This window comes from Clostridium sp. KNHs205 (assembly GCF_000702945.1).
GTDB lineage: Bacteria > Bacillota > Clostridia > Lachnospirales > Lachnospiraceae > Anaerocolumna.
On record NZ_JNLE01000003.1, the window covers coordinates 4,322,447 to 4,380,117 of the forward strand.

The following is a 57,671-nucleotide window of genomic DNA, read 5'->3' on the forward strand; positions in this document are numbered from 1 at the left end:
AAGACATCACTGGTATAGCTTAACAACGCACTTCTATGTTCTACGAATTCATCTATCCGCTGCCCTTGAGAAGAGAAGCCTGCCCCCAGGGAATGGGAGTCCAGTTCCTCTTCGATATCCTTGCAAAGCTCATCCAGATCAGCGAAGTCAAAGAGGAGGTTCGCAGAATATCCCATGGTAATATTAGCTCTCTCCAGCCAGTTGTATTTCTCAATTATTTCTCTTCCCAGTTGTCTTACCATTTCGCCTCCCCCCGCTGTAATGCTCTTGCCAGTATCATATCCTGTTCTATCATATCTATAACGGCATTTACTGCAAACTGATACCCTTTACTATAAAGATTAACTAATTTGCTGTATTCATCTCTTTTTCGTTCATTGTCCGATGTATGAAAAAAATCACCAACCGAATCCCAGAAATACATCTTATACCTCCTTCATTCCTATCTATGTTATTAATCCGCACTATTTCATTTTCCTTTGTCCAAGCATATACAGTCTTATTGTAAATTCTGAAAAAGCTGCAGTAGGAAAGGATTTTATGTTGCCATCCCCTTCCTGCTGCAGCCTCTTTACAATTGGATTTTTATAATTTTAGCTTATCAGCTATTGCCTTATCTGTCTCCTCCAACGTAGTTGCAGTTTCCGTTAACTGCGTTTGAATTCCAGTAAGAATCTGAGGCATCGTCTTGTCCAGAACCGGCCATAAGTCGTAAGTAAATCCGCTGATAAATGCAGATTGAGCAGCACCTTCCCAATTTGCTGCAATTTCATTGATTTTTGAATTTAATGCATTTGCATCTGCTGTCATTGCATCCTGTTTCTGTTTGATAAAATTCGCTGCTTCTCTTAGTTCTTCTGGTGTAATTCTAATGGTTCCTGCCATTTTTTTATCCCCTTTCAATTTGTATGATTTTATGTTAATTCTCTTTATTTTAAGAGAATTAATATCTCATTAATCTATGTCACCATATTTTTAATCTGTGTTTTATATACCATAACTTAACTTTTGTTTAAGCTTTTGTATGAGTTTTTATTTAATTTATGTTTTTTACTTACAGAAACAATATGACATTTATTTTTGTTTATAGTATCTTTTTATAGGTTTTTAAATAATATAGACATTCTATAAAAACTTGGTTTACTGAAACCAAACTTTTTAAAAAATATGGACTTGTGTCAATAACGCAGACACAAGTCCATATATATGTAAATTATTTATTTTATAATAATACCACATTATAGATTTCTTATTTTTTATCCTCATTTATCATTTCGTCCATAGCATCCTTGCACCAATCCCAAACACTCGTACTCCTTACTTTGTTCATAACCATCGCTAGCAAAATCATATATTATTTGAACTCTACTTCCTTTACCAACTTCAAGGCAAGCAATATCGCCACCATCATCTCTTCTTGCAAAAGGTATTAAGCTTCTTAGCAATCTTCATCTTTTTACCCCTCAAAAATAATGTAGTTATTTCACCAGATACCTGTTCTGCATATGTACCAGAAGCCAAATCCCATGCTTCCATTTTACTTGGATTATTAAAATTCCATTCCGGCATACAGATACTTATTGCTTCAATTGTTGACTCTAATGTTACTCCACCTTTTTCTTTTGCCATATTTGCGGCAACTTCAACTCACCTACTCCTTTGTATTCTTATACGCGAAAAGGTATCATAATTTCAATTCTACTATGTATTATCTCTGGCTTCTGCATCCTTTGATACATTCACCAAATAATGTATGTAAATACTGTTAATGCAATCTATGGCATTCTCCGCCTCCAGCTCTTCAAAGCGAAAGCTCTTTCGTCCCCCCTCTTTTGCACGGTTCCAGAAAGCCAGTAAATCCTTCAAGGGTAGATAATGATAATGGTTTTTCTTTGAGTAATACAAAAGCAGAAAAGCAATACCTCCCTGCTTCTCAAAATCCTTCATGAACTCTACCTGATGCTCATGGATATTCTGCAGTGCAAAGGTATCGCTTGCACACTCCTTGGCATCAAAGCATATGGGTATTCCCTGCACTGTACCGATATAATCCACCGTACTTTTCTCACCGAAATAGGCAAGGGTTATATGTCTGTTTTCTTTATCAATCGTTATTGGGGTTATAGGGGTGGGGATTTTTTGAATCAATGCCAGGTTTTTCTCACGGTATCTGGTATTTGTAAGATTTATGAGTTCCTCCAGTGCAGACCCCCTAAGACCTCTTGAATTCCATGAGGGCATGTTATAACCTCCCTTTATAGTCCAGGCAGACCTTTAAAATATTTTCAAAGTATTCAGGCAGCTCTGCAGTCACTTTATGTCCGGACAGATATGCAAAATCTCCTGCCATATTCTTTGGAAACTTCATTTCATAAGAATGCAGAAGCTGATGAGTCAATTTAAATTCCTTCCTGAACCGGTCATTAATGGACTTATTACCATACTTTGCATCTCCTATAACAGGATGACCGATACTGCTTAAATGCGCACGAATCTGATGGGTCTTACCGGTAATCAGTTTTACCTTTAATAATGTATATTCACTGTTATTGATTAGTGGTGTATATTCCGTTTCAATATAATCAGAACTTTCTGTCTCCTTTTGCAGAATGGTAACCTGATTGGTTTTCTCATTTTTAGACAGATAACCGGTTATCTTTTTCTGTTCCTTAACAGCTCCCTTCACCAGACACAGATAATATTTATCAAGAGTTCGTTCCCTGAAAACTTCTGAAAGTATCTGAAGTCCCGGAAGGGTCTTGCCTGCTGCCACCAGTCCACTGGTATTTCTGTCCAGCCGGTTGCAGACACCTGGTTTAAAGGTATTAAGTTCCGTCAGTGTAAGGCTGTTACTCTTTAACAGGTATTGTATCAGGTATTCTACCAGTGAAACATCCGTATCCTTTGCCTTCTGAGAAAGCATTCCTGCAGGTTTGTTTATTAATACGATATCAGAGTCCTCATAAACAATCTGTAGGTTTACACTTTCAACGCTTTTCATTCCGCCAGCTTCCTTTTTACCGGCTGTTTCTGCTATGGTGTTAAAGGAAGCAGCATAACTTTCTGTAAATTTATCTATGGTCTCATCGGCTAAAAACAGCTTAATTTCATCAGAAAGCTGAACGATTTCAGAGCCCTCTGCTTTTTTTCCGTTTAAGGTAATGTTCTTTTTTCGGAGCATTTTATAGATAAAACTCTTTGGTGCTTTGTTCAGAGTTTTTTGCAGCAGCTTGTCCAGTCTTTGCCCTGCTTCATTCTTTCCTGCTACTATGGTTTTCATTCTTTCCTCTTTCTAAATAAGTTAAAGTATTATATCTAAGTTAAAGTATTATATCAGTATATAACCTCAGGACTCTATATACAATACCTTAACAGGTATACAAACTTTCCTTTAACTTATATGTTCAACAGCTCCGAAAAGGTATGGATATAATAATCAGAAAGCTCCTGTTTCTTTTTTGTATCTCCCTCAGACTTTTTGTCATAAACACTGCAAACTTTCATACCGGCAGTCTTTCCTGCCATTATTCCAGCAATAATATCTTCAAATACCAGACATGCTGCCGGTTCTGCTCCCAGGTCTTCTGCCACGAGCTGGTAGATATCCGGAGAAGGTTTACCCTTTGCCACCTCACAGGAAGTTCGAATGGAGCTGAAATATTCTGCTATCCCTAACTTGCCGATTACAAGTTCCACAAGTTCTTTGGAGTTGCTGGTTGCTATCCCCATAGATATTCCTCTGTTCCTCAGTTCCTTCAGAACCGATAGTACTCCTTCTTTAAGAGGTACTTCTTCTGCGTATTTCTTCCACGCCATTTCATTCCACTCTGCCTTTATTTCCTCCAGAGAATGAGGTATCAAGAAACGTTCCTTAAAATAAACTGCAGTTTCAGAAAAACTCATACCCTGTATCAAATCCTGCAGATCCTCCGGCAATGTTATATCAAACCGGCTTAAGTACTCTCGGTCTATATCCTCCCACAGCCACATGGAATCTACTAATGTCCCGTCCAGATCAAACAAAACTGCTTTTATATGTTGAAATATATCTTTATTTTTTATCATTTTCATTCCTCTGCAACTTTCCTTTGTTACGTAACGCCTTAAATTGTCTGGTTATATAAAAGCTTAATTTCTGCTTCCGTAAGCTCCCGGTATTCCCCCGGCTCCAAAGCTTCATCCAATGTTAATTCCCCCATACTGAGCCTTTTCAGATAAAGAACTTCCTTTCCTACTGCTTCGAACATCCTTTTAATCTGATGAAACTTACCTTCAAAGATGGTAACCAGCACTTCAGATTCCCCTGTTTCTGCACTGATAAGCTTAAGCTCAGCCGGCAAAGTTGTAAGCTCCTCGTCTAACTTTATTCCATCCTGAAATCTTTTTATATCTTCCTCATCTACCCTGCCTGTAACTCTTGCATAATAGCACTTGCTCACATGTTTCTTCGGTGATAGCAGCCGATGGGCCAAATCGCCATCGTTGGTAATTAATAACAACCCTTCCGTATCCTTATCAAGCCTTCCAACGGGAAATAGATCCTTTCGTTTTCCTTCTTCTATAAGGTCTACAACCGTAGAGGCAAATTTGTCCCTGGTAGCTGATACTACTCCGCCTGGTTTATTTAACATATAATACTCTGTGTTTACATAGGAAATTACCTGTTCATCAAAGGTAACATAATCCTCAGCCGTTATTTTTAAGTCAGGAGCTTTCGCCACCTCTTTATTGACTTTCACTCTTCCTTTTCTGATATAGCCCTTTACCTCACTTCTGGTTCCGATTCCCATATCAGCCAGGTATTTATCCAATCGAAGGTATTCTCCCATCTATGTTTCCTTTCCAATTACAACTTTCTTTTCTAAGGACAATATAAAATGTTATATATCCTTTTCCTATATTATCCTCTATCCTCTGAACCAATGTTTATATCGTAAATTTTATCCCTACATCCATCTCCAGCCAGGCAGATATTTATTCTTCAAAGAATTTCCCGATAATTTTCCCCAACCGAGAGAATAGGAATCAGCAGTAACCAGGTGATAACCGTCTCCAAACTGGGTTTCTGCAGTTATGGTTTCACATTTTAAATATTTTATTGCTTCAGAACTATTTCCCGGCAGGTCTATGACCTTTTTGAAATCACCTGGTGTCAAAGCACTTGCCAAAGCCTGGCTTGGCTCGAAACGCCCTTTCTTCATCTCACCAAGGAGCAGCCCCTGACGCAGCAGGCGAAGTCCCTTTAAATCCGGTAAACCTTCCGGCAACAGGTAAAGCCTGTCCTCTTTTGTCATCAGATTCTCTGCAGAAATTGGAATATGGACATGCTTAAGAAATTCTTCTGTCTCACTGGTGATTTTTACGGAATTACCTGCTCTATTCGAGCTTTGTCCCGGTTCTGACTCTCCTTTTCGCAAAAGAGCAATAAAATGTCCTTCTCCTTTTATCTTATGGGGCCAAAGTCTGATGCAGTTTTTAAGTTCTTCTCTTCCATCTGCCCAGTCAGGTCTTCCATGTGAGAATCCCTCATAAGAAACCAGACCTGCAGAAGAATCCTTATGGCTGCTTACCTCATTATTATCCGTTCCTGTATTCATAACAAGGGGGTCAACAACTTGAAATTCCGGAAATTGATCCAGCAGATAAGAGATGGTTCCTTCATTTTCTTCCGGTGAAAAGGTACAGGTGGAATAGAGCATATAGCCACCAGGTTTTAACATTCTGGCTGCCTGCAGGATAATCTCCTTCTGCAGTTTGTTGTAATACTCAACTCCGTATTGCTCCCAATTCTTCATAATCGCAGGAGATTTACGAAACATTCCTTCTCCTGAACATGGAGCGTCCACCAGAATCTTATCAAAATATTCTGTAAAATAATCGGTTAATTTACCCGGTGCTTCACTGATGATAACCGGGTTACGGATTCCAAAAAGTTCAATATTCTTTAATAGAGCTTTCGCCCTGGAATTCGAGATGTCATTTGATACCAACAGACCTTTTCCCTGTAATCTGGCTCCTAATTCTGTACTTTTCCCTCCTGGAGCAGCACAAAGGTCTAATACCTTATCTCCCGGGGTGACCGGTAAAAGACTTGCCGGAGTCATGGCACTGGGTTCCTGGATATAATAAAGACCCGCAAAGTAGTAGGGATGCCTTGCCGGTTGCTCTTCTGCATCGTAGTAATACCCGTTCCTTATCCAGGGTATTCTTGTTATCTTAAAAGGAGAAATCTTCTCAAATTCCTCCGGTGTTATCTTAAGAGTATTTACTCTAAGCCCGCTATAATGCTTTTGCTCCAGGCTTTTCTCATACTCACTATATTCCTCTCCAAGCAAGCTTCTCATGCGTTCTTCAAATGTCTGTGGTAATTTCATGTTAACCTCTTCCTTCATATCCAATCTTGTAATGCTTTTGCTTTTTATAACCAATTATTATGTCCCTGGGTCAGAGTGTGTTTGCAAAATCCTAGTTCTAATCTAGTACTATACTGGCGTTATTCTGGTCGTCCCAATTTGAATTATACACTGTATATTTCTTTCACTTAACGTAGGCTTTGCGCACGATAACCCTCTGATATTTTGTCCAACTCTCTGTTAAAACGTTCTAATTGCTCCAAATCTCCTGTTTCATAAATATGAAAGAATTCATCCTGTATCTTAACAACCTCACGTTTGTTGGCAACCTTATACAGATTCTGTATATTTGTCAGGATATCAGCTACCATGTTGGCTTTTACCTTAAACGAATTCTGTGCATCCATTATTTCATCCCGGACAGAGGACATCTCCTGGTCCAGGGATATAATGGCATCAGCTGCTTTGCTTAACCTTGCCCTGATCTGTTCCGGCATATTTTCTTTATACTTATATTGCAGGGAATGCTCAATAGTTGCCCAGAAATTCATAGCAAGAGTTCTGATCTGTATCTCCGCCTGCACCTGTTTCGTTCCCTTTAATGTCTCCACTTTATAATAAATTATCATATGATAGCTTCTGTAACCACTGGATTTTGTATTGTTGATATAATCCTTCTCACTCTTTATCTCAAGGTCCGTACGCTTTTTTATGATTTCAACTACTTTCTCGATATCCTCCACAAACTGACAGATAATACGGATTCCTGCTATATCCTCCATCATTTCTTCGATATCCGGTAACGGAATACTCTTCTTCTGTGCTTTCTCCAAGATACTGGAAATCGTCTTTACTCTTCCATTGACCTGCTCAATAGGAGAATATTCACCCTTTTTCTTGTATTCTTCAATTATATGATTGAATTTTACTACAAGCTCCTCCACGGCAAGTGCATAAGGATCAAGTATTTCTCTCCATAACTGTATTTCCATGAAAACCTCTTTCCGGATAAGGAAACATCCTCTTTAAGATAACTTTCTTATCCCTCCTGTTATAACAACCCCAATTTTTTAATCTTTATACTATACTTTTTATATAGCTTATACACATTACTTATAGCTTCCAGCGGAACTCTGGTAAACAGGCAGATTTTGTGCTCCGGTCAGAATTACGGAGCAAGCTCCAAATTCCTCTCTACGCTTTATTATATCATAAACTACCTCTTTGTGGAAATAAAATAGACCAGTCAATCTGCTCTATTGCTTTGTTTCCAGGTAGCAAATGGTGCTGTAAGGATTCACACTGATTTCTCCCGGTACCGCATCTATGTACATTCCAAAATGCAAATGCACTGGAAACATTCCTTTTGTGCCTTCCGTACCATACCCGCTATCTCCCATAAACCCAAGAAAATCACCGGCTTTGACTCTATCCCCTAATTTCAGATTCTCAGCATAAGAATCCAAATGGGCATAATACAGATAAGCTCCATGAGGAGTTCTAATACCTACACGGTATCCTCCTTTTTCAAGCCACCCAATCCTCTCAACTACACCATCAGAAGCACTGATCACCCTGTATTTACCAACTACATTCTCCTCCGGGAAAATATCCGTACCTTCATGTCTTCTATTACCGCCATAATTCCTTAATTCGCTCCAGGTATCTCCGAAAGTATATTTAATTGATTTATCCTCTCCTCTATCCAGAGGAAATACCTGAAGATCTGCAAAGAGAATCTTGTAATAATCCATTAATTCCCCAAAAGCAGTATAGTCCTTAAGTTTATCCCTGTAAAAACTTACCTTTTTAACGGATACCTCTTCTCCTCTGATTAAACCATTCTGTTTTAACAGGGTTAGAATGGCGGCATACCCGGAGCATCTCTCAACCTGTTGTTCATCATCTTTTAAAAAGCCGGTATTAATATTGCCTATGATCTCTTCCGGCAGCAGCATATCACGAAAATAGTCATAATCCAATCCATTCTTTACAATAGTTCGATAGGACTTTTGTAGGGAATAGGAATTAAGAAAGCTTACTGTCCTGGAGAGAAGGATAATCACAACAATAAGTATTGTCAGGGTCCATATCTTGTTAATGCTTAGGATTGTACCCTCCCTCTTTACAAGACCATTTCCGTTAGATTTCTTTAGACTTGGCGCCACCGGATAAGCTCTTACTTTTGAAATTTCATTGGCTGTTACTTTCCCAGAGGAATGTCTGTTTTTTGAATGCCTGTCAATTCGTCTCTTATTTTCCACGTTTATCTTATGAAGTCTGCTTTTCGTAAAATAGTCTCTCATAAAATCACCGGATTCGTTAAACATCCCTAACAGTATATGCCTGTCTAAGGAAACTATTCCATAAAAAATGCCAAAACCTGAGTATATCCATATCCCAGAATTTTGACATCTTATATTATTATCAGTAAATTACTCTTTCACTTCTTGCTTTATGAAACCTTGCAGTAATTTTCTATTTTCGTATTTATCAGGGATCAGTACAGACATACCGCGCACTGTTCCTTCTTCAAAGGTATTGTCAGCAGGTATTCTGAGAGTCTGAAGCCCGCCCTTTTTCGTCTCTGCCAGGAGCTGTAAATAAGCTGTAAATTCCTCCTGGGTAAGGTCAGTGGTTATATAAGAAAGCAGGGAATTTGCTATCAAAGCCAGCTCGGGTAAACTTTTGGTTTTATACTTATCAAAAATGGCATTTAAAACAACTCTCTGCCTGGAGGTTCTGCCAAAATCATTCAGTTCATGGTCACCTGTTGCTACATAACGTACCCTGCAATAACCTAATGCCTGATTACCATTCAACAATTGACTTCCTGCTGAGACATTTCGATACTGCTCTTTCGAAATATAATTGGTTGTATTAAGATATTCCGCTTCTTTATCTGTAAGGGTTATAGTTACTCCCCCTAATTTATTGATGATTGCTTCAAATGCATCAAATCCAACCAGCATATAACCATCCAGTTTAACACCAAAATTCTGGTAGATAGTGTCGTATAAAAGGGGAATGCCGCCATATTCATAAGCTGTATTCAATTTATTTTCTTTGTATCCCGGGATATCAACCAACATGTCCCTCATCAGGGAGGTTAGTTTGATGCACTTATCCTCTGTGTCCAGAGTTGCTATCATCATAATATCCGTTCTGCCTTTTGCTGTTCCGGATTCTATTGCCTCTTCTCCCAACAGGAGTATATTATAAGTTATCTGCTTTACTTCTGGCTTTGTAGGCTCCGGGGTCAGGGTCACTGTGGGTGTAACAGTAGCTTCTGCAGCAGCTGTCGCTGCTTCTTCCGCCGGCAGACTGCCATCATCATGATTCATCTTACCATAAGCATATACCGATACTGCCTTATATAGAAGTCCTTGCCCAAAAGGTGTCAGCACAAGGATTAAGATAGCTGCTATCATCAGACAGGCTGTACTGAGAAAAACACGAAGCACTTTTCTCTTCTTACATTTTAGCTGAGGCTCTTCTTTCTGGTCTAATTCAGCATTCACCTGCTCTTTAAGACTGTCAGTGATATCCATTAACAGTTCATCTTCCTGGCTTCTGATTAGTATCTTAGCTCCAAGGTGATCCTCTGCGGATGTCCTGGTTCTCTCTTCTGTATTTGATTCCTCATGTATATCGGTTTCTGATTCCGGTCTCTGCATATGCGGCTCCTATATTACTTATTTCCATATACTGGCACAGAGTATTATAACATGAGGCGCTTTGATTGTAAAATCTTTTGTAAATAATGTTAAGTTATTGTAATTCATAAGCATAACCAGCCTCATCAAAACCAACTCCAAAGGAAATACTTTCCATGTATTTATAGAATTGTGAAATCTCTTCTGAATCACTTAAAAGCTTTGTCATGGCATTTTCTGCTTTAGCCGGAAGCAGCTGCAACTTTGTATTCATATCTTCATCCAGAGTTATTTTTAACACTGCTGTTCTTTGAATATTACTGTAAAAAATATAGTTGCCAAGACTATATACAATTGGTTTTCCTTTATAGTATTCCACTCCCTGAAGTACATGAGGGTGGCTGCCGATAACGAGATCTGCTCCGGCATCAATATACTGTTTTGCCAGGGAGTGCTGATAATCTTTTGGTAATTCCGCTCTCTCAATTCCCCAATGAAGGTAAACAACCACATAATCACTGTTATCGCTGGCCGTTTTAATATCCTCCAATAAAAGTGTCGGATCATAAGTGGTAAATAAACCGGCTTTATTTTCAGCTGCATTCCATTCATAAACCGGTATCACTCTTGAGGCCGCCAGAAAAGCTATTGTTTTTCCCTGGTTTTCAGTATAATGTATCTTTCTTGCATCGGATAGATTACTTCCTGCTCCGACGTAATCTATTCCTGCACCTTTAAGGGTATTAAAGGAATCTTCTAAAGCTGTCAGCCCAAAATCCATGGTATGGTTATTGGCAAGGGTAACAATATCAATTCCCATATCCTGAAAAGCAGTTATGTAATCCGGATTTACCCGAAAAGTATACTGTTTATCCTCTGCTGCCGTTCCGCCGGTACTAAAAGCAAACTCCTGATTTGACATGGTAAGATCTGCGCCCTGCATTTCGGAAAGAAGCCCTTTTTCAACAATAGCCTCAATACCCTTTCCTTTGTATGCATTAACTACAACATCGGATAGATAGATATCACCAGTAAACAGCATCGTGATGTCCTTCCAGGGTTCTTCGGTGACTGTGGGTTTAGGCTCTTCCGTAACAGCCCCCTCTGATACCTGAGATTCCTCCGGTTCAGAGGGTTTAGGTATTTCTGTTGTATTCTCCTCGCTGCCAGAATTCCGGTCTCCCACTATGGAATTATTCTTCCCTTCATTATTCCATGAAAAATCACCTACTTCATAGATAATTACAACTGCCAGAAGGCTAAAGGTAAAGATGATAAAGGCCAGGAGGCCGTACATTCTGCGTTTACTCATAGATTCTTCATTCCCTCGATTACTTTTTCAACATATTTGTATACTCTGATAGTAGAGGATAAGCTTAATCTTTCTTTCGGTGTATGGATATCCCACATATCTGGCCCTAAGGATACCATATCTATGCCAGGAATCTTCTCAGCAAAGAAACTGCACTCAAGACCGGCATGAATTGCCTCAAACTTAGGCGCTGATTTATATTCTTCCTCATAAACTTTGGCAAGATATTCTCTTAAAGCAGAATCTTTCTTATATTCCCATGCAGGATACTGGCTTCTGACATTATATTCACCGCCCAGGAATTCACAGATATAATTAAGTTTTTTATTCAGAAATTCTTTATAGCTGTTTACTGAACTGCGGACAGAGAAACAAATGATAGCTTTCTCTTCTTCCAGATGGAAAATTCCAAGGTTAAGTGAGCTTTCTACAAGACCCGGTATATCACTGCTCATTGTCTGCACACCATTGGGGGTATTTATCAACAGGAATAGCAGCTTTTCAAAGGAGGTAGGATGAAGTACTTTATATTTATCTTCCTCTCCTCTCATATAACCTACTGTTAAATCCGGTTCGTTGGTCACATATTCATGTTTATATTTGCTTGCCAGTCCGTTAATAATATCCGTAAATCTATCAAATTCATCTTCTTCTATGATAATCTCTGCTTTTGCATCTCTTGGAATGGCATTGTCTTTCAAGCCGCCGTTTAAATCAAACAGATAGAAGGTCATAGCTTCTTTTAGTTCAAATAACAGCCTTGCCATTAATTTTGTTGCATTTACACGATTCTTATGAATCTCTGCTCCGGAATGACCGCCTTTTAATTCTGATATGGTCAGGATTACTTTGAGCCCTTTTTCAGAGGTTCTTTTAAGAGGCAGCTCACAGGTAGCTGTTAGTCCTCCTGCTGAACTGGTAAGGAGATATCCCTCTTCCTCTGAATCAATGTTTAATAATAATTTTCCTTGTAAATCTGAAACATCAAGACCGATAGCTCCATCCATGCCTACTTCTTCATCTGTTGTTATAATTGCTTCCAGTCTTGGATGCTGCAAGGTCTCATCATCAAACAGAGCAAGAATATAAGCAACTGCTATACCATCATCACCGCCTAATGTGGTTCTGTCAGCATGAATGAAATCTCCATCTACAAAAAGTTCGATTCCTTCCTTTAAGAAATCATGGGTGCAATCATTGGTCTTCTCACATACCATATCCATATGTCCCTGTAATATAAGTGCAGGTGCATTCTCATAGCCGGGAGTAGCCTCTTTGATCAGTACTACATTTTCATACTCATCCTGGCGATAAGTATAACCTTTCGCTTTTGCATGCTCTACCAGATAATTGCTGATAGCAGTGTTGTACTTTGATCCTCTTGGGACTGCTGAAATTTCACTGAAGTAATGAAATACTTTTTTATAATCAAGCTTTTGTAATGTTTCGTTCATTTCTGCCTCTCTTTCCTCCGCCTTGCAGGGCGGTTTTAGATCCTTTTAATTTATATATAAAATCTATTCCTGTTTCTTAAGTATTAATTCTTAAAGCTATGAATAGGTGCCGGTATTCTTCCGCCCCGGTTAATGAAATCTGCACAGCTGAAGTTATTAACCGGCATAACAGGCGCATATCCTAATAGACCTCCGAATTCCACCATTTCTCCTACCCCTTTGCCAATAACCGGTATAAGTCTGACTGCGGTGGTCTTCTGATTGATCATTCCTATTGCCATTTCATCTGCAATGATACCGGATATTGTTGTTGCTTTCGTATCACCAGGTATTGCTACCATATCCAGACCAACGGAGCAGACGCAAGTCATAGCTTCCAGTTTCTCAAGAGTTAGTGCACCTAATTCTACTGCCTCGATCATTCCTCTGTCTTCACTTACCGGAATAAAAGCACCGCTTAAACCTCCCACATAAGAGGACGCCATTACACCGCCTTTTTTAACCTGGTCGTTTAACAAAGCAAGAGCTGCTGTAGTTCCGGGTGCTCCTGCCTGTTCAAGTCCCATTTCCTGAAAGATTTCAGCGATACTGTCACCAACAGCTGGTGTAGGTGCCAGGGATAAGTCAATTATGCCGAAAGGAATATTTAATCTTTTGGAGGCTTCCTGTGCAACCAGCTGACCTACTCTGGTTATTTTAAAAGCAGTGGTCTTAACTGTTTCACACAGTGTTCCAAAATCAGCGCCTCTAACACGGCTTAATGCGTTCTTAACAACTCCCGGTCCGCTTACACCTACGTTTATTATGGCATCACCTTCCGTTACACCATGAAAAGCACCTGCCATAAAAGGGTTATCATCCGGTGCATTACAGAATATAACCAGCTTTGCACAACCAATGGAATCTCTTTCTTTGGTATATTCAGCTGTTTCTAAGATAATTTCACCTAAAAGCTTCACTGCATCCATATCGATTCCGGTTTTGGTGGAACCAACATTAACAGAAGAGCAAACCCTTTCAGTTTCAGCCAGGGCCTGAGGAATGGATTCTATGAGATTACGGTCACCAGTGGACATTCCTTTTGACACCAGTGCTGAATAACCACCGATAAAATTAACTCCGACTGCAGTAGCGGCACGATCCAGGGTCTTTGCAATGGTTACATAATCCCCGGGGTTCTTGCAGGCGCTGCTGCCTACCAAAGCAATGGGAGTTACTGATATTCTCTTATTTACAATAGGAATACCAAATTCTCTCTCTATTGCTTTACCGGTAGCTACCAGATCCTTTGCCACAGTTGTTATTTTATCATAGATTTTCTGATTTAATACCTCCAGATTATTATCAGCACAATCCAACAGGCTTATACCCAGGGTTATGGTTCTGACATCCAGATTCTCCTGCTCTATCATTTTATTGGTTTCAATAACCTCGTTTATATCGATCATAATTTTTCTTCCTGCCGCAGGCTGTCTGCAGCATTGCCACTTGTTATGAGGTTGAAAAAATCGGTTTGCGGCATCCTTTCTTGGCAATTATTTTCTTTCAACCATAAGGTGCGTACTGCCAGTCCCATTTAAAAACTCCGACCAGCCAGGCACAGCATGTTTTGCATCTTGTATCAACTTACAGTCTGTGCATCATGTTGAAGATATCTTCATGCTGCGCTTTGATGACAACACCGATTTCCTGCCCCAATTCCTCTAGTTCTGTGGCTATTATATCAAAGCTTTTAGTTGCTTCATTCGCGTCCACTATCATCATCATATTAAAATAACCCTGAACGATTGTCTGGGAAATATCCATTATATTGATTTTATTTCCTGCGAGATAAGTACAAACTTTTGCAATAATTCCAACTTGGTCTTTTCCTACAACAGATATAATTGTCTTCTTCATATTAGCTCCCATCTGTGTGCTTTAGCACACCTTAAAATCAAAACTGTTGAAATATCCCATTAGTACACCAATTGCACTTCATATAATCAGGACATTGAATATCTTTAGGTGCATATGCACACTGATAATCTCATATTTTCGGATATTTATGCTTAACAAATGAAAATAATACTATAATATATATTCCTTAACATCACCGGCAGATATTTAAACCGGCAAGGCAATACTTATACCTCTAACCGGTGCAGAGCATTTCTGAGGGAATATCCCTTTTTGCTACGCTTAAAAGTGAATCCGTCTTTAATGTCAATGCCGTATCTGCTATTGCTTTATTTAATTCAATTCTAACGGTCTCATAAGCCAGATCTTCAAAATTATTCTCTTTGCTTAAATGGGCAAGGGTAATATATTTGATTTTCTCATGTAATATTCTAGCCAGAAGCCTTCCGGAATTCTCATTGGAAAGATGCCCTCTGTTGCCTAATATTCTCTGTTTTAAATGATAAGGATATGCACCTGCTAAAAGCATATTTTCATCATGATTGGCTTCCATAAGAAGTATTTCAGAACCGGAAAGCCTTGAGACGATATAATCATCATATACTCCAAGGTCCGTAGCCATACCTATCTTATGTCCCTCTGACGTAAAGGTATAGCACACCGGATTAACGGCATCGTGAGAAGTTGCAAAAGGTTCCACATATATATCATTTATATAAAAACCTTCATCCGGTAAAACAGGACGCAGCAATTCTGCCGGAATCTCTCCCATACTCTTAATACGGCAGATTGCCTGCAGCGTCTCTTTTGTCCCATAAATCGGTGTGTGATATCGTCTTGCCATAACACCGATGCCTTGAATATGATCCGAATGTTCATGGGTTACTAATATCCCCTCTAAGTCAGCCGGTTTGATTTCTATACAGTTTAAGCCGTATTCAATTCTCTTTCCGCTGATACCTGCATCTACTAAGATATTGGCATGACCGCTGCCAACGTAGGTACAATTTCCGCTGCTGCCGCTTGATAAACTGCATAACTTCATAATTTACTCCATTCTGTCCCACAGGCTTTATTCGGAAATAGAAGGAATCGCTTTGTGGCATTTATAACTTTTTTTCTATATAAGTTTAGTTTTTACCATTTATGCATTTTTCTACAGTTTTCACCGTAAATAATGTATAATATCTCATTACAATTAAATTTTCTGCATAATTAGTCTATCATTATCACGATTATTAACTTTAGCTCATGAAAAGTATCCCTTATTCTAACCGGTTTGTCAATAAATTTATTTCATCCAGTAAAGTTCTACAATATCCTTATCTTTAAGAGGTGCAGTAAATTCTGTTTTTTCTCCGTTTAAGGTAATGACCAGTTCTGAGCCACCTGCCTTTGATAAATCAAAAGCATAGAAATCTAAAATATCAACAAAGATATACTGCTTTTTGCCGGAGAGCTTAAGTGGTTCTTTATTAACAATTATATAAATAACGTCCTCTGAAGTATTAACCTTGCTGTTTTCGCCAACCTTAAAAAGTTCCTTTTCTTTATCTGCAGTGGTACTAACTTTGTTGTCAGGCGTTTCTAAACTGGGAGCTGTTTTTAGGCTTGTAGCTGCTTTCAGTCCTGCGGCTGCTTCCAGGCTTGTGGCTGTTTCCAGTCCTGCGGCTGCTTCCAGTCCTGCGACTGTTTCCAGGCTTGTGGCTGCTTCCAGTCCTGCGACTGCTTCCAGTCCTGCGACTGTTTCCAGGCTTGTGGCTGTTTCTAATCCGGCAGCTGTTTTTAAGCTGGCAGCTGTTTTCAAGCTGCTATCATCCCAGTCGTCAAAATCTTCATCAATATCAGTACTACCGGTATCTTTATTAAAAAACTCTGCTTCCAGTCTGTCTGCAGCTCTTTTCGCTTCCAGGGAATCATAAATCTCACACCGGATAGAAAAATTCTCATAGATCTTTTCATCTTCACCAGCAGGCATATTATTGATATAGATGGTACCGGTATACTCGATATCCATAAATTTAAGTACCTGATTCAAGGTATAGTAATTAAGGATTTCAACCGCATCCCCTTCTTTTATCTCATAGAACTCCGTAACGAGTTCTTTATTAACCTCTGCGAATTTAGGGCATATAATCCTGGTGCCGTTAAAGGTAAAAGTAATACTGCTTTTATATTCAGGTAATTCACCAACGATAACTTTGGCATCCTCGCCAACGGTAGATTCTGTGATTTCTATCAGATCATTCTGTTCTATCGTATTGCTTAAGCCTGCTAGTTCTCCATTAAGCTTGATCTGAGCCGCTTCCCCCAGTTCTCCTCTGGCCATACGCTTATTACCGTTTAATGTATAATTAACAGCTTTTCCCCTCCTGGGAAAGAGGTTCTCATTTGGCAATCCAATCTGCATTGCCGCATCTGCAACTGTCAGTTTGCTGTTATCGTAAAGTTTGACTCTGTCGCCGTTAACCTGAACAAATATAAAATTATTTCTCTGATCATAAAAATTAAGGCATATACCCACTGGTGTAACCAGCAGCGGATCTTTCTTAATGTTTTCCTGCAGAAACGTTACTTCACCCAGTACTTCTTCTCCTCGAAGTGCCACTCTGTCTTTGTTAAGCTCCAGCTTTTCTGCCAGGGTTTGTGTAAATCCAGGAACCTTTCCGCCGCCGCCAACCAAAAAGACTGCACTGACCGGTTTTCCTCCATTAAGCTCTACAATCTTCTCGGCAATGCAGCCAGCCATGCTGTTTATAACCGGTTTTAAGGTTTCTATTACCTCTTCAGTGGTTAGCTTATGGGAAATACCCATGATATCCTTATATGTAACCTTTTTTTTCTTCAGACAGGAAAGCTTTATGGTTTCAGCAGTTTTAAAATCCACAAGATATTCTTTGACAACTGCCTCCGTAATCTCATCTCCTGCTCTTGGAATCATGCCATAAGCTATGATACTTCCATCTCTGGTTATGGAAATATCAGAGGTTCCCGCTCCAATGTCTATCATTGCTATATTTAATAACCGGAATTTTTCCGGAATGGCAACATTAATAGCCGCTATAGGCTCTAAGGTTAAGTTCGCTACATATAAACCGGCCTTTTCAACTGCTGAGTACAAACTGTCTATTACTTCATCAGGAAGAAAGGTTGCTATCAGATTTGTACCAATTCGGTTGGCTTTATGCCCCTCCAGTTTTCCGATTGTATAACCGTTTAAGTAATACTGGATTACTGAATAACCGACACAGTAGAAATGGATTTTTTCCTCCTTCATCTCCTGGCGCAAGGTATCATAAGCCTTCTCTACACCAATCAGATCCAGAGAATGTATGTGTTCTTCCTTCACTATGGTTTCGGCAGAGAATTCATATTCTGCAGAAACAGTTACAGTCTTTAGCACACGTCCGGCCGCAGCGATGCAGACATCCGTAAGACGCCTGCCTATCTGTCCTTCAAGTTCCTGTTTCACTTCTTCAATGGTTTCTGCAACTTTATTTATATCATGAATCTGCCCGTCTAACATGGCCCTGGTTTCGTGCTCTTTGACACATTGAGCTACAACTATAAATTGCTCCGCATCCTTATAACCCACCGTTCCCACAATACTTCTGGTTCCGATATCCAATCCAAACACCAAATGCTCCGGGTATCTTTTGTTTACCATTCTTAGTGTCCTCCGTAAGGTAGATACTTACTTCCTGTATGATACAACTATTAATAAATCCTGTTGAGTCTTTTAACGGTACCGCCTTCTCTGTTTACCGGCTTTTATACCAGGTTTTCTTCTTTCAGCAGCTTCTCTATCTGAAGTTTTAACTCATCAATACTGCCATTGTTATAAAGTACATGGGTACTGTTTTTTATATATTCATCCTCTGAAAACTGATTGGCTAATATTTTCTCAAATTTTTCCGGTGTAAAATTCCTGGAATGAATCAACCGCTCCTGCCTGATGTTTTTATCTGCTGTAACATACCAGATGTAATCAGAAAAATCCTTCAGTCCGGCTTCTCTTGGTAAAGCAGTTTCTACACAGATAACAGAATATAATTTTTCAGTTCTTTCTTTTTCTGTCTTTATCAGATTTCTGACATAGTCCATAACATAGGGATGTGAAAAGGAGTTGAGGATTTTAAGTTTCTCAGCATTCTGATAAACTTCTTTGCCAAGCTTCTCTCTGTCTATTTGCCCCTTCTCATTTAGGATACCTTCCCCGAAATAATCCTTAACCAGCTGGTAGGATATCCCGCCTACTTCCATAAAGTCATGGGCAATCCGGTCGGTATTTAAAAGAAACGCTCCATAGGACCCGGCCAAGATCTTTGCAGCTTCTGATTTACCGCTTCCGATACCGCCGGTAAGTCCGATTACCTTAAGGCCGTTATTTTGCTTCATACCAGTTGCTTCCTTCATTAACATCTACCTCAAGAGGCACTGATAAACTGGCTGCTGACTGCATCTCCTCTTTCAACAGCACTCTTACCTCATCTATTTCATCCTTGTGGGTCTCGATAAGAAGCTCATCGTGTATTTGCAGGATTAATCTAGAACGGAGATTTAATTCCTTTAATCTGTCATTCACACGTAACATAGCTATCTTAATAATATCTGCAGCAGTTCCCTGAATAGGTGAATTCATCGCTACCCTTTCTCCAAAAGAACGTGTCATAAAATTAGAGGAACTAAGTTCTGGTATAGGTCTGATTCTACCGAAAAGAGTAGTAACATATCCATCGTCTTTTCCATCTTTTACGAGGTTATCCAGAAAGGTCTTAACCCCTGGATAGGTATCGAAGTACCGGTTAATATAGCCCTCTGCTTCTTTTCTTGATATATTTAAATCCTGTCCCAGTCCAAAGGAGCTGATACCGTATACGATTCCGAAATTAACGGCTTTGGCATTCCTTCTCTGTTCTGAGGTTACCTCCTCAAAAGGAGTATGAAATACCAAAGAAGCTGTAATGCGGTGTATATCCTGATCCTCCTTATATGCATCAATAAGTCTCTCATCTCCTGACATATGAGCCAGTACCCTGAGTTCTATCTGAGAATAATCTGCGTCCAGGAATATAAAGCCTTCTTCCGGAATAAATACCTTTCTGATTTCCCTGCCTAACTCCATTCGAATGGGAATATTCTGAAGATTTGGCTCCGTACTACTGAGACGGCCGGTTGCAGCTATTGTCTGATGAAATTTTCCGTGTATTCTGCCATCTTCACCGATATAACCGGCAAGCCCGTCAGCATAAGTGGATTTTAATTTCGTCAGCTGGCGGTATTCAAGAATCTTTTCAACAACCGGATGTTCAATTCGAAGCTTATCAAGCACCTCAGCTGAAGTGGAATATCCGGTCTTTGTCTTCTTACCGAAAGGCAGATGAAGCTTTTCGAATAGAATAACTCCTAACTGCTTCGGTGAATTGATATTAAATTCTTCTCCTGCCAAACTGTAAATTTCCGCTTCCAGTCTGTCTATCCCTATGGTTAACTTATCACCGTATTCCTTTAACTCTTCCCTGTTAACCTTTACTCCTCGTTGCTCCATGTCGAACAGTGCATAGACAAGGGGCATTTCAATTGTATCAAACAGCTTATCCATCCCTTTATTCTGCAATTCCTTTACTATAACAGGTGCAGCTTTGGCAGCTGTATAGGCAAGATTGGAGAAATAAGCAGTACTCTCCTCTGTTTTATTTATAATAAAGTCCTTAAGTGAGCTTTTTCCTATAACTTCACTGCTTGATGCCATGGTAAGTTTTAAGAAATCTCTGGCTACATCATCATATTCATAGCTGGATTGAAGCGGATTTAATAAATACGCAGCAATTGATAAATCCGTTATACCGGTTCTGATACCGGCATCCAGATAGGAAAGCTGTTCCTTTAAATGAAAGGTAGCCGCTTCTTTCCTTGATAACAGCAGCTTATTCAGCCCTTCTACTATCTTCTCTTCTGTAAGTTCAGCACCTGACGGAATAAAATAATTCTCATTTTCTCCAAGGCTAAGAGCTAGTCCCAATACTTTCCCGGCTTCTGCAATAAGATAAAAACCAATATACTCTCCCTTGGATAGCTTGCCAGCCTTTTGAAGGATTTTCTCTAATTCTTCTCTATCTGTTACGACCTGAGACTCAGATTTTGCTTCTGAACTTGCAGTATTTGATAGGGTTATACGGTCGAATCGGTTAAAATGGCTCTTTAACTCCAGCCTTTTAAAATAGCTATAGGCTTCCTGATTGTAAATCTCCGAGTAATCCGCTTGTTCAATCTGGTAATCCAGTTCGCAATCAGTTTTTATAGTTGCAAGGGTTTTACTTAAAAAAGCCTGCTCCTTGTTATTTATCATGGATTCTCTTGCTTTATTTGGCATGACTTCCGATATATGCTCATAGGCATTTTCAATGGAACCAAAAGCAGAAATAATCTTTGAGGCTGTTTTTTCTCCTATTCCTGGTACGCCTGGTATATTATCAGATGTATCTCCCATCAGTGCTTTTAAGTCAATAAATTCTGTGGGGGTAACACCGTAGGCAGCTACTACATCCTGGGTGTTATAATTTTCTATCTCAGTACCGCCCTTCTTAGTCTTTGGGATACGAATTTTAATATTTTCCGTTGCCAGCTGTAATAAATCTCTGTCACCTGAAACCAGGGAGACCTGATATCCATCCTTTTCTGCATTGACAGCAAGTGTTCCTAATATGTCATCTGCTTCATATCCGCCTTTTTCCAAAACAGAAATCTTCATAGCTTTAAGTAACTCTTTTAACAGAGGGACCTGTGCTCTCAATTCATCGGGCATGGATTTCCTGGTACCTTTATACTCCGCAAACATCTCATGACGAAAGGTTGGCTGATGCACGTCAAATGCTATGGTAAGATAATCCGGTTTCTCTTCATCCAGAATCTTAAAAAGGATATTTAAAAATCCCAATACTCCGTTAGTGTACAGCCCTTCTGAATTGGATAACACCGGAAGTGCATAAAAGGCTCTGTTTAGTATACTGTGCCCATCAATCAAAACAATTTTCTTACTCATGGAAAATCCTCATTTCCGGATATCTCATACCGATACCCTTTATAATATACTATTATGCCTGCCTTTTAGCCTTGCCAACAAGGGCTTCCCGCTAAATGAGGCTTCAGCGCTTTCTGTAAGGACTGGAGCTGTGAAAATGCTCAGGGAACTTCTCCTGTAATAGTTTGGCTCCTTCTTCATCTTCTATTACAAGATAAGCATAAATATCATCCAGTCTATCCATTATCTTCTCATGGAATACACCACTTGGCACAAAAGTCAGCTCATTGCTCCTGTTACCTTCAAAGTCCGGAAAAAACAATTCTTCTGAATAAAAGGTACTGGTCTTTGGCTCGTCTTTTAAGACCTCCTCCACCACTTCACCAAGGTGAAGACTGGATGCGATTGCTGCAGCTGCTATTACCAATATCAAAATAATTCGTTTTCTTATGTGGGCAAATTTATAGTGTACGATCTTCTCTTCATATTCACCCAATAATTCAATGAAGTCTTCATGGAAGTTATCTGACAGTTCCTTATCCGCATCCAGTCTTCTCATACCGGTCAGCAGAATATAATGAACCTCAAGTTCCTCCATACAATCGGGGCAGGACCTGATATGCTGCATAAACGCTTCCAATTGCTCCATACTTAATTTGTTATCAATAAAGGGCATCATAAGCCTTTGGACTTCAATGCAGTTCATTATTTACCATACCTTTCGGGTGTTGCACTCTTTTTGAATTACAGATAGATTTGTTTAATTATTTATTTTACCCTTTTTTTTATAATGTTTCAACTATACTTTCAAAAACAGCAGGACAAACCCGGAAAGAAATTTTACGGGTTTGTGTTTATTATTACTGAAATGAAAAGAAACTGATTTTTTTTATATAAATATGTCTTGCTTTTATTTTCATATTATGGTAGAATAATCTTCGCTGATTCAAGACAACCATTTTGATATCAGTATCGAAAATCAGCCGGTGTGTTGGAATTGGCAGACGAGACGGACTCAAAATCCGTTGTCCGTGAGGGCGTGTGGGTTCGAGTCCCACCACCGGCAGTAAAAAAAGACATAGCTTTTCCTTGATGGAAAGTTATGTCTTTTTTTATGCGTAAACATATGGTATCATGAATTAGAAAATGATTCTATAATATAATAGATCGATGATTTATGTATTGGGAAGGGATTGTAATGAAAACAAGATTGGCGCATGTAAGAGCAAATGTTTCTGATTTATATAAATCGATAGAATGGTATGAAAAAATCCTTGGATTTGAATGTACAGGAGCAGATATTAATGACAGTTGGTCCTATGCAGATTTTGAATGCGGTGAAGGTGCTACTTTTGCAATTGCGGTAAGCAGCAAAGGAACAACCAGTGCAAGATTTAATTTTAACGTCGATAACGTTAATGAGCTATGGGAGCAATTAAAAGACAGAGTAACTGTTATTGAAGCAATAGAAACAATGCCTTATGGCAACAAAAAATTTACTATCGCTGATCCTGATGGAAATGAACTTGGTTTTATACAGCAAGGCAGATAGTTCAGATTAAATAAAATGAGGCCATCCATGTGATTACAAAAACCCACAGAGTCCTTAGCACTCTCTGTGGGCTTTTATATTTATCGTATTTAAGTATTTTTTTCTTTTAACAGCATTTCTAAGGTATCTCTTATTAATTCAGAATTTCCCTCATGCTCTTTAATCACTTCACTTACTCTATCATATCCCAGCATTCCTGTATAGGCTGTAGCAAATGCATAAGACTTATCCAATAACTCTTCGCATCTGTCCTTATTTGCCTGAAGAGTTTCTATGCAATTACACCGGAAGATTTCTACTGCCTTTATCAGAAGTTCCAGACTCTCCAGCAAGCTGTCGGCTATTAAAGGAAGGAATGCATTTAGTTCAAATTCTCCGTGGGCAGCAGCCATAGTGATTGCATAATCATTTGCCATTACCTTCATAGCAATCTGAGTTACCATTTCCGGTATGACCGGATTAACTTTTCCCGGCATAATGGAGCTGCCAGCCTGAAGGGCTTTTAATCTTATCTCACCTATGCCTCCGTATGGACCGGAATTCATAAGTCTTAGATCTCCTGATATCTTCATAAGATTTACGGCCAAAGCCTTTAAGAGTCCTGATACCTCAACAAAAACGTCATTGTTCTGCGTAATATCCATTGGATATTCTGCTGCTGCCAGTCCCATTCCAGTTAATTCACGGAGATTTTCTATAACCAGAAACCGATACTTTCGTTCAGAATTTCCTGAAGTTCCTACGGCTGTACCACCTAGATTTATCTGCCTTAGGCGCTCTTCTACTTTATAAAGCCTCCACCTGTCTCTGGCAATTGCCTGGGCATATGCTCCGAATTCTCCCCCCAGGGTAATAGGTATAGCATCCATAAGCTCTGTTCTTCCAAGCTTTTTGATTCCTTCCAGCTCCCGTTCTTTGATTTGCAGCGCTTCCTGCAGACTTGCGCAACCATCACTTAGTTCCCGCAGCAATTCTATGGAGGCAATACGGAGTGCAGTAGGATAAACATCATTGGTAGATTGACCTCTGTTTACATCGTCAAGAGGATGTATCATTATCTGATACCCTTCATCGCTCTCCCGTAGAAGCATCTCAGCAAGATTAGCCAGTACTTCATTCACATTCATATTTGTGGAGGTTCCTGCGCCACCCTGCAGAGCCTCCACCGGAAACTGGTCTCTATATCCCCCCGAAAGGATTCTGTCGCAGGCTTTTATTATCCCTTCATACACACCAGGAGCACCTATCCCCAATTTCAGGTAGCTGATTGCAGCAGCTTTCTTAACTTTAACCAGAGCAAGGATAAGCCTGAGACTGGTTTGTTTATGATCCAGGGCAAAGTTACCGACAGCTTTTTTTGTTTCTGTTCCATAGAGTATGTGTTCAGTTGCAATACTATCTTTGTTTTCTTGAATGTTCTCTATCATATTCCTCTTCTCTTGGTTCCAGAATTATTACAGCTTCTGCGCACTGTTTAAAGGACCATCATCATTCACAACCACACCATTCAGGTTAAAATACTACAACTCTTCCGGTATTTCCTGAAGAATTGACGGGAATATTTCAAGACTTCGTCTTAAGATTCCCTGCATATATGCTATCAGTATTCCATAGTTGGTTATGGGTATTCCTTGATCAACACTGCATTTTTGACGATATTTCACTTCTCTTTCCGTCAGCATGCAGCCACCGCAATGGACAATCAGCTGGTACGGGCTTAAGTCTTCCGGAAACTGCCCTCCTGAAGTAAATTCAAACTGAAATTCTTTACCGGTATAGTTCTTAATCCAGCGCGGAAGCTTTACGGTTCCAATATCATCACATTGCCTATGATGAGTACAGCCTTCACAGATAAGTATTCTATCTCCCTCCTTAAGCTGCTCTAAAACTGCCACTCCCTTAACGGCCTCCAGCAGTAAACCCTTATACCTGGCAAATAAGATGGAAAAGGAGGTAAGAGGTATATCTTTTGGTGTATCAGCAGATACCTTTGCAAACACCTGGCTGTCGGTTATTACAAGACTGGGCTTTTTCCCTAAATTCTCAAGGGTTTCCTTCAGTTCATACTCTTTTACTACAATTGCCGTTCCGTCAGCCTCCAGGATATCCCTTATGGTCTGTTGTTGAGGTAGTATAAGCCTCCCTTTCGGAGCCGCTTTATCTATGGGTACTACTAATATAACAAAATCTGATGGATGTATAATATCACCAACTATTCGAAGCTTACTATCTTCTGTCGGTACTATTTTAGAAACAATATTTTTAATTGTTTCAATATTCAAGCCGGTAACCGCACTTACAAAGATTTCATTCTGACCATACTGCTCTGCTGGTATTTCCTTAAGCAGATCAGCCTTATTGTATGCCAATAGATAGGGAATCTTCTTCTCTTCAAAGAGCTTGATCAGCTCAATATCAGTAGCTGACTTCCCTGCCTGCGCATCAATTATTAAGATAGCGATATCGGTCTTATTCAATACCTGTCTTGTTCTTCTTACTCTTAATTCCCCTAAAGCTCCTTCGTCATCAATTCCAGGAGTATCTATAATCATCACCGGACCTAATGGCAGCAGCTCCATTGCTTTATAAACAGGATCTGTAGTTGTTCCTTTTACATCTGAAACCACTGACAGCTCTTGTCCTGTAATTTTATTAACCAAGCTTGATTTACCGGCATTTCGTTTACCAAAAAAACCTATATGTAAACGGTCTGCGGAGGGTGTTTCATTTAATCCCATACTGCCATCTCCTTTGTGTTCTTAACATAATCATGCGAATTTATGGTATCACAAATCACATATCAAATCAAGAAATTGTACAGACAAAAAATGCACTCTCCATATGACAGTCTGCTTACAGCCCACTGTATATAAGGTGCATAGTTTTAAATGTATTGTATTTTAATTTAAGCAGTATTGCAAAATCAAATATTTGGATTAAACCAGATAATGCAGTCATACGCCCAGAAAGCTTATGCGCAGGGTAACCTGTTATTATATATAAGCTTATATAATTTCTATAAATTACTCCTAAATATCAAAACTAAAATCTACAAAGAAGGGTTATATTCTGGGCACTGCAGCCAAAAGCACAAATCATAAAATAATCCCCTCTTCTGATTAGCTGCTTTTCCATGGCTTCATAGAGAGCTATAAACGGACTGCTCGTACCTGTATCTCCGTAAACATCACCAATATAAGGGCTGGCAGATTTATCTATTACCATCCGTTCTCTTATGACCTCAAGTCCTTCTTTGCTGTTTTGTGAGAAACAAAACATATTTATCTTTTCTATTGTAAGAGAATTTCTTGAAAGTATTGTTGATATAGACTCCTCCAAGGCTTCAACATTAAAGATTTTCTTTTTATAAATGGAAAATTCCATATCATTTCCATCTTTTATCAGAAACATATTTGAAAAACCACAGTGGGGAAATAATGGTGAATCTGTATCATCCGGACTAACTATACTTAGTGCGTCACATACACCGCTTTCTTCATCGGTTTTCTCTAACAGAACGGCACATGCAGCATCTCCCTGATTTTGGGTATCGATGTTCATATAATCACAACCTATCAGAAGAGCACGTTTTATGTGAGGGCTCATAGTCATATATTTGGAAATCTGATCAAAAGCCAAGGTCATTCCACAACCATTGGAATTAACATCATAACAGATACATTCTTTCTTACCGCCAATTACATTATGTATTTTGGCAGAAGTTGCAGGTGAAACATATTCCGGCAATTGACTGGAAAGTACGATCATATCCATGTCCGCTCCTGATAAATCTGTTTTAAGGAATAAATCCTGAATTGCGTCCAGCGAAAGCAGTATGGTATTATGCCAGTTATGCTTGCTTCCCTGTTTCTTACACTTATTCTCCGACAGAGCCGTACTCGTACTTCTGTATTCTTTTTCTGCTGTGTGCATTACACTTTTCGTTTGACTGGAAACTACCTGTCCTCGGCTGACTGATATGTCTGCAATTTTTATGTGTACCATAGTGTTCCTCTATCTTATATTTATTTTAAAATAACAGTAAAGGCAATATAAGTTGATGTAAGTTCTAAACCGCTTTCAAATATATAAATAACAAAGCTTTATTTAATAATCTGAAAGCAAAACTTAATTCAAGTTATATAAAAAGAAAAGCTAGCCTGAAAATGCCATGGCTAGTCTTATCATGGTAACTCGGCTGCCATAGCTTTCGCCTTAGGCCCGTGGCTTTGCGTCTCTGCCTTTTGGCAGGTTTGCCTTTATCTTACAATATGATATTAATATTTGACCGGTAATAGGAATAATTACCTACTCTTATTATATACTAATTTGATTAATAAGCAAGCTTTTTTCGCTAATTTTGTCATTCTTAGACATATTTTGTTTGAGATAGTCTCCATTGAAACTAAAAATGTGGTTTTTTACAAAAAAGCTCATGTGCATATCGTTGGAATTGCGTCATGAGCAAGAAATTGTCCCTTAATGGATTATCATATCCGTTATATCTTTATAAGTTGTATAAGGTTTGATATGATAAGTACCAACCCTTATCTTTCTGGAGTAATTATTTATTATTAGATATTGATTAAAAGCACCAGCATCTTCAATTATACCATTCTCTTTCAATATACGAGTAACCTTTTCAGAGGACATACCTTCTGTAATAACGATTTCTTTTGCAGTATCCTCTGTACTTTCTTCAGGTGTATCAGAATCGTTCTTTGAGGTTCCATTAGCTTCTGAAGTATTTTCTGTACCTGTTTCCCCTGTCTGCGCACTATTATCATCTGTAATAGCATCAGTTCCATTTTTATCGTCAGTTTTACTATCATCAGAGTTTTCCGGTGCTTCGCTTATATCATCCTTTTTGTCATCGGTGACTGGAACTTCTTCCGCTTCGTCTGATTCCTCTGTACCATTTTCCTGCGGGATTTCAGTGGGTGTCGGAGTAGCCAGTAAATCATCCAGTGAATTTACCGTACTGCTCTCAACCATACCCAGCTCTTTTGCTCTTGCGATTATCTGCTCATCAGAAAGCCCATTCTTGGATGATCCATGAAATGCTACAGACATTACAACAGCTGAAAAAAGTATGCCGACACCAATTCCTCTTACATAATATTTTAGATTCATACATTCCTCTTATCTTGTAAAATTCTTACTGTTGCTTTGCATTTTCTTTATACAGATCAACTACTAACTTGACTTCACCCTGTCCAATTTCCAGTGCTTTTGAAATATCCACAATGGAAAAGCCCTGTGAATAAAGCTCCAGTATCTTCTGATTAGAATTACTGCTTGCTTCTGAATCTTCTGGGATTAACGTTTGTTTTTGCTCCACTTTCACTTGAGAAACATTTTTTTTGCTTTTTGATACATTAGTATCTTTTGCAGTTTCAGAACGAACGGAGGCTTCTTCAATGACTTTTTTCTGTTTATCAGCATTTCTCATCAGAGTTTTCAGTTCTTCTTCTTTTTCACCAAGCATATTATACAAAAATACAACCTCTTCGTGATTAAGCTTGATTTTTTCTAAGATCTGTTCTGAAAAATCATTTACGGCGATAATTTTTTCATTGGATAATTGGCTGAGCTGATTTTCAGTTTTATATAGATATCCTTCCGTGGTCTCCTGACACATCTCTTCTACCTGCTGTTTCAGTCCGCTTATATCCATAACTTTTTCATCGAGACCTGTATTCAGCACAAAATCCTTGCCCTTCTTATCTGTTTTATCAACCATAAAACAACTAATAATTATTATTGCAATTCCTACGATTATAAGGACTATTGCTGTTCCCATTTTATGTCCTCCGGTTTATAATGATATCTGTTTATTGCCAGCCGTTAAATTCTGATATCGATAGAGCCGGATCTGGTTTTCTTATTTTCTTCCTTTGACTCTTCTTTTTTCTGTTTTTTTGACTTGGAACCAAAAAAACTATTATTTCCCTTTTCTTTCGCATCATATCGGTATTCTTTATTTTCACTTTTTAATGCTTTAACAGGTTGTTGGCTGTTGTGTTTTATTTCACTGTTAATTTTATTATGTATAACAATCTGATCATTTATAGGCTTCTGACTTTCCTGATGCTTATAACCAGATACCTCCTGGGATTTAGGAGCCATTGTAACTACTTCTATTGGTGTTATTGGCATAAGGCAACCTCCTTTATAATCCAACTACCTTAATATCAGCTCTGTCTCTGATAAATTTAGAGTAATGAGTTTCCGTCTTTACATGATAGTTTACATTGGATATAACGATTTTAACGCCTGGATAAGCAACATTTTCTACTTTGATCCAACCACCGTCACTGTTTCCAATTTCTACCCGAAGCATATCAAATTTATTCTGACACTCTTTATATTCAGTTCGTAACTGTATACAGTTATTGGTAGCCAATCTGATGTATTCTAATTTTTCCGGGGAAAGTTTCTCGCCTTGACTTATTTTCCTTTTATAGGTTTCAATAATAGGCAGCAGCTTGTCCAAATCTGCATCAATAGCAGCTATTCTTTTCTGCACTTCCCTGTATTGCTCCACTTTTTTGGGATCGATACCAACTTCTAATTGAGTGAAAGTTCCCATAGTGGAACCGGCTGTTTTTACTGTAATGGAGGTTCCCGAAGTTATTTCACCACCAGTGATAAAGCCCTTCTTACCACCAACTATAATATCGCCTCTTGCTGATATTTTACTGTGTAAAATTGCTTCCGTGGATACATACCCACCGGACTTAACAACGGCATTCTCAAAAAATTTAGAAATAATATTTCCTTCCGCTTCCATAATTCCTTTGTTCATGCCCTGCATTCCCCGTTTTAAGACAATCTGTCCGGTAGCATAGAGTCTTGCACCTTCCACAACACCATCTACGATAATATCACCTTTTGCTTTGATGGAATATCCTGCACGAACATTACCTTTCACCGTAACATTACCTTCGTAATCAATGTCTCCTGTAGAGGAATCCACGTCAGCCAACACCTCGTAAGTATTTGATACAAATACTTTTCCATTTACTAATTCCACATGTCCGCTTACATCAGAATACATTTTAAGACCATCCTCTGATAAATGGATATCTCTGCTGTGTTTTAGAACTTTTTTTGTTACTTTTCTGGGTGGAATTGCATTACCTGTAACATCAATACCAGGCTTTCCATAAACTTCAGGCTCTAAAACGGCAAGTAAATCTCCTTTATTAATGGAGCTGATCATATCCAGCTGGTGAAAATCTACTGTACCGTCTTCTTTTTCCTTTGGTTTTAGTGTCTTATCTGTGTTGAAATAATAGATTATTTCTGCGTCTTTACCTTCAATGGGCTTTAACCCTCTGGCCAGTGTTATCATTTCATTATATATTGGATTAATCAGATATGCATCTATAATATCTTCAATAACACCATATTTAACACCTGCACGTTTAAGAATATCCAGTATATCATTCTTGGTCAGCATTTTTCCGCCTACTACAGGTGGATAAAAATATCCTTCCACATACATCCTGTCTGGTGAAATACTGACATCCAAAAGCTCATTAACTTGTGAGAAGATGGCTGGAGTCAGTTTAATTTCGATCATTTTATCTTTTGACGTATTGATTGCTCTCGCAAGAGCATTGACATCATAATCATACAATTGGATTTTGCTAAAATAATTTACTACATCATTGAATTCCAGTGCTTTACCGTCAGATCTTCCCGGTATTAACCTGATGTATGTTCCATCCGCCTTAATAACAAGTTGAAAGTAACCGTTCCTATTAACCATACTCTTCTCCCTACGCTATGTCATAAACAATAACTCTATATTACAACCAAGCTTTCGCCTCATCTTTTGCAGTGCTTTGGTATGCAGCTGCGATATTCTGGATTCAGATACCTCAAGCACATTGCTGATTTCTTTTAGTGTCAACTCTTCGTAGTAGTATAAGATAATTACTTTTTTTTCTTTTTCAGTCAACACTTCCAGTGCATCCGTCAGAATAGTTTTTAATTCATTTCTTTCCGTTATCTGTTCAGGAGTTTCATAATTAGAGCTTAAGTTAGACTCTACATTACTTTCGCTGCCCTGCTCCAGAAACTCATCCAGGGAAAATAAATTGGATATATTCGTCTGGTTCTGCCACAACTCATAATCCTTCATAGATAGTTCTAATTCATTTGCCATCTCTTCATCGGTAGCGGCTCTTCCAAGAACACTTTCCAGTTTCTGATATGCTGTATCCATCTTACGCTGCTTTTGTCTCAAGGTTCTTGGTATCCAGTCCATCTTCCTTATTTCATCCAGTATTGCTCCCCTAATTCTGAAACTGGCATAGGTTTCAAATTTAACACCTTTGGTGTAATCAAATTTATCCACCGCATCTATGAGTCCAAATATTCCATAACCAACTAAATCTTCGTATTCCACATTGTAACCCAAATACATACTGAGCCTTCCAGCTACAACTTTTACTAATCCAGCATATTCAGTTATGAGTCTTTCACGCACTTCAGAAGTCTTGTTCTTACTGTAATCCTCCCAAAGTTTGATTTTGTACTCTGCGTTCATCTATTATCCCCCAAATTCTGAATATCTCAGCCTTTTTAAATTATATACTTTAAGCTGATTCACTCGAAATTCTGCGTATTTTTAAAGACAACTGAATACTTCGCCTTTTTTATCTAGTATAATAAAAAAGCCACCAATTATACTTGTTCAACTTCTTCTTTGAGCACGTCTTCTGTTAAATTATCTGCTGCTGCATTTTCTTCTGTATTCTCTATATTTTTATCTGCTGCCTGTTTTTCACTTGTTGCTTTACGGATGACTGCTGCCGCTATCTTACCCAGAATAAAGAATCCTATCAGCACCAGAAACACTCTCCAGAGACTTACTAAAAGTGTTTCATGATTTATGATATTTACAATACTCATCACTGCACCTGCCAAAAGCATCACTGCAGGTGCTATATATCTGTCTTTCATATAAACTCCCATCTGCGTGCTTTAGCACACGTACATAATAAACAGCTTCCTTCTGTGAGTACCAAAGAATCAGATAATCTTCACCGGCTTACCTACTGACTTAACATACAACTCACCCGTCTCCGGATAAAATTCAATTGTCCTACCATAATTTAAACCGGTATCTTCAGCTATAATTTTAATTCCGAGGGATGCCAGTTTTTGTTTACTGGCTTCAATATTTCGTTCTCCGATACGTAACATATCGTTATTAGAGTTAAAAGCAAACATTTGGGCTCCGCCTGCAATTTTTGCTGTCAGCCGGTTCTTATTTGCTCCTATGGAAACCATTTTCTCAATCAGCACATCTATTCCAGTATCTGCGAATTTAGCAGTGTTTTCATTATTCTTAATCTTTGTACTATCAGGCAGCATGACATGAACCATTCCTGCTGTCTTTTTCACAGAGTCATAAAGGGTAATTCCAACACATGAACCTAGTCCTAATGTTGTCAGTGCATCTGGTGAGCTGCATACATTCATATCTGCCATTCCTACTTTAACCATTACGCTCATATAATCACCTATAATCCTAAGGATTTTAATATAACATCGTATGATTCCAAAGTAGGTATTAAGATAAAGTAACCATTGACATCCGAATCATCTTTAACAAACTGTGTTTCAATAATAAGTGCTTTATCACCAACCTTACCAAATTCGATAGCTGGTACACTTAAGATAGCACCGGCCATGTCAATGGACATATAGGGTATACTGGCATTTATTTTAATACCAGTGAGGGTTGACAGTGAGGACAGGTATGCTCCGGCAATGATATTTCCTATCTCTCTAAGTGCTGAGTACTCCATTTCCGTAAAATCCTCAAGCTTTGAAGATTTGCCCATAAGAATATTTACTATACGGCAGGCTGACATCTGTTCCATCATGAACATCATCATACCATTAATTTCGCCTTCCAGGGTAATGAGGATTCCTACAACGATTTCCTCCGCACCTCCAAGCATATCCGGAAGTTCTTTAATATTGAGCAGATCCACCTTTGGTACATTCATATCAACCTTACTGTTTATCATAGTGGATAAAGCAGTTGTAGCATTACCTGCACCAATATTTCCGATTTCTTTTAAAACGTCATATTGCATGTTGTCTATGTTATCTAAATTAATATTTGGCAATGCTATCTCTCCTTATACTGTTTCTTTCTCCACTATAACCCCATTAATATTGAGTAAAGAAATCAGGCTGTCATTATGTTTACCTATTCCTGAGAGGTAACCATTTTTGTCTTCAACTGCACTATTGGTGACTTTTTCCACCATACTGTCATCTAATGTAACCACTTCTTTTACTTCATCTACTATTATGCCCACAGCTGATTGAGAATCAAATTTAATTATGATAATCCTGGAAGCACCTGTAATCTTATCCTCTTCCAATCCAAATTTTAAACGAAGGCTCATTACAGGAATGATCTCACCTCTTAAATTGATAACACCTTTGAAATAATGCTGGGCTTTTGGTACTCTCGTTATACTTTGCATACGAACTATATTATCAATATATTTAATATCAATACCATATTGCTCTATTCCTATTTTTACTACTATATATTGCTTTCCGTCATTAACTGTATTTTCCATATGAACCCCCTCCTTCTAGACCAGCGTATTAACATCGAGAATCAGGGCAACCTCACCGTCACCAAGTATGGTAGCTCCGCCTATGATCTTATTATTATTAATAAACTTACCAATTGACTTAATAACAATTTCCTGCTGTCCGATTAAATTATCCACTACAAGACCAGCAAGTCTGTCCCCTTTTGATATAATAACGACAATCATGTTCTCCTGGTTTTCTTTATCACCCGGTACATCCAGAATCTGATTTAAACGAAGTAAAGGTATAACATTTCCGCGCAGATTAATAACTTCCTTGGAGTGTACATACTTTATGTCAGAAGCGGCCACGTCTTCAATGGTCTGAATACTTCCAAGAGGTATTGCATACTTCTCAGAACCAAGCTCTACCATTAATGCCTGTATAATGGCCAAGGTAAGAGGTAATCTGATTATGAAGTTACTTCCTGCTCCAAGTTTTGTTTTCGCTTCAATATCTCCGCCCAGTGCTTCGATTTTTGTCTTTACAACATCAAGACCAACTCCTCTGCCTGATACATCCGTAATAACTTCTGCAGTTGAGAAGCTGGGTTTGAATAACAAATCAATAATTTCTTTGTCAGACATTACTTCTGCCTGTTCATTTGTAATAGTCCCTTTTTCAACCGCTTTTCTCTTAACTTTTTCAACATTGATGCCTGCACCATCATCTCTGACTTCAATTACAACGTTATTTCCATCCTGATAAGCATCCAGATAGATAGAGCCTGCAGCAGGTTTGCCTTTAGCCGCACGTTCTTCATTGCTTTCAAGTCCATGGTCTGCTGCATTACGCAGTAAATGCATCAGCGGATCACCAATTTCATCTATAACGGTTCGGTCTAATTCTGTCTCCTCACCTGTCATATAGAGTTCCATCTTCTTATTTAAGGATTTGGATAAATCTCTTATCATTCGAGGGAATCGGTTTAATACACTTTCAATAGGAACCATTCGAACCTTCATTACAGATTCATGAAGATTGGTAGTAACTCTTTCAAGGTATTCAATCTGTTCATTGAAGCCGGAATCTGTCTTAGAGCTTTTCTCTCCGGTATTCATGGAAACCAGGCCGTTCTTTGCTATAATCAGCTCACTTACCAAATTCATAAGTACGTCGAGTTTTTCAATATCCACGCGGACCGAACGGTTTACAACAGGTTTGGAACTCTGCTGCTTAACTGTACTTTGAGCTGCTGTTTTATTCTGATTATTATTTCTTAATTCTTTTTCTTCTGGCTGAGCAGCTTCATTTTCTTCAGCTGCTTCTGAGGATGTGACATAAATCGGCTCTATAAAAACTTCTTTGATTTCAGATACGCTTAAAATTGTTTTTCTTACTTTCTCAATATCCTCTTTCGTTAAAAGTACAACACTGAAATCAAGGTCAAATTTCTCATCTTCGATATCCTGTACTTCGGGTTTTGATTTGATTACATCTCCCAAACTTTCTAAAGCCTTGAATACAAGGAAAGCTCTTGCGGCTTTTAATATACAATATTCCTGCACAAAAACTGTTATGCCATATGCACGTACTCCGACTTTGTCCGCTTTTGCAATAGCGTTTTTTTCATATTCTGCAAGGGGTAATTCCTTGTATTTTCCTGTAGAAGCGGAAACAGTGTCTACTGCTGCTGCACTGACTGCCTGTGTTGCCTGAACCTGTTCCTTAACTCCGTCAGCAGCTTTGCCTAATCCTGCATTCAGGATGCTGTTAAGCTGTTGTATGATATCTTCATAATCTTCAGTTCCTTCATCAGCACTTGCCTGTATATTACTTAAATAACCTTCCAGCGCATCAAGGCCCTTAAACAATACATCAACCAGTTCCGCAGTAACACCCATCTTGCCGTTTCTGATTTCAGAAAAAACATTTTCCATATCATGAGTCAATCTCTGCATTCTCTTAAAGCCCATGGTTCCAGCCATACCTTTAAGAGAGTGAGCTGCCCTGAATATTTCATTTATAGTCTCACTATTTTCCGGTTCAGTTTCCAATATTAATAACTGTTGGTTTAAACTCTGTAAATGTTCTTTTGTTTCATCAATAAATATCTCAAGATATTGACTCACATCCATATTATTGTACCCCCAGACTTTTTTGTATTGCATCTGCTATTTTTTCCAATGGAACTACCTCATTGACAAGTCCATTATCTCTGACGACCTTTGGCATGCCATATACTGTGCTGGTAGCTTCATCCTGTGCAATTACATAAACGTTCTTTTTTTCTTTTAGTTTTTTTATACCATAGGTTCCGTCGCTGCCCATTCCGGTTAATACCACACAGATGATGTCAGTATACGCAGAATCTGCAATGGATTCATACATATAATCAGCACATGGCTTTAAACCATTTTTTGCAGGTTCCTGTGTAACTGTTAACACTTCTTTGTTCAGGTCTGCCCGTGTCAGCCGCATCTGATATCCGCCTTTTGCTATATAGGCTGTATTTTCTGAAAGGGATTCCAAATGTTCTGCTTCTTTCACTCTTATATTACTGATTTCATTCAATCTGTTCGCCAGAGAAGCTGTAAATCCTTCTGGCATATGCTGTACAATAAGTACACTGCAGCCTAATGCGGCACTGAGTTTAGGAATAACCTGCTGTAATGCTTTTGGACCACCGGTAGAACATGCAATTGCTATTAACTTTCTGCCTGTTCTGTTTAATGAGGAAACCTTAGGAAGAATTGCTGAGGAAGAAGAACTGATTGATTCATTCTTTACAGAAATATTGCTATTTGTAGCCGTTTTGTAAAAACTGTTGGATTTCAGAGAACTGTCTTCTCTTTGTATTTCTCGTATGTTTGTTCCATTCAGTTTTGTTGCAACCTCAAGGCATGCTACAATTTTATTTTTAAATTTATCACTTTTTACCTCAAAGAAGCTTTCCGGTTTGGTAACAAAATCAAATGCGCCTAATTCTAAAGCTCTGATTGTCTCTTTTGCTCCTTCTTTTGCCAAAGTGCTGACAATAATTATAGTTGCTTTGATATTCTTCTGCTCAAGCTGTTCTAATAGTTCAATTCCGCTCATCTGAGGCATGTTAATATCTAAAATCACAGCATCATATACTTCTTTATGCTGTGTTAATAACATAAATGCCTCCAGTCCGTTAACAGCAACTTTTGAAACGTGAAACCTAGGATCTGAATTTATTATATCAGAGAGTACCCTTCTCATGAGTGCAGAGTCATCAACTATTAAAACTTTTTTCTGCATATTAACCCCTTTCGTGAACATCAAATCTTTGATTTAATATTCCTGAATCCGTAGTTGAAAGAATAGTCGTTATTTTAACCTATAACTCCCATCTGTGCACTTTAGAGCACTTACTTACATATCAAGATATTTTTAATATCTTTTGCTTATATATAACATAATTCAGTTTATATATAAAATACTTCTGCTTATATATTTATATCATTTTCAATAGATTCTATCTGCTGCCTGCATTCTTGTCTTTCGCTCTTTGTCGAATTTCTTCTTCAAAGATATATTTTATAACTGCTTCTCTATCTTCTTTCAGAACCTCTTTAAATTGCAGGCGATACTCATAGAACCCAACCCGGTTAGTCATTTTTTCGGAGGAAATAATAACTCCTGAGACGTAATCAGCCTTAAGTTTTACTGGTACCCCGAATTGAATCTTCATTTGTACAAAACTACCGATATCATGTAGATTCTCTGAAGTAAGTCTTACACCACCACCACTTAAATCTACGATAATACCATTCTGCCAATCTCTTTTGCATTGCTCCAGTGCTTCAATACAAGCTTCTTTCTCTTCCGGGCTTTTAAACTCATCCTGCTTTAATTTATACCTGAGCGTCAGCTCTGCTTCTGTTACGATATAATACTCTGTATCTAAGACACAAGACAGGCGAAAGTATTTCCTTCTTTGGTGCTTTTCCAGTGCGGATGTAAACTCTATGGTTAGTATGTACACATTATCATCATTTGACCGGTCCGTAACTACCCCTTTACATTCATATAAACCACTGTTTGCAAAAAAACGTAAACTGTATCTGTCACCTACAGACAGAGGCACTATTCTGCCCTTAACAATTGGCATAGTTATAATGGCAGATTTGTAATCCGGAAAATCCAATACCTTACTTTTATAACTGGCTTTCTCGTTTTCTTCATCCCTGTCTAATATTTTTAGTTCAACCTTATCCCCAATGGATACAACATCACTTACCATAGCTTTAACCTCCACTATTTGTTTGTCCTGCGATGAATCAGACTTGTAAATAAATTGGCAAAGCCTCTGCGTTCCTGTTTATTGACCGGAACTCCATTACAGATTGAGGCAGCCAATGCCGATACTGCTTTGGCAGAGGGTGAATTAGGATACAAGATGGAATAAGGTTTCTGCTGCATGACTGCTTTTGAAACATTGGCATCCTGTGGTATTCCTCCCAGATACTCCAGCTTAACTGTTAAAAACTTTTCGACCACCAGATTCATCTTATTATATAAACTGCGGCCTTCTTCCTGTGTATTGATCCGGTTAGAAATCATCTTTATTGATGTCTGTTCCGAATTAAATTCCGGCTTCTTATTCAATACCTTTAATAAGGCATATGCATCTGTTATTGATGTAGGCTCAGGAGTTATTACTAACAGAACTTCTTCACTGGCAATAACAAATTCCAATACACTGCCGGTTATTCCTGCACCTGTGTCTATTATAATTATATCGGCAATTTCATCTAATTCATATAGTTTACGGTTAAGAAAGTCTAGTTGTCCTTTCGTAATATCAGACATTTCCTGTATTCCAGACCCCCCTGATATGAACATCAGATCTTCCGGTCCTTTTGTTATGATTTCCTGAAGTGTCTTATTTCCGTAAATTAAATCTGCCAGATTGTGTTTTGGCCTTATACCAAGCATAACTTCGACATTTGCAAGTCCAAAATCAGCATCCAGTATTACAACCCGCTTACCTAATCGGGTTAATTGAATACCTAAATTAACAGCTAAATTAGATTTACCTACACCGCCTTTTCCGCTTGTGACTGTTATTACCCTGGCTAGTTTATCAGGCAAACTCTGTTTTTTAACAATATTTCGAAGCTGCTCTGCCTGATCCATTACTCAAAACCTCCTAAAAGTTTCTTCGCAGTTTCTTGTGTATCAATCTTACCAATGTCATCGGGTACATTCTGTCCGCAAGTGGCATAGGAAAGCTCAGCATTTGTCAGCATCCTGATATTCAATATATTTCCTACTGATATTGTTTCGTCCAATTTCGTAAAAATTATGCGGTAATTAGTAATCTCAGAGTAATTCTCTGTAATGCGGATTAAATCTTTATATTTAGTAGTAGCACTTAAAACGAGATATATTTCTTTTTCTTCCTCTGTTACTGTACCAAGGAGTCTTTCAACATCATCTCTTTGTTGTCTATTCTTATGTGAGCGTCCTGCTGTATCCACAAGTACAATATCGTAATCAAGAAGCTCTTCTCTGGCACTTATCATCTCTTCTTCCGTATAGATTACTTTCATAGGAATCCCAAGAATATTTGCATAAGTCCTTAACTGATCAACCGCTGCAATACGATAGGTATCGGAGGTTAGCATTGCAACCTTTAACTTTCTGTTTAACTTCAAGTCTGAAGCTATCTTTGCAATGGTCGTTGTTTTACCGACCCCTGTGGGTCCAATAAAAAATATGAATTTACACTTATTTTCCTGCACTTCGATGGTTTTTGGCTGACCAAGCTTTAATATGATTTTCTGATATACATGGGATAATATATTATCAATTGTAATATCTTTTGTAATTTTATTTTCTATTTCCGCTACCAGCTGGGTTACGAATTTTTCATCTACTTCATTTCTTAGCAGCTGGTCATAAACAAGCTGTATACAAGCTTCTCTTTTTTGCTCTTCCGGATCTTTTTGTTTTATTTCTTCTTGTTCTTTTTTCTCGTTCTGTCGTTCCAGCATTTGCTTCTCCAGCAGCTCCTGAAGACTGTTAAGTTTTTTTTCAATAGCAGAAGCATCCTCTGCAAAAGAACTGCCTGCATTGCTTTTTAAGGTTGAATTCTTTTCAACAAGGCTGCTTTCCAAAGAAGTATTTGTAAAAAAAGACGGTTTTATATTAGGGGGAGTATTTTCAGCTTCTTTCTTTCCGCCTGATAATATGCCGGTATCATCCACTGCCGCTGTTATCTCAACGGAAGGTTTACGAAATAGTCTGTACACCCCTTTGGGCGAAACGGTTTTAATATTCATTACGATGGCATCTTTACCCAGCTCATTCTTAGCCAAAAGAATTGCTTCCGTTTCTGTTTCTGCCTGATATTTTTTAATAATCACTATACAGTCACCATCCCTACCGATTGTAATTCAACATTTGATTCTATTTCATTATAGGATATTACTATAAGATCTTTAAAATAATCCTGTGTTAACTTTTTAAAATACATTCTGACAATAGGAGAAGTTATAATAATCGGATTCTTTCCTATGTTCTCCAGCTTTTGAATTTCTTCTTCCACAGAACCCATGATATCTCTGGTTTTTTCGGGATCCAATGTCAGATAAGCTCCCTGTTCTGTTTGTTTTACACTTCCCATAATGTCCTGCTCTACCTTTGGATCCAGCGTAACTACGCTGGTAACTTCAGATGAAGGGAAATATTTATTACTTATTGCTCTTTTAAGGCTCTGACGAACATATTCCGTAAGTACATCTGTATCCCTTGTAGTTGGTGCGTAATCAGCAAGGGTTTCAAAAATCGTTATAAGATCTCTGATAGATATTCCTTCTTTTAATAGATTCTGCAGAACTTTTTGTATCTCACCTACACTAAGCAGCTTTGGTACAAGTTCCTGAACAAGGGTGCCATTTGCTTCCTGAATATTGTTGATAAGATTTTGTACATCCTGTCTGGTCAGCAGCTCGAATATATGGCTTCTGATGACTTCCGTGAGGTGAGTAGCTATGATTGACGGAGGATCTACTACTGTATAACCTAAAGATTCTGCCCTCTCCCTCTGATTTTCGGTTATCCAAATGGCAGGTAAATGGAAGGATGGCTCAAAGGTAGGAATTCCTGTGATTTCTTCTTCAACATAACCTGGATTCATTGCCATATAATGGTCAAAAAGTATTTCACCTTCACTAATTGGGATACCTTTTATTTTTACCAGATATTGATTGGGATTTAACTGAATATTATCTCTTAATCGTATTATCGGAACAACACAGCCCAACTCTAAGGCAATCTGTCTACGTATTAAAACAACTCTGTCGAGAAGGTCACCGCCCTGGTTAACATCTGCCAAAGGAATAATACCATAACCAAATTCCAGTTCAATGGGATCTACCTGTAAGAGATTAACCACATTTTCAGGCCTTCTGATCTCGTCTCCGCTTTCTTCTTCCATAGCAGCGGCACTTTCAATATCTTCCACTTCCATTCTGCCAGCAATGGTCCTTCCACAAATGATGAATACCACACCATAAGCGCAGAAAACCAGATCATTTAAAGGTGTCATGATACCCAGGAATATTAACGCACCACCTACAATATAAAGAACCTTAGGGATAGAGAATAACTGTTTAACCAGGATATCTCCAATATCTGCTTCTTTTGTAGCTTTTGTAACAATAATACCGGTTGAAAGTGAAATAAGAAGAGAAGGTATCTGACTTACAAGTCCTTCACCGATGGTAAGAATTGTATATTTATCGAAGGCCTCTGTCATATCCATTCCGCCTCTGAAGGAGCCGATGGCTAAACCGCCTACAAAATTTATCAATACAATGATAAGACCAACAATGGCATCACCTTTAACGTACTTGGTAGCACCATCCATTGCTCCGAAAAAGCTTGATTCCTGCTGTATCTTTTCACGTCTTTCTTTCGCCTGTATATCATTTATTGCACCAGTATTCAAATCCGCATCAATAGCCATCTGCTTACCGGGCATCGCATCCAGAGTAAATCTCGCTGTTACTTCGGCAACACGCTCAGATCCTTTATTGATGACGATAAACTGAACCAGAATCAGTATAACAAATACTATAATACCGATAATAGCGTCACCGCCTCCTACGAAGTTACCAAAAGTCTGTATTACTCCACCGGCCTCGCCATCTTTCAGTATTAATCTCATGGCAGATACATTTAAGGAAACCCTGAAAATAGTTGTGAATAACAGAATTGTCGGAAATGCAGACATATTTAATACCTCTCTTGAAAATAAGGCATTAAAAAGAACAATCATAGATACAGATATATTAAGTGCCAGTAATATATCCAGTAATAAATGAGGAATAGGTATAATCAAGAATATAATTGCTGCCAGCAAGTAAATACCTACAGCCATGTCTGTCTTTCTCATGGATATTGCCCCCTGAATTTATATAGTATGGCTTATCAGAAATCACTTTTCAAATTTCTGATAAAAGGCAGCGTTTTACTGCCGTACATCCGATTATAGAAACAAAGCTCCTTGTTTCTATCTGACTAAGTATTATTTTTAAGATTATAAACATAAGCAAGTACTTCCGCTGTCATCTGGTATAATTCCGGCGGAATCTCATTACCGATTTCAACATTATAATAAAGCATTCTTGCCAGAGGTTTATTTTCAACGATCTCAATATGATTTTCTCTTGCAACTTCTTTTATTTTCTGAGCCAGGAAATCAGCTCCTTTTGCAACAAGAACCGGTGCTTCGCCGGTATCCTTATCATATTTTATAGCTGTTGCAAAATGTGTTGGATTCGTAATGACAACATCCGCTTCCGGAAGCATCTGCATCATTCTCCTCTGTGATATCTCCCTCATCTTATTTTTAATTTTTCCTTTAATATGAGGATCACCTTCTGATTGCTTATATTCGTCCTTCACTTCTTGCTTGGACATTCTCATTTCTTTTTTAAACTTAAACTTTTGATATATATAATCAGCCATTCCTATTATCAGAAAGACTATACTTATATTCAAACCTAATTTTATTACAATATCTCCAATAAACTCAACAGCCTGGATTAGTTCCATATCGTAAAGCTTTTGTAAATCGCCGCTGTAGTCTATCAGTGTGTTATATGCTATATACATGATAGCTAATATTTTTAATACTTCTTTTAAGGTATCTACCAATTTATCTTTGGAAAATATTTTCTTAAATCCCTTAATAGGGTTAAACTTATCCGGTTTTGGTTTTAATGGCTTCGTAGTTACTTTCCATTTAACCTGAAAAACATTTACAACAATGACTACCATAACTGCAATCACAAATATAGGCAACAAAATGAGTAATATCCGATAAATACTTTCTCTTAAAAGAGCATTTGCTGTTACTATATGGAAATCATCATCCGTTACCTTAACAATATTACCATAGAATTCATAAAAAGCTTCAATAAACTGGTTTCCTATTCTTCCGACAAAAATTCTTAATGTCAGAAATAAAGCAATCAATGCAGAAGCTGTTATTAAATCCGTACTTCTGGCTACCTGACCTTCTTCTCTGGCATCACCTAATTTTTTGGGGGTAGGATCTTCGGTTTTCTCGCCTGGTCCTTCTGCAAAAAACTGCAGATTATAGGCCAATAATCTATTCAATGCAATGCCTCCCTTAACCCACAAAAAATCATTATCTCAATGCATAAATTGCTGCTTTCATCATATCAATCATTTCATTAAAAATAAATCCTGAAACTGTTGGTAAAAACTTTGTCAGCAGAAAAAGTATTAACAGACCTGTCATTATTTTCAATTGGAAACCAATAACAAACATATTCATCTGCGGAGCAACTTTGGCTAAAATTGCAAGGATAGTATTTACAATCAGCATTGCTGCAAAAATAGGAAGAACAATACGAAAACCTATTATAAAATAATTTTTCATAAAATCAACCATTAAAAGATAGAGATTGGGATTTATATCAGCTTGTCCAACAGCAATTATACTGTACGTATCCGTAAAGGCTTTGATAATATACAAATGCATATCAGTAACAAAAAGCATCAGCATGATCGAATAGGAATAAAGATTACTGGTTATAGTGGTCTGCACATTTGCTATTGGGTCAAATATATTAACCATTGAAAAACCTATCTCCATATCCATTAACTGTCCGGCAAAATTAATAATATAATAACTTAAGTTTGCAAAAAATCCGATAATCAAACCAGTAAGAGCTTCCTTTACTATTAGAGCCGCAAAACCATATACCGTGCTGTATTCAATATTAACGTCAATTATCTGGAAAATGATAATTGCTAACATAAAGGAAAATCCTGCTTTTACTCTTCTAGGGACATTTGAAACACTGAAAAAAGGGGCAACGATAATAAATGCCGATATCCTCACAAGAATTAATAAAAATGCATCGAATCCATTAATCGAAAATGTCATACACTTCTAATAAAATACTGCATATTATTCATTAAATCTATAAAGAAATCCCTTGTTTCTGTCATAATCCAACTTCCAAAAAGCATGATTACCAGGAATATTGCTACAAACTTAGGAACAAATGTGAGGGTTTGTTCCTGTATAGAGGTAATAGTCTGTAAAATACTTACTACAAGACCTACAATCAGGGATACCAAAAGCATGGGGGCCGATACTTTAATAATGGTCCAAAGCGCGTCTCTGATAATATCAATTACTATATTTTCATTCATAAAACCACCAGCTTTCTACTAATAAAAGGTCTTTACAAGTGTACCAATAACCAGATTCCATCCATCTGCCAGGATAAACAGCAATATCTTAAAGGGCATGGATATGGTCGTGGGAGGAAGCATCATCATACCCATGGACATAAGCGTTGAGGCCACTACCATATCAATGATAATAAAGGGTATATAGATTAAGAATCCAATGATAAAGGCAGCTCTTAGTTCACTTATAATAAAAGCAGGTATAACAACTGTTATAGGAATCTCATCTAAATTATCAACTGTACCAATTTCCGCAATATCCATAAATAATCTTAAATCCTGTGGTCTGGTATTGCCCTCATCCAACATAAAGTCTCTAAGAGGTTTTATTCCTGCCTCAAAAGCTTCTTCCTGGGTTATATCCCCTGCCGTCAACGGTTTTATCGCATTGTCATTAATATTTGTAAAAACCGGTGACATTATAAAGAAGGTCAGGAATAACGCAAGTCCTATAAGCACCTGATTCGGTGGGGTGGTCTGTGTTCCCAGTGCAGATCTTACAAAGTGCAGTACAATAATAATCCTGGTAAATGAGGTAACCATAATTAAAATCGATGGTGCCAGAGAAATCAGCGTAATCACCAGCATAATCTGAAGTGTGGAGGTCAAACCTCCATTATCTGAGCCAGTATCCAGATTAAATTGAAACGGCCCTATCTGGCCGTTCAAATTATTATCAGTTCCCGTGCTGGTACCTGTATTATTGGTTGTATTTGTATCTGTCGTTCCATCAGTCTGTGCTGCAAGCACAGGAACAGCCATTTTAGTGGTTAATATACCGGTAATGAATAAAATAAAGATAATACATACCAGTCTTTTCAATATCCTTCTATTCCTTGTCTCCATGCATACCAACCTTATTGGTGATGATTCTCATCTGATGTCTCCAGAGAATCCTGGGACGTTGACAAGTCTGTTGCCTTATCACCTGTATTTTCTACTTTCTCGTTTTGTTTCTTAATTGCTTTCAGGATATCCTGAAAGCTGGTATTGGCTTTACTGCTTCTGTCTTTTAGTACAATATCCTCTTCCTTCAGTTCAGTAATCAATTGTATTGTATCTTTACAGACAGCAATTACAAAGTACTTAGATCCTATCTTTATAATCTGCATATATTTATTTTGAGTAACTTTATAAGTATCTATTACTTTAAAATTGCTCTCTGTTAAAGTACCTGCTTTGATTCCGCCTATAAGTTTGGTGGTTACATAAGTAATTACCAAAACAAAAAGGAAAAGAAACGTAACACCTATAAGCTGAAAGACGTTATTAGAATCCGACATCTTAGCCAGAAATATACTCATTAGCCCACGGCCTTCTTAACGGCTTCCAGTACTCTGTCTGCCTGAAAGGGTTTGACTATGAAATCCTTTGCTCCTGACTGTATTGATTCAATAACCATTGCCTGCTGTCCCATTGCAGAGCACATAATAATATTGGCTGACGGATCTTGAGCTTTGATTTTTTTGAGTGCCTGGATTCCATCCATCTCCGGCATGGTTATATCCATCATCACTAAATCCGGTTTTGTTTCATTATATTTTTCAACCGCTTTTGCTCCATTCTCTGCTTCTCCAACGATTGTATAACCATTCTTGCTTAAAATATCCTTAATCATCATTCTCATAAAAGCAGCATCGTCACATATTAAAATACTCTTACCCATTTTTATTCTCCTATCATGTGTGTTTTAAATAATAGATAATATCACTAATAACCCGATAACAAAATCCCTCATACAATAAATATAATATTAACAGGATATAAACAGCTTTTCAAACTGTTTTTATTATTTTATTATCTCTGTCACTCTAATTCCGAAGGATTCTTCTATTACTACAACCTCACCCTTTGCTACGAATTTACCATTTACAAGAACATCAATAGGTTCACCTGCCAGCCTGTTAAGTTCGATAATAGTCCCGGGTGTAAAGTCTAAGATTTCCTTAATTGATTTGTTTGTTCTTCCTAGTTCAACAGTTACTTCCAACGGAACATCCATAATTAAATTTATATTCTCAGGCTGGTTTGTAACCTGTTGAGGTACTGTAAAGGTTTGAAACTGAGCCGGTGCTACATTAACATCCGGTGCAGGATATGGCACCTGGTACATCGGCATCTGCGGATAAGGTATTTGTGCCTGCTGTGTCGGCATAGCTTGATTATTTACAGGCATAGGTTCGGGTTGAGCTTGTTTTACAGGCTGAGGTTCAGGCTCTGGTTTCTGCTCTCCTTTTACAAAGTTACTATAAAGCTCTCTTGCAAGATGAAAAGGGTAGAGCTGCATAAGCTCACTGTCGACCAAGTCTCCTATCTCCATTTTAAAGGAGACTTTAACAAAGGTGTCCTTTAGAAAAGGTGCTATATCAGATCCGTCTATTGACTCATTCAGATCAACTAACGTTGAAATCGGAGGGGTTATATCAACTCTTTTCTCCAACATTGCTGAGATTGATGTAGATGCGGAGCCCATCATCTGATTCATTGCCTCACTGATAGCACTAAGATGCAGTTCAGATAATTGTCCGGTAATATTGGTACCGTCACCGCCCATCATCAAATCCGTAATTATTTTTACATCAGATTCTTTTAAAATAAGAATATTGTTTCCATCCAGCCCATCTTTATAATAAATCTGAATAAAGACGCATGGTCTGTCATAGGATTCCGTTAAATCATTCCAGGTTGCATAAGAAACAACCGGAGTAGTTATTACAACCTTTTGATTAACTAATGATGAAAGGGTGGTTGCTGCTGTTCCCATACTTATATTGGAAATTTCACCAATTGCATCTTTTTCTGCGTCTGACAGCACCTTTGAACCATCATCAGAACCAGCGCTTCCAGTGTCTGTACTCATGCCACTGAGAAGTGCATTTATCTCTTCTTGAGATAACATACCATCCATATTATTACTCCTCCCTGATTATTGATGAAATTCTCACTGCATAAGCATCCGAAGACGCACCTGGCAATGCTTTGAATTTATCCAAATTACCTACATAGATTTCTAATTCATCTTCTACTTTGGTGTTTAACTTAATAATATCTCCTACCTGCAGGCCAAGAAAATCATTTACTGAAATTGTACTTTTTCCAAGTATCGCTTTAATTGGAATTTTTGCTTTGGCAATTGCCAGCTCAATAAGTTCTTTATAGGACTCATCATCTTTAACCTGCATCGTTGAGAACCAATATTTTGTATTCAATTTATCTATAACACTTTCCAGACATGCATAAGGCAGACATACATTCATCATTCCTTCTACATTACCTATCTTAATGTTCATAGTAATGATGGAAGTCATCTCACTGGGTGCGATTATCTGAGCAAACTGAGAATTTGTTTCTATTCTTGTCAGTCTTGGCTCCAGATGCACAACTGTATCCCACGGTTCACTCAGGAGATTTGTGCACAGATTAAATATTCTTTCCATAATGATCAATTCAATCTCTGTGAAATCTCGTGCTTTCTCCAGTGGTACTCCTGTGCCGCCCAACATACGATCTACCATTGCATAACCTAGATTGTCCGCAATTTCTATAATAATATTTCCCTCTAATGGTGAAAAATCCACTATTCCCAATAATACAGGGTTTGAAAGGGCGTTGCTAAACTCAGAATAGGCAACTGCCTCTGAACTTACAACTTCGATCTGGACATTTTTACGAAAATAGGCCGGTAAATTTGTAGAAAGCAATCTCCCATAATGTTCAAATATAATTTCCAATGTCCTAAGATGTTCCTTTGAAAACTTGGAGGGTCTGGCAAAATCATAGTTTTTTACTACTTTTTCGCCACTGCCTTTAAACTCTTCTGCATCCAATTCCCCACTGCTTAATGCTTTAAGCAGGTTGTCAATCTCATTTTGAGACAAGACGTCGCCCATTGCCACTACCTCCCGGGGTGATTACTCAATACCATAATATCACATACTTCTACTAAAATCATCAAATTGTTTACTGTGTAACATATTCAATCGAGACTCCGATTATAAAATCTTCTGACTCGAAGTATTGCTGTAATTCGGCCAAGACACTATTTTTGATTTCTTCTTTTTTCTCCCCGACCTGATCCATTGTATACTTTGAAAATTCATTTTGAAAAAACTCATTTATCTTTGTTTCATTTGTTGAGACCAGTGGCTGTAATCTTTCATAATCTTCTGAGGTTTTATTCAGTGACAGCGAAGCAGTGACCAACGCATAATGTGATACATTATCAGTTCCCCTTTTTAGATTAATGGTAAGATCTTTGCTTAATTTATAGTTCTCGATATCTTCAATACTAATCGATTTGTTATCGGGTGATCCATTGATTTCCAAATCAATCGTAGTTGCTACCTTTGATATCAGCTCATTGGTCCTCATTGTTGTTGGCACTACAGCAAACACAATGACTGCAGTAAGAATCATGTTAAGTATTCCCAAACTTAGGATAATGACCGTTAAGAAGTTCTTTTTCATAATGTCTCCCATCTGCCCTAAGGGCATTTACCTTACGTATTAATTATATTTATTATAAATTTTTATTTCAACACGCCTGTTTTTTGCCCTTCCTTCTTCCGAGGAATTACTGGCAACCGGATCATATTCTCCTCTTCCTGACCAGCTTAAGGTGTCAGGACTTATACCTTTTTCATTTATAAGATAAGTTGCAGCGTTTAAAGCTCTGGCAGAAGACAACCAATTATTATCCGGATATGCATTACTTCTCATAGGTCTATTATCGGTATGTCCTTCTAATTCTATGTGAAAGTTTTTATAACTCTGTAAAACATCACCTAATTTATTAAAAAGTGGAATAGCTTCTTTTTTTATTTCTGCTTTTCCTGAGTCGAATAGAATCGACCCACTTATTGAAATCTTTACATAGTGATAATTGGAATCTTGTATAATCGTAATATCATTATCAATGTCATATTTCTCAGCCAGATTATTTATATCCTCAAACATTTCCATGGTTTGCTCTTTATTTTTCTGCCGTAACTGTTTTTCAACATCAGTAAGCTGTTGATCATTTGAACCTGTTCCAGATGAGTTTTCAGTCTTTGGTATGAAAGAATCATTATTTCCTCCGTCATTTGTTCCATGTGATATGTTATTGCCATCATCATTGTTTATAATGGGCGTATTAATACCAGAAAAAATTCCTATTCCCTTTGACATAGAGTCAGAAATAGCTTGATATTTATCTGAATCAACATTAGAAGCTGCAAATAGCAAAACAAAGAAGCAAAGTAATAGATTCATCAAATCTGCAAAAGTATTTAACCAAGGTGCATCATTTTCATCATTGTCATCCATTCTCTTTCTACTCAACAGCGTCACCCCTCACATCATTTTCTCTATCGTTGCGTAAAGAGGGTTTAATAAAAGATTTCAGTTTTTCTTCTATAATAGTCGGGTTTTCACCAGCTTGAATACTTAGTATTCCTTCTACCATTAATTCTTTTTCCTGAATCTCAACATCATGCAGCAGTTTAAGCTTATTAGCAATAGGAATACCCAGCAAATTCGCTAATACCGAGCCATAAAAAGTTGTAATTAATGCTACTGCCATATCACCGCCAATACTTGATGCATCAGACATGTTCTTTAACATATTTACAAGTCCGATTAAGGTACCGATCATACCCCAGGCTGGTCCCATTGATGCAATTCTTTTCCAAAATGTAATTGTCTCATTGTGTCTTGATTCAATATAACTTAGCTCTGTATCTAATATTTTACGGACAAGTTCAGGGTCAGTACCATCCACAATTAACATAACTCCTCTTTTTAAAAAATCATCACCTAATTTTCCAGCTGATTCCTCCAAAGACAATAAACCTTCTTTTCTTGCGGAGTTAGATAAATCAATAATACGAGCAATAGTTTCATTTACATTGTTTGAGGGGTTCTTAAATATTAAACCAATGGATTTTAACTTAGCCCAATAATTCTGTACGTTTTTCTCCATTGTCAGCAATGTCGTAAAAGTACCACCTATCGTTATAATAATCGATGGTATATCAAAGAAGTTACCTAATGTTCCAAATTGCACACTCATTGTAGTTTGATTAAAAGCAATACCGAAAACTACTAAAAATATTCCGGTCATCAAACCTATAATGGATGATAAATTCAAATCTTTCACCTACCTTATTAGTCTTTTTTCGTGTCATCCAAAGAAAAATATTGGGAAAAAAGTTCTTTCTTGTAATATTTTATAAGATTCGTCACATCTTGTCTACTCTCTTTTACCAGTATTTTTTTCCCATTGTTAAGTGTAATAACCGTTTCCGGTACTTCTTCAATTGTCTCGATTAAGTCGCAGTTCAGTGTGATTTCGACACCGCTTAATTTGGTAACATTAATCATATTATTTTTTCTCCTTCATTCCGGTAAAGCATATATTATCGGGATAAATATCTTAGAGTTTGTATGCCATCGATGTCTTAAGTACAAATGGCAGCAGCCACAAACCACTGCCATTTGTTCATTTACTTTTAACGTTTGAGATTAATCAGCTCCTCTAATAAAGTATCGGAGGTTGTAATAATTCTTGAGTTGGCCTGGAAACCTCTCTGGGTTGTTATCATTTCTGTAAATTCAGATGCCAGGTCTACATTGGACATTTCCAGAACACCGGTGGTAAAGCTGCCGCCGTCACTTGATACATCCTTACCAATTCCATCAAACTTACCTGAGTTCTGTGTCTCAGCAAATAAATTTCCTCCAATCGCTTCAAGACCAGCTGGATTTGAAAAGGATGCAACAGCTATCTGACCTAACAGCCTGTTATCACCATTGTCATAAGTTCCATAGATTTTACCAGCAGAGTCCACACTAAGACCTGTCATATTACCGGCTTTACGTCCTGCACCTTTATTCTCAAGATCACCAGGTGTAAAGTCCAGATTGGTTTTTCCGCTTCCTGCAAACATGGTAATCGTGGAAAAATCTACCGTTATGTTATGGAAGGGGCTTCCTGCTGTGGATGTATCCGTAATTGAAAAATTCAAGCTCTTATTACTGTCTGTGCCAGTACCATTATCTGTACCTGAACCTATGGCGCTGACAAATTCACCAGTGGAGGCATTAAATGTAACTACCGGTAATGCACCAGATGTTTTAAGCTTTCCTGTTGCAGTATCAAGAGTATAGTCAATACCGCCAAAACTTATAGGTTTTACTGATGTCTCTTTATATGGATCTGCAGTAGTACCTGATCCTGTTTTGTAGATACTTTTTCCATTTGAATCCAATACGTCTACAAGCTGTACAGTATATTGATTATCAACATCTGTCACATTTGGAGCTGTACCGGTAGTATTGTGCATCAATTTTATTGTTGCATTATATTTCTGTCCCAAACTATCATAGAAAGATATATTCATTGTTTTTCCAGATCCACCAATAGCAAGCTGTGTATCTTTACTATCAATATTTCCGCTTATTGTTGCTGCACTTGTTGCAATAGGTGTAGAATACAAGTTCTCTGGGGACATAATTTTCAGAGGTGAAACTACATCTGCTACTGTTTTTGTGGGATCATTAGGATCAACCTGCCAGCCCATTACAGTACCACCACTTGTGGTAGCCAGGGTACCATTGGCATCAACCTTAAAATTACCAGCCTTTGTGAAATAATTTGTACCACCTTGATTTACAACAAAGAAAGAATCTCCGTTTATCATAATATCAAAGGGATTGTCTGTTCTTTGTGCTCCACCTGTTTTAGTAGGGGATGAAACAATAGAAGAAACTGTACTTCCTAAACCGATCTGCATGGCATTCTGCCCGGCAGCACCTGTTGACTCATTAGGACCTGTAGCACTTTGAATCGTCTGATAGAATACATCAGAAAAAGATACTTTGCTGGCCTTAAAACCAACGGTATTAACGTTTGCAATATTATTACCGATTACATCCATCTTTGTCTGGTGAACACTCAATCCGGAAATACCGGAATACAATGATCTCATCATAATGAAATGACCTCCTTATTATAATGTGCCTGTCCTCTCTGTCAGTCAAGGACCTTAATGCCTCCCTAAGGTCCGGCATTTACATAATTACGGCACCGTCTATATTAGTAAATATCTTGTCCTCTCCTTCATCAAGTGCGGTTATAACAGTACTGTTCTTTACATTAACAATGAAAGCAATATTATCAACTACTACTAAGGATTCTGAGATTCCTTTTTCCTGTGCTTTCTTTGTACCTGCTGTCAGTTTTTCAAGCTGCTCCTCAGATAAATCGATATTTCTGCTCTGCAGTCTTTCATTTGCATGCTTGGAAAATTTTAAACCGGCATTTTGTTCAACATACTGGCTTTCCAGAATCTTTTGAAAAGATACCTTTGTATCCTGCTGATTTGATTGCTTAACCGGTCTGCCCTTCAGCAGTTGTCCTGTCATCTGCTCGATGGAAGAGTATTTAGTTTGTGATATTTGATTCATATAAGCCTCTTTCTATGCCTACCTCCATGTGGGCATCCTGTAAATAGTTATTGAGTCTTATGTTATATTGGCTCAGGAATCCATTCCTTCCTCCATTTTAATCTTCTGTACCGGTCTTTCCTGTATCATCAGAGCCATCCCCTTCATCTCCGGAACCATCTCCGGTTTCATCAGGCTCTTCTTCTACAGTTCCTTTTACCGTTATCGAAATCTGATTTGACACTACTGTGTAGTTCGCATCATTAAACATAATTGTAGGTTTGTAAGTACCGTTTTCCAGCTTTTCTAAGGCTTCTTTGCTGATTGTTACTTTGGTTCCGTCTAACTTCACATATTTAGAATCAACAACATTATTATTAATGATTACCGCAACATCCGTTGCAACTGTTTTACCGGATCCTAAATTTACTGTAAAGCTGATATCTTCAGGATTCTCTTTATCAAAAGTTGTATCAACTTTTTTCGTGATATAGGGGAGTCCTTTTTCAAACACATAAGTACTGTCAAGAACTGTCGTAACCTGATCAAGAGTATATAAATTACCATCAATAGCAAGTTTTGCAGTTCCATTACTCATAACTACATAATCCACTGTACCGGTTTTTGTGGTAACTTTCCCGGCGGAATCTTTTGTACTGACTTCAACCTCCATACCCACCAGACCAAAAGCCTGATTATTGGTAGTCGTTAGGTTAAGATTTTGCATTTGCTCCAACTGGGAGAAAGTCGCCAACTGCTGAACAAATTGCGTATCCGTACTTGGATTCAAAGGATCCTGATATTTCATCTGAGTAACTAAAAGCTGTAAAAATGCATTTTTATCAAGTGATGAAGTTCCTGTTGTGTTAGTTGTTGTCGATGCACTCGTATCAACAACTTTACCATTTGATACTCCGAGAACGCTCATGCTTCCTCCTTCTTTTACTTATACGGTATAATTAATGCTGCTTGTATTTTCATCCAGACCGTTTATACCTGCGGCTTCTGTCTCATCAGTATCAGCGAACGTATCATTAAGCTGACTGATATCCTTGAACAGCTTATTCTTTTGCTTGCTCTGGTCTTCTTTACCGCTTCCCTCACTAAATTCCTGACTCTTGCGGTCAAAAGCAGAATAGGATACTGTAACTTCTACGTTTTCAACTTTTAAGCCCTGGTTGTTTAAATTTTCTTTAAATACCTGCAGCTGGCTCTCAATAGCTTCTTTTGCTGTTTCAGTTCCAGTCACAAACTTAGCAGTAAGAATTCCGTCTTTTGCCACAACTGTTAAATTGATTCTTCCAAGATTTTCAGGATTTAACTGAAGTTCCATAGAAGTCTGTTCGGGTTTAATATTAATCCGGATAGCTTCTAAAATCTGGCTGGTTATTTCTCTGATTTGCTGAGTTCTGGCCAGCTGATCGTTAAAAGCAACATCTTGTGTAGTCGTATTAACAGCAAGATTTTGAATCATAAGCTCTGAAGCTGATAAATTATGCTCAGCTTTACCATCACCGGATTTTTTACTGCCCTCTGAACTCACAGCGGTTTCTGTATTAATTGATTTAACAACTGTAATATCAAACTCTTCCTGACCTGTAGAATTTTCAGCAGCAGTGTCTGTTTTCATAGTACTATTGACAGTATTCATCTCTGCTGCTTGTTGAGTTAAGAGGGGAAGCTGCTCTTTCGAAATAGAAAATTGTTCTTTGATGGTATCGCAAACCTTTAACAGCTCTTTTAAGTTATTTCCCAACTCTTCATTGGTCAAAAAAGCCATACTATCATCATTGTTGCTTACCTGTAAGAGAAATTGCTTCAGATTATTAACATCCAGCAGATTTAAAGGAGTAAATCCAAGGGCTTCCAGAGCTTTATCCATATCTTCTTCTGAAATACCCAGCTTTTTCTGAATGCTGCTTTTTATTGCATTAAGAATATCTTCAATAGTTGACAGTCCTAAATCCTGAAGATTTAATAACTGTGCTGCATCCGTATTTCCGCTGTCAACTTCAGCTGCTTCATCAAGCTGATTAATACTCTGTGGATCTTCTGTATTTGGAGTAATAGTATTATTGGCTGCTTCATTACCCGATACTTTATTCTCCTGATTTTGTACTTTTTTCTGTGGTTGCTTATTATCTGACAAAGAATCTGAAGATTCTTTTACAGCTGCAGCTTTTTCATCCGGTCCATTACTCTCCAGTTTATCCTTATTGTTTTTCAAGCTTCTGGCAATTACATCATCAAAGGACTTCTGACTGGTTTTTGAAGTATTTTTTACCGGACTTCCGCTGCTTGTACCTGCAAAGATCTGTGTAAAATTTGCTTTAACATTTTGCATCATACTTAGTTCCTCCTTTCTTTATTAATATTTATACTTAAGCAGGTGCAGTCCTGATCTTAATGAGACTGCACAAACCTTAAGCCTAGTTATCACCTGCCAGCTGAGCATCCATATCTATCATTTTCTTGGTAATCTTTGCTGCAGCTGTTGTGTCCATAGCAGCTAGTATGGAAGAGCTTTCTGAAGCTCTCATACTTAATAACATTTGTGCCACTGTCTCTATATCTGCTGTCATAGTTTCTAATATCTGCGCTGCTGCATCTGGCTTCATTTTTCTGTATATCTCAGCCTTTTCTTTAATTGCTTCTGAATACTGCAGCTGCTCTACAACCTGTCTGTAGATTTCTTCCGCATTAGCGGGGTCTATGCTTTCATAATAAGCTTTATACTCTTCTATACTGGGTGCCTGGTCGGCAAATACAACTTTTTCATCAAATTCTTTTACTCTGGCTTCAAAGGCTTCCTGGTCTGCTTCATAAACTTTGAGTTTTTCAATTTCAGCCTGCTGGTCAGTTATCGTCTTATCAGAGGCTTCTTTACTGCCAGTCAAATCCTCGACTTCACCCTCTAATTCTTTAATGCGGTCTATCGCCTCTTCTAAGGAGGTATAAGGGTAATCATTTTCATATGCCATCTGCTCTTCTGTAACCTCAGGAAGAATCTTGTTAACTACAGGTATATCTTTAATTAACGGTCTGAGAACAGAGGAACCAAGTCCATTAACATCTAATTTAACCAAAAGAGCAAATACAACCAGCCATATTAATATTACAGAAAATACAATTAAGGCAACTATTATTCTGCTACCTATACTTCTTTCTTTCTCGGAGCCTTCTGCCCCTTCGTTTTTCTTTGCCATTTCCATTCCTCCTAATTGGTAGGATTATTATATTTAAAGCTTACCAGCTCATCTACTTCTTTTCTTTCCCCGGAAGCAAGTTCCATGAAAAATACTTCTTTTGCATTTTCCTTCAGCTTTTCATGGGTTTTTCTTTCCAGCATTGCAAGATTTAATTTCTGTCTTGCAAGTTCAACCTGCTGTTCTGCTTTTTTTACTGCCAGTTCCTGCAATTTAATGTCTTTCTTTACGGATTCTGCAGCCTCTGTATATTCCCTTAACTTCTTTATATCAAGCTTCTTCATTCTTAACTCTTTATTTCTATCTATATATTCATCTAATAAATTTCTCAAATGAAGCAGCTTTTCTTCCTCTTTCATTAGTTTTCTTCTGGCGTGCCCATATGCAGTTTTCGCCTGATCTTCCATTTTATATTTGATGCCCAGGATATTCTCCATCTTATAAATAAACTTTGCCATTTAAACGACCTTTCCCGGCGAGACCCGAGTACATTAATCTTCAAATAAATTTAGAAGCTCCTCAGTTATCGTGCCAAAATCAAATTTCTCATCAACACCCTGTCTTAAAAAGCTGTTAACCGCTTCTATTTTTGTAATTGCATAATCTATATTTTTATTTGAGCCGTTTTTATAAGCACCTATGTTTATTAAATCTTCTGCTTCTGTATAGGTGGCCAGTACATTCTTTAACTTGCCTGCCGCTTCTTTATGCTCCGAAGTTGCTACTGCAGACATAACACGGGATATACTCTGCAGGACATCAATTGCCGGATAATGGTTCTTATTGGCCATCTTTCTGGTCAGCATAATATGACCGTCAAGAATTCCTCTGGCAGTATCGGTGATTGGTTCGTTGAAATCGTCTCCATCTACCAAAACTGCATATAGGCCTGTAATGGAACCCTTATCTGAGTTCCCTGCCCGTTCTAATAATTTGGGCATTTCCGAGTAAACACTTGGCGGATACCCTCTTGATACAGGCGGTTCACCGGAGGCAAGACCAATTTCACGCTGAGCCATAGAAAATCTTGTAAGGTTGTCCATCATAAAGAGAACATCTTTACCCTGGTCCCTGAAATACTCTGCAATAGCTGTTGCTGTTTTAGCTGCTTTATTTCTTATAAGAGCCGGTTTATCAGAAGTTGCTACCACAACTACTGAGCGCCGCATACCTTCTTCTCCCAGATCTCTTTCCAAAAATTCTCTTACTTCCCTGCCACGCTCGCCGATAAGAGCAATAACATTAATATCTGCTTTTGTATTTCTTGCAAACATCCCCATAAGAGTACTCTTACCAACACCACTACCGGCAAAGATTCCTATTCTTTGTCCCTTTCCGACGGTTATCATACCATCCACGGCTTTTACGCCTAAGGGCAATACCTCATCAATAATCTTTCGCATTAACGGGTCCGGAGGCTGAGCTTCAACAGAATACTCTGCTGTA

60 protein-coding genes, 1 tRNA gene and 1 riboswitch (2 of these 62 running past the window's edge) are annotated in these 57,671 nt (G+C 38.0%); of the genes, 2 read left to right on the forward strand and 59 right to left on the reverse strand.

The annotated features are described in order from the left end of the window. From BR73_RS27575 to BR73_RS0118015, 22 genes are all read right to left on the reverse strand, one after another. On the reverse strand, positions 1 to 242 hold the 5' portion of the coding sequence (locus tag BR73_RS27575) for a pre-toxin TG domain-containing protein (RefSeq protein WP_051685290.1). It extends 1,204 nt beyond the left edge of the window; 242 of the gene's 1,446 nt are visible here — the first part of the coding sequence; it begins with the start codon at positions 240 to 242; its stop codon lies off the left edge, out of view. Further along, positions 236 to 424, reverse strand: coding sequence for a hypothetical protein (locus BR73_RS0117920; protein WP_033166664.1), 189 nt, complete (start codon positions 422 to 424; stop codon positions 236 to 238). The genes BR73_RS27575 and BR73_RS0117920 overlap by 7 nt, the downstream gene beginning before the upstream one ends. 161 nt (positions 425 to 585) lie before the next feature. Beyond that, the gene (locus BR73_RS0117925) at positions 586 to 885 is read right to left on the reverse strand and encodes a WXG100 family type VII secretion target (protein ID WP_033166665.1); all 300 of its coding nucleotides are present in this window, start codon (positions 883 to 885) and stop codon (positions 586 to 588) included. A gap of 522 nt (positions 886 to 1,407) precedes the next feature. After that, positions 1,408 to 1,629 carry a hypothetical protein gene (locus BR73_RS0117930; RefSeq protein WP_033166666.1) on the reverse strand — a complete coding sequence of 74 codons (222 nt, stop codon included), beginning with the start codon at positions 1,627 to 1,629 and terminating at the stop codon, positions 1,408 to 1,410. A gap of 72 nt (positions 1,630 to 1,701) precedes the next feature. Beyond that, on the reverse strand, positions 1,702 to 2,241 hold the full coding sequence (locus BR73_RS0117935) for a Holliday junction resolvase RecU (protein WP_033166667.1): 540 nt from the start codon (positions 2,239 to 2,241) through the stop codon (positions 1,702 to 1,704). Between the two features lies 1 nt (position 2,242). Then, positions 2,243 to 3,280 (reverse strand): RluA family pseudouridine synthase, encoded by a 1,038-nt coding sequence (locus BR73_RS0117940; RefSeq protein ID WP_033166668.1) that lies wholly within the window; start codon positions 3,278 to 3,280, stop codon positions 2,243 to 2,245. 116 nt (positions 3,281 to 3,396) lie between these two features. Continuing rightward, on the reverse strand, positions 3,397 to 4,065 hold the full coding sequence (locus BR73_RS0117945) for an HAD family phosphatase (RefSeq protein WP_033166669.1): 669 nt from the start codon (positions 4,063 to 4,065) through the stop codon (positions 3,397 to 3,399). Positions 4,066 to 4,103: 38 nt separating this feature from the next. After that, positions 4,104 to 4,829, reverse strand: coding sequence for a pseudouridine synthase (locus BR73_RS0117950; RefSeq protein ID WP_033166670.1), 726 nt, complete (start codon positions 4,827 to 4,829; stop codon positions 4,104 to 4,106). A gap of 117 nt (positions 4,830 to 4,946) precedes the next feature. After that, a complete protein-coding gene (locus BR73_RS0117955) occupies positions 4,947 to 6,374 on the reverse strand; it encodes an RsmB/NOP family class I SAM-dependent RNA methyltransferase (RefSeq protein ID WP_033166671.1) in 1,428 nt (475 codons plus the stop codon). Positions 6,375 to 6,541: 167 nt separating this feature from the next. After that, complete coding sequence (locus BR73_RS0117960; protein ID WP_033166672.1) at positions 6,542 to 7,345, reverse strand: GTP pyrophosphokinase family protein; 804 nt, start codon at positions 7,343 to 7,345, stop codon at positions 6,542 to 6,544. A 264-nt stretch (positions 7,346 to 7,609) separates the two neighbouring features. Continuing rightward, positions 7,610 to 8,659, reverse strand: a complete 1,050-nt coding sequence (locus BR73_RS27580) for a M23 family metallopeptidase (RefSeq protein WP_242860698.1) — start codon at positions 8,657 to 8,659, stop codon at positions 7,610 to 7,612. Between the two features lie 129 nt (positions 8,660 to 8,788). Next, positions 8,789 to 10,030, reverse strand: coding sequence for an LCP family protein (locus tag BR73_RS27585; RefSeq protein WP_051685292.1), 1,242 nt, complete (start codon positions 10,028 to 10,030; stop codon positions 8,789 to 8,791). A 94-nt stretch (positions 10,031 to 10,124) separates the two neighbouring features. Beyond that, positions 10,125 to 11,321, reverse strand: a complete 1,197-nt coding sequence (locus BR73_RS0117975) for a CapA family protein (protein WP_033166673.1) — start codon at positions 11,319 to 11,321, stop codon at positions 10,125 to 10,127. Continuing rightward, positions 11,318 to 12,775 carry an aminoacyl-histidine dipeptidase gene (locus tag BR73_RS0117980; RefSeq protein ID WP_033166674.1) on the reverse strand — a complete coding sequence of 486 codons (1,458 nt, stop codon included), beginning with the start codon at positions 12,773 to 12,775 and terminating at the stop codon, positions 11,318 to 11,320. The genes BR73_RS0117975 and BR73_RS0117980 overlap by 4 nt, the downstream gene beginning before the upstream one ends. Before the next feature lie 83 nt (positions 12,776 to 12,858). Further along, on the reverse strand, positions 12,859 to 14,223 hold the full coding sequence (locus tag BR73_RS0117985) for a PFL family protein (RefSeq protein WP_033166675.1): 1,365 nt from the start codon (positions 14,221 to 14,223) through the stop codon (positions 12,859 to 12,861). Further along, positions 14,220 to 14,351: a hypothetical protein gene (locus BR73_RS29665; protein WP_278248533.1), complete on the reverse strand. Its 132-nt coding sequence runs from the start codon at positions 14,349 to 14,351 to the stop codon at positions 14,220 to 14,222. The genes BR73_RS0117985 and BR73_RS29665 overlap by 4 nt, the downstream gene beginning before the upstream one ends. Positions 14,352 to 14,401: 50 nt before the next feature. Next, positions 14,402 to 14,674 (reverse strand): ACT domain-containing protein, encoded by a 273-nt coding sequence (locus BR73_RS0117990; protein ID WP_033166676.1) that lies wholly within the window; start codon positions 14,672 to 14,674, stop codon positions 14,402 to 14,404. A gap of 235 nt (positions 14,675 to 14,909) precedes the next feature. Next, on the reverse strand, positions 14,910 to 15,719 hold the full coding sequence (locus BR73_RS0117995; protein ID WP_033166677.1) for an MBL fold metallo-hydrolase: 810 nt from the start codon (positions 15,717 to 15,719) through the stop codon (positions 14,910 to 14,912). Positions 15,720 to 15,965: 246 nt separating this feature from the next. After that, the gene (locus tag BR73_RS0118000; RefSeq protein ID WP_033166678.1) at positions 15,966 to 18,341 is read right to left on the reverse strand and encodes a cell division FtsA domain-containing protein; all 2,376 of its coding nucleotides are present in this window, start codon (positions 18,339 to 18,341) and stop codon (positions 15,966 to 15,968) included. 104 nt (positions 18,342 to 18,445) lie between these two features. Further along, positions 18,446 to 19,072, reverse strand: coding sequence for a dephospho-CoA kinase (gene coaE, locus BR73_RS0118005; RefSeq protein WP_033167590.1), 627 nt, complete (start codon positions 19,070 to 19,072; stop codon positions 18,446 to 18,448). Continuing rightward, the gene (gene polA / locus BR73_RS0118010; protein WP_033166679.1) at positions 19,059 to 21,716 is read right to left on the reverse strand and encodes a DNA polymerase I; all 2,658 of its coding nucleotides are present in this window, start codon (positions 21,714 to 21,716) and stop codon (positions 19,059 to 19,061) included. Before polA ends, coaE begins: the two co-directional genes overlap by 14 nt. Positions 21,717 to 21,819: 103 nt before the next feature. Further along, complete coding sequence (locus BR73_RS0118015) at positions 21,820 to 22,401, reverse strand: zf-HC2 domain-containing protein (protein WP_033166680.1); 582 nt, start codon at positions 22,399 to 22,401, stop codon at positions 21,820 to 21,822. 276 nt (positions 22,402 to 22,677) lie between these two features. On the opposite strand from BR73_RS0118015, the gene BR73_RS0118020 reads away from it, so the two are divergent. Together BR73_RS0118020 and BR73_RS0118025 are read left to right on the forward strand one after the other, a co-directional pair. Then, a tRNA-Leu gene (locus BR73_RS0118020) sits at positions 22,678 to 22,761 on the forward strand. 132 nt (positions 22,762 to 22,893) lie between these two features. Then, positions 22,894 to 23,247, forward strand: coding sequence for a VOC family protein (locus BR73_RS0118025; protein WP_033166681.1), 354 nt, complete (start codon positions 22,894 to 22,896; stop codon positions 23,245 to 23,247). An 89-nt stretch (positions 23,248 to 23,336) separates the two neighbouring features. Here the strand turns inward: BR73_RS0118025 and BR73_RS0118030 are convergent, their stop codons facing one another. The 37 genes from BR73_RS0118030 to fliI form a co-directional block, all read right to left on the reverse strand. Beyond that, the gene (locus tag BR73_RS0118030; RefSeq protein ID WP_051685294.1) at positions 23,337 to 24,674 is read right to left on the reverse strand and encodes an aspartate ammonia-lyase; all 1,338 of its coding nucleotides are present in this window, start codon (positions 24,672 to 24,674) and stop codon (positions 23,337 to 23,339) included. 93 nt (positions 24,675 to 24,767) lie between these two features. After that, entirely contained in the window at positions 24,768 to 25,985 is a 1,218-nt protein-coding gene (gene hydF / locus BR73_RS0118035) for a [FeFe] hydrogenase H-cluster maturation GTPase HydF (RefSeq protein WP_033166682.1), read from the reverse strand. Positions 25,986 to 26,289: 304 nt separating this feature from the next. Next, the gene (locus BR73_RS0118040) at positions 26,290 to 27,252 is read right to left on the reverse strand and encodes a 3-oxoacyl-[acyl-carrier-protein] synthase III C-terminal domain-containing protein (RefSeq protein WP_033166683.1); all 963 of its coding nucleotides are present in this window, start codon (positions 27,250 to 27,252) and stop codon (positions 26,290 to 26,292) included. Positions 27,253 to 27,432: 180 nt separating this feature from the next. Beyond that, positions 27,433 to 27,515: riboswitch (cyclic di-GMP riboswitch) on the reverse strand. Between the two features lie 211 nt (positions 27,516 to 27,726). Beyond that, positions 27,727 to 28,380 carry an endolytic transglycosylase MltG gene (locus BR73_RS0118045; RefSeq protein WP_033166684.1) on the reverse strand — a complete coding sequence of 218 codons (654 nt, stop codon included), beginning with the start codon at positions 28,378 to 28,380 and terminating at the stop codon, positions 27,727 to 27,729. Between the two features lie 25 nt (positions 28,381 to 28,405). Further along, on the reverse strand, positions 28,406 to 29,050 hold the full coding sequence (locus tag BR73_RS0118050; RefSeq protein WP_033166685.1) for a DUF6115 domain-containing protein: 645 nt from the start codon (positions 29,048 to 29,050) through the stop codon (positions 28,406 to 28,408). A 44-nt stretch (positions 29,051 to 29,094) separates the two neighbouring features. Next, a complete protein-coding gene (locus BR73_RS0118055) occupies positions 29,095 to 29,406 on the reverse strand; it encodes a hypothetical protein (RefSeq protein ID WP_033166686.1) in 312 nt (103 codons plus the stop codon). A 13-nt stretch (positions 29,407 to 29,419) separates the two neighbouring features. Further along, positions 29,420 to 31,024: a FapA family protein gene (locus BR73_RS0118060; RefSeq protein WP_051685295.1), complete on the reverse strand. Its 1,605-nt coding sequence runs from the start codon at positions 31,022 to 31,024 to the stop codon at positions 29,420 to 29,422. Between the two features lie 15 nt (positions 31,025 to 31,039). Next, positions 31,040 to 31,807 carry a FliA/WhiG family RNA polymerase sigma factor gene (locus BR73_RS0118065; protein ID WP_033166687.1) on the reverse strand — a complete coding sequence of 256 codons (768 nt, stop codon included), beginning with the start codon at positions 31,805 to 31,807 and terminating at the stop codon, positions 31,040 to 31,042. 137 nt (positions 31,808 to 31,944) lie between these two features. Further along, the gene (locus BR73_RS0118070) at positions 31,945 to 32,223 is read right to left on the reverse strand and encodes a hypothetical protein (RefSeq protein ID WP_033166688.1); all 279 of its coding nucleotides are present in this window, start codon (positions 32,221 to 32,223) and stop codon (positions 31,945 to 31,947) included. A 69-nt stretch (positions 32,224 to 32,292) separates the two neighbouring features. After that, entirely contained in the window at positions 32,293 to 32,778 is a 486-nt protein-coding gene (locus tag BR73_RS0118075) for a chemotaxis protein CheD (RefSeq protein WP_033166689.1), read from the reverse strand. Between the two features lie 8 nt (positions 32,779 to 32,786). Then, positions 32,787 to 33,401: a chemotaxis protein CheC gene (locus tag BR73_RS0118080; protein WP_197032680.1), complete on the reverse strand. Its 615-nt coding sequence runs from the start codon at positions 33,399 to 33,401 to the stop codon at positions 32,787 to 32,789. 12 nt (positions 33,402 to 33,413) lie between these two features. Next, positions 33,414 to 33,866 (reverse strand): chemotaxis protein CheW, encoded by a 453-nt coding sequence (locus tag BR73_RS0118085; protein ID WP_033166690.1) that lies wholly within the window; start codon positions 33,864 to 33,866, stop codon positions 33,414 to 33,416. Positions 33,867 to 33,881: 15 nt separating this feature from the next. Next, positions 33,882 to 35,963 (reverse strand): chemotaxis protein CheA, encoded by a 2,082-nt coding sequence (locus BR73_RS0118090; protein ID WP_033166691.1) that lies wholly within the window; start codon positions 35,961 to 35,963, stop codon positions 33,882 to 33,884. Between the two features lies 1 nt (position 35,964). Further along, on the reverse strand, positions 35,965 to 37,131 hold the full coding sequence (gene cheB / locus BR73_RS0118095; RefSeq protein ID WP_347463472.1) for a chemotaxis-specific protein-glutamate methyltransferase CheB: 1,167 nt from the start codon (positions 37,129 to 37,131) through the stop codon (positions 35,965 to 35,967). A 196-nt stretch (positions 37,132 to 37,327) separates the two neighbouring features. Then, on the reverse strand, positions 37,328 to 38,095 hold the full coding sequence (locus BR73_RS0118100) for a flagellar brake protein (protein ID WP_033166693.1): 768 nt from the start codon (positions 38,093 to 38,095) through the stop codon (positions 37,328 to 37,330). Positions 38,096 to 38,109: 14 nt separating this feature from the next. Beyond that, on the reverse strand, positions 38,110 to 38,991 hold the full coding sequence (locus BR73_RS0118105; protein ID WP_033166694.1) for a MinD/ParA family protein: 882 nt from the start codon (positions 38,989 to 38,991) through the stop codon (positions 38,110 to 38,112). Further along, positions 38,991 to 40,223 (reverse strand): flagellar biosynthesis protein FlhF, encoded by a 1,233-nt coding sequence (flhF, locus tag BR73_RS0118110; RefSeq protein WP_033166695.1) that lies wholly within the window; start codon positions 40,221 to 40,223, stop codon positions 38,991 to 38,993. Before flhF ends, BR73_RS0118105 begins: the two co-directional genes overlap by 1 nt. Further along, the gene (gene flhA, locus BR73_RS0118115) at positions 40,223 to 42,256 is read right to left on the reverse strand and encodes a flagellar biosynthesis protein FlhA (protein ID WP_033166696.1); all 2,034 of its coding nucleotides are present in this window, start codon (positions 42,254 to 42,256) and stop codon (positions 40,223 to 40,225) included. Before flhA ends, flhF begins: the two co-directional genes overlap by 1 nt. A 125-nt stretch (positions 42,257 to 42,381) precedes the next feature. Then, complete coding sequence (gene flhB, locus BR73_RS0118120; protein WP_347463454.1) at positions 42,382 to 43,485, reverse strand: flagellar biosynthesis protein FlhB; 1,104 nt, start codon at positions 43,483 to 43,485, stop codon at positions 42,382 to 42,384. 31 nt (positions 43,486 to 43,516) lie between these two features. Next, positions 43,517 to 44,281 carry a flagellar biosynthetic protein FliR gene (gene fliR, locus BR73_RS0118125; protein ID WP_033166697.1) on the reverse strand — a complete coding sequence of 255 codons (765 nt, stop codon included), beginning with the start codon at positions 44,279 to 44,281 and terminating at the stop codon, positions 43,517 to 43,519. Continuing rightward, positions 44,278 to 44,553, reverse strand: coding sequence for a flagellar biosynthesis protein FliQ (fliQ, locus tag BR73_RS0118130; protein ID WP_033166698.1), 276 nt, complete (start codon positions 44,551 to 44,553; stop codon positions 44,278 to 44,280). The genes fliR and fliQ overlap by 4 nt, the downstream gene beginning before the upstream one ends. 18 nt (positions 44,554 to 44,571) lie before the next feature. Beyond that, entirely contained in the window at positions 44,572 to 45,438 is an 867-nt protein-coding gene (gene fliP, locus BR73_RS0118135; protein ID WP_033166699.1) for a flagellar type III secretion system pore protein FliP, read from the reverse strand. A gap of 11 nt (positions 45,439 to 45,449) precedes the next feature. Continuing rightward, positions 45,450 to 45,896 carry a flagellar biosynthetic protein FliO gene (locus BR73_RS27590; protein WP_051685297.1) on the reverse strand — a complete coding sequence of 149 codons (447 nt, stop codon included), beginning with the start codon at positions 45,894 to 45,896 and terminating at the stop codon, positions 45,450 to 45,452. Beyond that, positions 45,896 to 46,258 carry a response regulator gene (locus tag BR73_RS0118145; RefSeq protein WP_033166700.1) on the reverse strand — a complete coding sequence of 121 codons (363 nt, stop codon included), beginning with the start codon at positions 46,256 to 46,258 and terminating at the stop codon, positions 45,896 to 45,898. Before BR73_RS0118145 ends, BR73_RS27590 begins: the two co-directional genes overlap by 1 nt. Before the next feature lie 123 nt (positions 46,259 to 46,381). Then, the gene (fliY, locus tag BR73_RS0118150) at positions 46,382 to 47,500 is read right to left on the reverse strand and encodes a flagellar motor switch phosphatase FliY (protein ID WP_033166701.1); all 1,119 of its coding nucleotides are present in this window, start codon (positions 47,498 to 47,500) and stop codon (positions 46,382 to 46,384) included. 4 nt (positions 47,501 to 47,504) lie between these two features. Continuing rightward, a complete protein-coding gene (gene fliM, locus BR73_RS0118155) occupies positions 47,505 to 48,482 on the reverse strand; it encodes a flagellar motor switch protein FliM (RefSeq protein ID WP_033166702.1) in 978 nt (325 codons plus the stop codon). 70 nt (positions 48,483 to 48,552) lie between these two features. Continuing rightward, on the reverse strand, positions 48,553 to 49,059 hold the full coding sequence (locus BR73_RS0118160) for a flagellar basal body-associated FliL family protein (protein WP_033166703.1): 507 nt from the start codon (positions 49,057 to 49,059) through the stop codon (positions 48,553 to 48,555). A gap of 39 nt (positions 49,060 to 49,098) precedes the next feature. Beyond that, complete coding sequence (locus BR73_RS0118165) at positions 49,099 to 49,899, reverse strand: flagellar motor protein MotB (protein ID WP_033167596.1); 801 nt, start codon at positions 49,897 to 49,899, stop codon at positions 49,099 to 49,101. A gap of 7 nt (positions 49,900 to 49,906) precedes the next feature. Then, the gene (locus BR73_RS0118170) at positions 49,907 to 50,722 is read right to left on the reverse strand and encodes a motility protein A (protein ID WP_033167597.1); all 816 of its coding nucleotides are present in this window, start codon (positions 50,720 to 50,722) and stop codon (positions 49,907 to 49,909) included. A 17-nt stretch (positions 50,723 to 50,739) separates the two neighbouring features. After that, positions 50,740 to 50,955, reverse strand: a complete 216-nt coding sequence (locus BR73_RS0118175; protein WP_033166704.1) for a flagellar FlbD family protein — start codon at positions 50,953 to 50,955, stop codon at positions 50,740 to 50,742. Positions 50,956 to 51,083: 128 nt separating this feature from the next. Then, positions 51,084 to 52,565 (reverse strand): flagellar hook protein FlgE, encoded by a 1,482-nt coding sequence (locus BR73_RS0118180; protein ID WP_033166705.1) that lies wholly within the window; start codon positions 52,563 to 52,565, stop codon positions 51,084 to 51,086. A 79-nt stretch (positions 52,566 to 52,644) separates the two neighbouring features. Further along, complete coding sequence (locus tag BR73_RS0118185) at positions 52,645 to 53,040, reverse strand: TIGR02530 family flagellar biosynthesis protein (protein WP_033166706.1); 396 nt, start codon at positions 53,038 to 53,040, stop codon at positions 52,645 to 52,647. A gap of 97 nt (positions 53,041 to 53,137) precedes the next feature. Beyond that, positions 53,138 to 53,947: a flagellar hook capping FlgD N-terminal domain-containing protein gene (locus tag BR73_RS27595; RefSeq protein ID WP_051685299.1), complete on the reverse strand. Its 810-nt coding sequence runs from the start codon at positions 53,945 to 53,947 to the stop codon at positions 53,138 to 53,140. Positions 53,948 to 53,965: 18 nt separating this feature from the next. Next, positions 53,966 to 55,366, reverse strand: coding sequence for a flagellar hook-length control protein FliK (locus tag BR73_RS0118195; protein ID WP_033166707.1), 1,401 nt, complete (start codon positions 55,364 to 55,366; stop codon positions 53,966 to 53,968). An 82-nt stretch (positions 55,367 to 55,448) separates the two neighbouring features. Beyond that, positions 55,449 to 56,225, reverse strand: coding sequence for a hypothetical protein (locus BR73_RS0118200; RefSeq protein WP_051685300.1), 777 nt, complete (start codon positions 56,223 to 56,225; stop codon positions 55,449 to 55,451). An 11-nt stretch (positions 56,226 to 56,236) separates the two neighbouring features. Further along, on the reverse strand, positions 56,237 to 56,683 hold the full coding sequence (gene fliJ / locus BR73_RS0118205; RefSeq protein ID WP_033166708.1) for a flagellar export protein FliJ: 447 nt from the start codon (positions 56,681 to 56,683) through the stop codon (positions 56,237 to 56,239). A 33-nt stretch (positions 56,684 to 56,716) separates the two neighbouring features. Then, on the reverse strand, positions 56,717 to 57,671 hold the 3' portion of the coding sequence (fliI, locus tag BR73_RS0118210; RefSeq protein ID WP_033166709.1) for a flagellar protein export ATPase FliI. The gene runs 356 nt beyond the window's last position; only the last 955 of its 1,311 coding nucleotides appear in the window; its start codon lies beyond the right edge, outside the window; the stop codon is at positions 56,717 to 56,719.

Excerpts from the sequence above, each read along its gene's own strand:
- BR73_RS0117920 (WP_033166664.1), bottom strand. The coding sequence starts at position 424 with ATGTATTTCTGGGATTCGGTTGGTGATTTTTTTCATACATCGGACAAT.
- BR73_RS0117925 (WP_033166665.1), bottom strand. The coding sequence starts at position 885 with ATGGCAGGAACCATTAGAATTACACCAGAAGAACTAAGAGAAGCAGCG.
- BR73_RS0117930 (WP_033166666.1), bottom strand. The coding sequence starts at position 1,629 with ATGGCAAAAGAAAAAGGTGGAGTAACATTAGAGTCAACAATTGAAGCA.
- BR73_RS0117935 (WP_033166667.1), bottom strand. The coding sequence starts at position 2,241 with ATGCCCTCATGGAATTCAAGAGGTCTTAGGGGGTCTGCACTGGAGGAA.
- BR73_RS0117940 (WP_033166668.1), bottom strand. The coding sequence starts at position 3,280 with ATGAAAACCATAGTAGCAGGAAAGAATGAAGCAGGGCAAAGACTGGAC.
- BR73_RS0117945 (WP_033166669.1), bottom strand. The coding sequence starts at position 4,065 with ATGATAAAAAATAAAGATATATTTCAACATATAAAAGCAGTTTTGTTT.
- BR73_RS0117950 (WP_033166670.1), bottom strand. The coding sequence starts at position 4,829 with ATGGGAGAATACCTTCGATTGGATAAATACCTGGCTGATATGGGAATC.
- BR73_RS0117955 (WP_033166671.1), bottom strand. The coding sequence starts at position 6,374 with ATGAAATTACCACAGACATTTGAAGAACGCATGAGAAGCTTGCTTGGA.
- BR73_RS0117960 (WP_033166672.1), bottom strand. The coding sequence starts at position 7,345 with ATGGAAATACAGTTATGGAGAGAAATACTTGATCCTTATGCACTTGCC.
- BR73_RS27580 (WP_242860698.1), bottom strand. The coding sequence starts at position 8,659 with ATGAGAGACTATTTTACGAAAAGCAGACTTCATAAGATAAACGTGGAA.
- BR73_RS27585 (WP_051685292.1), bottom strand. The coding sequence starts at position 10,030 with ATGCAGAGACCGGAATCAGAAACCGATATACATGAGGAATCAAATACA.
- BR73_RS0117975 (WP_033166673.1), bottom strand. The coding sequence starts at position 11,321 with ATGAGTAAACGCAGAATGTACGGCCTCCTGGCCTTTATCATCTTTACC.
- BR73_RS0117980 (WP_033166674.1), bottom strand. The coding sequence starts at position 12,775 with ATGAACGAAACATTACAAAAGCTTGATTATAAAAAAGTATTTCATTAC.
- BR73_RS0117985 (WP_033166675.1), bottom strand. The coding sequence starts at position 14,223 with ATGATCGATATAAACGAGGTTATTGAAACCAATAAAATGATAGAGCAG.
- BR73_RS29665 (WP_278248533.1), bottom strand. The coding sequence starts at position 14,351 with ATGGGACTGGCAGTACGCACCTTATGGTTGAAAGAAAATAATTGCCAA.
- BR73_RS0117990 (WP_033166676.1), bottom strand. The coding sequence starts at position 14,674 with ATGAAGAAGACAATTATATCTGTTGTAGGAAAAGACCAAGTTGGAATT.
- BR73_RS0117995 (WP_033166677.1), bottom strand. The coding sequence starts at position 15,719 with ATGAAGTTATGCAGTTTATCAAGCGGCAGCAGCGGAAATTGTACCTAC.
- BR73_RS0118000 (WP_033166678.1), bottom strand. The coding sequence starts at position 18,341 with ATGGTAAACAAAAGATACCCGGAGCATTTGGTGTTTGGATTGGATATC.
- coaE (WP_033167590.1), bottom strand. The coding sequence starts at position 19,072 with ATGAAGCAAAATAACGGCCTTAAGGTAATCGGACTTACCGGCGGTATC.
- polA (WP_033166679.1), bottom strand. The coding sequence starts at position 21,716 with ATGAGTAAGAAAATTGTTTTGATTGATGGGCACAGTATACTAAACAGA.
- BR73_RS0118015 (WP_033166680.1), bottom strand. The coding sequence starts at position 22,401 with ATGAACTGCATTGAAGTCCAAAGGCTTATGATGCCCTTTATTGATAAC.
- BR73_RS0118025 (WP_033166681.1), top strand. The coding sequence starts at position 22,894 with ATGAAAACAAGATTGGCGCATGTAAGAGCAAATGTTTCTGATTTATAT.
- BR73_RS0118030 (WP_051685294.1), bottom strand. The coding sequence starts at position 24,674 with ATGATAGAGAACATTCAAGAAAACAAAGATAGTATTGCAACTGAACAC.
- hydF (WP_033166682.1), bottom strand. The coding sequence starts at position 25,985 with ATGGGATTAAATGAAACACCCTCCGCAGACCGTTTACATATAGGTTTT.
- BR73_RS0118040 (WP_033166683.1), bottom strand. The coding sequence starts at position 27,252 with ATGGTACACATAAAAATTGCAGACATATCAGTCAGCCGAGGACAGGTA.
- BR73_RS0118045 (WP_033166684.1), bottom strand. The coding sequence starts at position 28,380 with ATGAATCTAAAATATTATGTAAGAGGAATTGGTGTCGGCATACTTTTT.
- BR73_RS0118050 (WP_033166685.1), bottom strand. The coding sequence starts at position 29,050 with ATGGGAACAGCAATAGTCCTTATAATCGTAGGAATTGCAATAATAATT.
- BR73_RS0118055 (WP_033166686.1), bottom strand. The coding sequence starts at position 29,406 with ATGCCAATAACACCAATAGAAGTAGTTACAATGGCTCCTAAATCCCAG.
- BR73_RS0118060 (WP_051685295.1), bottom strand. The coding sequence starts at position 31,024 with ATGGTTAATAGGAACGGTTACTTTCAACTTGTTATTAAGGCGGATGGA.
- BR73_RS0118065 (WP_033166687.1), bottom strand. The coding sequence starts at position 31,807 with ATGAACGCAGAGTACAAAATCAAACTTTGGGAGGATTACAGTAAGAAC.
- BR73_RS0118070 (WP_033166688.1), bottom strand. The coding sequence starts at position 32,223 with ATGAAAGACAGATATATAGCACCTGCAGTGATGCTTTTGGCAGGTGCA.
- BR73_RS0118075 (WP_033166689.1), bottom strand. The coding sequence starts at position 32,778 with ATGAGCGTAATGGTTAAAGTAGGAATGGCAGATATGAATGTATGCAGC.
- BR73_RS0118085 (WP_033166690.1), bottom strand. The coding sequence starts at position 33,866 with ATGGAAAATACAGTTAATGACGGAAAGCAATATATAGTAGTAAAAATA.
- BR73_RS0118090 (WP_033166691.1), bottom strand. The coding sequence starts at position 35,963 with ATGGATGTGAGTCAATATCTTGAGATATTTATTGATGAAACAAAAGAA.
- cheB (WP_347463472.1), bottom strand. The coding sequence starts at position 37,131 with ATGTTCACGAAAGGGGTTAATATGCAGAAAAAAGTTTTAATAGTTGAT.
- BR73_RS0118100 (WP_033166693.1), bottom strand. The coding sequence starts at position 38,095 with ATGGTAAGTGATGTTGTATCCATTGGGGATAAGGTTGAACTAAAAATA.
- BR73_RS0118105 (WP_033166694.1), bottom strand. The coding sequence starts at position 38,991 with ATGGATCAGGCAGAGCAGCTTCGAAATATTGTTAAAAAACAGAGTTTG.
- flhA (WP_033166696.1), bottom strand. The coding sequence starts at position 42,256 with ATGAGAAAGACAGACATGGCTGTAGGTATTTACTTGCTGGCAGCAATT.
- fliR (WP_033166697.1), bottom strand. The coding sequence starts at position 44,281 with ATGACATTTTCGATTAATGGATTCGATGCATTTTTATTAATTCTTGTG.
- fliQ (WP_033166698.1), bottom strand. The coding sequence starts at position 44,553 with ATGAATGAAAATATAGTAATTGATATTATCAGAGACGCGCTTTGGACC.
- fliP (WP_033166699.1), bottom strand. The coding sequence starts at position 45,438 with ATGGAGACAAGGAATAGAAGGATATTGAAAAGACTGGTATGTATTATC.
- BR73_RS27590 (WP_051685297.1), bottom strand. The coding sequence starts at position 45,896 with ATGAGTATATTTCTGGCTAAGATGTCGGATTCTAATAACGTCTTTCAG.
- BR73_RS0118145 (WP_033166700.1), bottom strand. The coding sequence starts at position 46,258 with ATGGGTAAGAGTATTTTAATATGTGACGATGCTGCTTTTATGAGAATG.
- fliY (WP_033166701.1), bottom strand. The coding sequence starts at position 47,500 with ATGGATGGTATGTTATCTCAAGAAGAGATAAATGCACTTCTCAGTGGC.
- fliM (WP_033166702.1), bottom strand. The coding sequence starts at position 48,482 with ATGGGCGACGTCTTGTCTCAAAATGAGATTGACAACCTGCTTAAAGCA.
- BR73_RS0118160 (WP_033166703.1), bottom strand. The coding sequence starts at position 49,059 with ATGAAAAAGAACTTCTTAACGGTCATTATCCTAAGTTTGGGAATACTT.
- BR73_RS0118165 (WP_033167596.1), bottom strand. The coding sequence starts at position 49,899 with ATGGATGACAATGATGAAAATGATGCACCTTGGTTAAATACTTTTGCA.
- BR73_RS0118175 (WP_033166704.1), bottom strand. The coding sequence starts at position 50,955 with ATGATTAATGTTACCAAATTAAGCGGTGTCGAAATCACACTGAACTGC.
- BR73_RS0118180 (WP_033166705.1), bottom strand. The coding sequence starts at position 52,565 with ATGATGAGATCATTGTATTCCGGTATTTCCGGATTGAGTGTTCACCAG.
- BR73_RS0118185 (WP_033166706.1), bottom strand. The coding sequence starts at position 53,040 with ATGAATCAAATATCACAAACTAAATACTCTTCCATCGAGCAGATGACA.
- BR73_RS27595 (WP_051685299.1), bottom strand. The coding sequence starts at position 53,947 with ATGAGCGTTCTCGGAGTATCAAATGGTAAAGTTGTTGATACGAGTGCA.
- BR73_RS0118195 (WP_033166707.1), bottom strand. The coding sequence starts at position 55,366 with ATGATGCAAAATGTTAAAGCAAATTTTACACAGATCTTTGCAGGTACA.
- BR73_RS0118200 (WP_051685300.1), bottom strand. The coding sequence starts at position 56,225 with ATGGCAAAGAAAAACGAAGGGGCAGAAGGCTCCGAGAAAGAAAGAAGT.
- fliJ (WP_033166708.1), bottom strand. The coding sequence starts at position 56,683 with ATGGCAAAGTTTATTTATAAGATGGAGAATATCCTGGGCATCAAATAT.